This is a genomic window from Aquamicrobium lusatiense (genome assembly GCF_014201615.1).
Lineage (GTDB): Bacteria > Pseudomonadota > Alphaproteobacteria > Rhizobiales > Rhizobiaceae > Mesorhizobium > Mesorhizobium lusatiense.
In genome coordinates this window covers 112,598-168,168 of sequence record NZ_JACHEU010000005.1, presented here as the reverse complement: position 1 = coordinate 168,168, position 55,571 = coordinate 112,598, and the positions used below count along the sequence as shown (strand labels likewise).

Below are 55,571 nucleotides of genomic sequence, written 5' to 3'. Positions count from 1 at the left end.
ACTGGCTGTCAGCGCATGATCGCGAAACCTTCCTGCGGACGGAAGGCTGGAAGCTGGCCGGCATGGCCTTTGTCGTGCTGGTGCTGCTGCCGGGTACGGTGTGGTTCCAGTCGCTCATCCACACGCAGACGCTGATGGGCAATCACCCGATGCGCATCCGCTGGCAGGTGCATCGCTACCTGCTCAAGCAGTCGATGACCTTCTATCAGGACGAGTTCGCCGGCCGTATCGCCACCAAGCTGATGCAGACCGCGCTGGCGGTGCGCGATTGCGTGATCAAGCTGGTCGATGTGCTCAATTATGTCGTCGTCTATTTCCTCGGCGTGCTGGTTATCGTCGGCTCGGCCGACTGGCGGCTGGCCGCGCCGCTGCTGGTGTGGCTGGTGGGCTATCTGTTCCTGCTGAAGTACTTCGTGCCGCGCCTGGGCAAGGTCGGCAAGGAACAGGCCGACGCGCGCTCGCTGATGACCGGGCGCATCGTGGACAGCTACACCAACATCCAGACGGTGAAGCTGTTCTCGCACGCAAGGCGGGAAGCCAGCTATGCGCGCGAAAGCATGGCGCTGTTCCTCGACACCGTCTACCGGGCGATGCGGCTGGTGACGAGCCTCTACGGGGTTCTCTACCTGCTGAACTCGATGCTTCTGGTTGCCGTGGCCGGCCTGTCGATCTGGCTGTGGCTGGGCGAGCAGGTGTCGATCGGCGCCGTCGCGGTGGTCATCGGCCTCGTACTGAGGCTGTGGGGCATGTCCCAGTGGATCATGTGGGAAGTCTCGGCGCTGTTCGAGAACATCGGCACGGTCCAGGATGGCATCGGTTCGATCTCGATCCCGCGTCTGGTCGAGGACAAGCCGGGCGCGAAGGAACTGATGGTCGACAAGGGAGAAATCCGTTTCGACGACATCGGTTTCCACTACGGAAAGAAGAGGGGCATCATCGAGCACCTTTCACTGACCGTGAAGCCGGGCGAGAAGGTGGGCGTTGTCGGCCGCTCGGGCGCGGGCAAGTCGACACTCGTCAACCTCCTGTTGCGTTTCTACGACCTCGAGCGCGGGCACATCCTGATCGATGGGCAGGACATTGCCGATGTGACGCAGGATTCGCTGCGCGCCCATATCGGCATGGTCACGCAGGACACGTCACTCCTGCACCGCTCCGTGCGCGACAACATCCTCTACGGCCGTCCCAATGCGACCGAGGAGATGGTGATCGAGGCGGCACGGCGGGCCGAGGCTTTGGATTTCATCGCCGGGCTTTCCGACGTCAAGGGGCGCAAGGGACTGGATGCCCATGTCGGTGAGCGGGGCGTGAAGCTGTCGGGCGGCCAGAGGCAACGCATCGCCATCGCGCGTGTTATGCTGAAGGACGCACCGATTCTCATCCTTGACGAGGCGACGTCCGCGCTCGACTCGGAGGTCGAATCCGCCATTCAGGAGAACCTCTACCGGCTCATGCAGGGCAAGACCGTCATCGCCATCGCACACCGGCTTTCGACCATCGCGGCGATGGACCGGCTGGTGGTCATGGACAAGGGTCGCGTCATCGAGGAAGGCACCCATGACGAGCTGATCGAAAGGGGCGGCCTCTATGCGCAGCTGTGGCAGCGTCAGTCCGGCGGTTTCCTCGTCGATGACGGACAGCATGAGCCGGCTGCCCGCATGAAACTCGAACTTGGAGAAGAGCCGGCCGAATGATCGACGCATGCTCCACCGAGCGGCAATCTTTCCACGCTGAACCGGCGGAGCAGCTGCGATGATGAAGGCCATCTACAACTGGTTCGAGGAGCGGGTCGATCCGTTCCGGGAGCCCGCGAACCTGAGGCCGCCGGCAAGTGCCGGCGGCTTCCTTTGGCACTATGTGGGTCAGGCGAAGTTCGCGTTCTTCGCCATGCTGATCATCGGCGGCGTGGCGCCGCTGGTGGAGGCGGGGCTGTTTTATTTCGTCGGACGGCTGGTCGACATACTCGACCAGCTCCCTTCCGAACGCAGCTGGGCAGCGCTCTGGGATGCCGCAGGCTGGGAACTGATTTTCATGGTCGCGGTGGTGCTGGTCGGCCGCACCATCGTGGTCAGCCTTTCTGCCCTGCTGAACGAGCAGACCATAACGCCGGGCTTCTACAATCTGGTGCGCTGGCAGGCGCACCGGCATGTCTCGCGCCAGTCCTATTCCTTCTTCCAGAACGATTTCGCCGGCCGCATCGCCACCAAGGTGTGGCAGGCGGGGCAGGCGACCGGCGACCTGATGGAGAGCTTCATCGAGGTCGTGTGGTTCATGATCGTCTATACGGTCACGACGCTTGTGCTGGTGGCCGGCCTCGACTGGCGGCTGGCGGCTCTTGTCGTCGTCTGGATCGTTGCCTTCGGCTGGCTGGCGCGCATCTATGTGCCTGAAATCCGCAAGCATGCGGAAGCCACCGCCGAAGCGGGCTCGATGATCAATGGCCGCATCGTCGATTCCTATTCGAATGTGCAGACGCTGAAGCTGTTCGCCGCCGATGGCGACGACCGCTACCTGCGCAATGGCTTCGACATTTTCCTTGGCGCGCTGCGTCCCTTCACGCGCCGCCTGACCGGGGTGCGCATGGCGCTGACGGCGCTCTCGGGCGTCATGATCACGCTGATCGCCTGCTTCTCCATCTATCTGTGGGTCGAAGGTGCCATCACTGTCGGCGCGGTGGCCTTCACGCTTTCGCTGGTGCTGCGCCTCAACATGCTGCTCGGCCGCCTGATGATGCAGCTCAATGGCATCCTGCGGAATCTGGGCGTGCTGGAAAACTCCAAGGAACTGATCTCGCAGCCGCTCGGGCTGGTCGATGCGCCCGATGCGCAGGAGCTTGTCGTCACCGGCGGGCGCATCGAAGTCAGGGATCTTGCTTTCCATTATGGCAAGGGACGGGGCGTTCTTGACGGCATCGACCTGACCGTAAGACCGGGCGAGAAGATCGGCCTGATCGGTCCGTCGGGCGCGGGCAAGACCACTCTGGTCAATCTCATCCTGCGCCTCTACGACGCCGAGGGCGGTTCGATAAGCATCGACGGGCAGGATATAAGGACCGTCCCCCAGAATTCCCTGCGATCCAATATCGGTGTTGTCAGTCAGGATACGGCGCTGTTTCACCGCTCCCTGCGTGACAACATCAGGCTGGGCGCACCGGATGCAACGGAAGAAGAGGTGATCGCTGCGGCCCGCAAGGCCGAAGCGAATGAGTTTATCTCCACCCTGCGCGACAATCGTGGTCGCAGCGGTTACGATGCTTTTGTCGGCGAGCGCGGCGTCAAGCTCTCCGGCGGCCAGCGTCAGCGCGTCGCGATTGCCCGCGTTTTCCTGAAAGACGCGCCGATTCTCATCCTCGACGAGGCCACATCGGCGCTCGATTCGGATGTCGAGGCCGCGATCCAGGAAAATCTCCACAGGCTGATGGAAGGCAAGACCGTCATCGCCATCGCGCACCGCCTTTCGACCATCGCGGCGCTCGACCGTCTGGTCGTGCTTGATCAGGGGCGCATCGTGGAGCAGGGCACGCATGAGGAACTGGTGGCGCTGGACGGCCTCTATGCGCGGCTGTGGAAGCGGCAATCCGGTGGTTTCCTGTTCAATGAGGAAAGCCCTCTGGAAGAAACCCGGCCAGCCTGAGCCCGACGCGCAGACCTTTTCCCATACTTGCGCGCGACGGGCTAAAGCCGGAAAAAACCGGCATTTTTCATTGCCCGCGACAATCTGCCCATCTTCATGTTGCGGTCTGGACAAGTGCTGCCTTCGCGCATAAACCGAAGTCAAAATGCCGGAGGAGTTCGCTAGCCTGTTGCCATGCGTAAAAGGCTGGCGTTTGAGCGGGGAAAAGGCTCGATCTTTCGGCACGGATGAGGCGAAAGGATCAGTCACCCGTGAGCGAAACAGATATCGAAAATCCAGCCCGGCGAGATTTTCTATACATCGCCACCGGCATGGCCGGCGTTGTCGGTGCAGGCGCTGTGGCCTGGCCGTTCATCGACCAGATGCGTCCTGACGCGTCGACGCGTGCGCTTTCCTCGGTTGAAGTCGATGTCGCGGCTCTGGAGCCGGGCATGTCGCTGACCGTGAAGTGGCGCGGCAAGCCGGTTTTCGTGCGCAACCGCACCGAGCAGGAAATCGAGGCCGCCAAGGCGGTGAAGCTCGATGAACTGAAGGACCCGGTGGCCCGTAACGCCAACATCGCTTCCGATGCGCCTGCCAACGACATTGATCGTTCGGCTGGTGAAGGCAAGGAAAACTGGCTTGTCATGGTCGGCGTCTGCACCCATCTCGGCTGCATTCCGCTCGGCCAGCAGGGCGATTTCGGCGGCTGGTTCTGCCCGTGCCACGGCTCGCACTACGATACGGCCGGCCGCATCCGCAAAGGCCCGGCGCCCGAGAACATGACCGTGCCGGTCTTCGAGTTCATTTCCGATACCAAGATCCGCATAGGCTGAGGCAGGGGACAATTCGATGAGCGAGGGACACTCCACCTATGAGCCGACCACCGGCCTTGGCCGCTGGTTCGATGCACGTCTGCCGCTGCCGCGGCTGGTCTATGACAGCTTCATTGCCTATCCGGTTCCGCGTAACCTCAACTACATGTGGACCTTCGGCGGCATCCTGTCGATCATGCTGGTCTCGCAGATCATCACCGGCATCGTGCTGGCGATGCATTACGCGTCCGACACCGGCATCGCGTTCGGCTCCGTCGAGAAGATCATGCGTGACGTGAACTCCGGCTGGCTGCTGCGCTACATGCACGCCAACGGCGCGTCGTTCTTCTTTATTGCCGTCTATCTCCACATCATGCGCGGCCTCTACTACGGCTCCTACAAGGCGCCGCGTGAGCTGCTGTGGATCCTGGGCTGCATCATTTACCTTCTGATGATGGCGACCGGTTTCATGGGCTACGTTCTGCCCTGGGGTCAGATGTCCTTCTGGGGCGCTACCGTCATCACCGGCTTCTTCACTGCCATTCCGGTGGTGGGGACGTGGATTCAGGAACTGCTGCTCGGTGGCTTTGCCGTCGACAATCCGACGCTGAACCGCTTCTTCGCGCTGCACTACCTGCTGCCGTTCATGATCGCCGGCGTGGTCGTGCTGCACGTCTGGGCCCTCCACGTGACGGGCCAGAACAATCCGACCGGCATCGAGGTGAAGTCGAAGACCGACACGGTCGCCTTCACGCCTTACGCGACAATCAAGGACGCGCTGGGCATGATCGTGTTCCTGATCTTCTTCGCCTACTTCATCTTCTACATGCCGAACTATCTCGGCCACCCGGACAACTACATTCAGGCTGATCCGCTGAAGACGCCGGCCCACATCGTTCCGGAATGGTACTTCCTGCCGTTCTACGCGATCCTGCGCGCCATCACCTTCAACATCGGCCCGATCGACTCCAAGCTGGGCGGCGTTCTGGCCATGTTCGGCGCCATCGCCGTGCTGTTCGTGGTGCCGTGGCTCGACACGTCGAAGGTTCGTTCCGCGGTCTACCGTCCGTGGTACCGTCTGTTCTTCTGGATCTTCCTCATCGACTGCGTGTTCCTCGGCTGGCTGGGGTCGCGTCCGGCGGAAGGATCCTATGTGATCATGGCGCAGATCGCGACGCTCTACTATTTCGGGTTCTTCATCGTGATCATGCCGGTTCTGGGGCTGATCGAGACGCCACGGCGCCTGCCCAACTCGATCACCGAGGCAGTGCTGGAGAAGAATAAGGCCGGCGGAGCCGTCCACCCCGAAGGCGCTGCTGCGTCGCCTGAAACCCGCGGCTGAGCGACGAGTCTTTCGAGAGGAATTTGGGTATGAAGAAGATTCTCGCTTCACTGGCCGCGGTGGGCATGGCGATAGCCGCAGGCACCGCCATCGCTCAGGAAGAGCACAGCGCGACCGAGCCGACGCATTTCCCCATCCACAAGCCCAAGAATGTGGAGTGGAGCTTTGCGGGCCCGTTCGGCACCTATGACAAGGCGCAGCTTCAGCGTGGCCTCAAGGTCTACAAGGAGGTCTGCTCCGCATGTCACTCCATGGATCTGGTCGCGTTCCGTACGCTTGAGGACCTTGGCTATTCGGAAGCGCAGGTGAAGGCGTTTGCTGCCGAATACACCATCGAAGATGGCCCGAACGACGATGGCGACATGTTCGAGCGTCCGGGTCTGCCGTCCGATTACTTCACGCCGCCGTTCCCGAACCATCAGGCAGCTGCGGCCTCCAACGGTGGCGCTGCGCCGCCTGACTTTTCGCTGATCGCCAAGGCGCGCGGCGTGGAGCGTGGATTCCCGACGTTCATTTTCGACATCTTCACGCAGTATGCCGAAAACGGTCCGGACTACATCTACTCGCTGCTGACCGGCTACGACGAGGAGCCGCCGGCAGGCATGGAGATCGCCGAAGGCACGCACTACAATCCGTATTTCATCGGCGGCAAGTCGCTGGCCATGGCCGCTCCCTTGTCCGATGATCAGGTGACGTATGACGATGGTGCGCCGCAGACGGTCGATCAGTATTCGCGCGACGTGTCCGCGTTCCTGATGTGGGCTGCCGAGCCGCATCTCGAAAGCCGCAAGAAGACCGGCTTCCGGGTCATGGTGTTCCTGATCCTGTTCGCCGGTCTGATGTACGCCACCAAGCGCAGGGTATGGGCGAACGTCCCCCACTGAGCGGCTTGTCTGGAGATTAAAAATGAAAGGGCGCTGCTTGGCGCCCTTTTCTTTTGGCCCGAACCCACGCAACATCGGCGCGAAACCGGAAACTGTCCATGACCTCTTCGACCACGGAAAAACTGCTCTCCGCAATCCGCACCATTGCCGACTATCCGAAGCCGGGCGTGCAGTTTCGCGATATCACCACGCTGCTTGGGGATGCCAATGCATTCGCCATGGCCGTGGAAGGGCTGGCGCAGCCTTTCGTGGGCAAGGGCGTCAACAAGATCGCGGGTATCGAAGCGCGTGGCTTCATCCTCGGCGGCGCGGTGGCTCACCGGCTTTCGTCCGGCTTCGTGCCGATCCGCAAGAAGGGGAAGCTGCCGCATGATACGGTGCGCGTCGCCTACAGCCTGGAATATGGTCTGGATGAAATGGAAATGCATCGTGACGGGGTGAAGCCCGGCGAAAAGGTCATTCTCATAGACGACCTGATCGCCACGGGAGGCACGGCCGAGGCGGCGGTCAAGCTGCTTGGACAGATCGGGGCCGATATAGTGGCGGCCTGCTTCGTCATCGATTTGCCCGACCTCGGCGGCCGCAAGAAGCTGGAAGCGCTCGGCGTTCCGGTGCGGACGCTGATCGAATTCGAGGGCGATTGACGCGGGAAAGGCCCACATCGTCTTTCAGCCGGGCCACATGGCCTGACTCATGGAATGCAAGGACATTTGGCCGGAGAAGCCGGCAGCATTCGCCACGCGCATGCTGTTCCGTCGCTGCATCTGCGGCGCGCATAGGCCGCCGACGCGCTATTAAAGCGTGTCGCGATCTTTCAGATTCGCTCCTTACGCTTCAAATTCCTGTTTTTGCGCATGTCGTCCCGAAACCGGTTCTCCCTTTCGGGCGACATGCTTTCGTCGCTGCCGGGCTCAGACGGGCTCTTCTCCAACCTTCACCAGCACCGCGTTATCGAATTCGAGCACCTTTGTGCCTTTGTCGTCGAAGGCTTCGCCTCGGGCATTGAGCAATATCCAGCCCGGCCGGGAGGCGAGCGGGCGATGCCCCAGATCGGTACGGGTGAAGGTTATGGTCTGGCCGGCATAGACCGGTCTCAGCCATTTCAGATTGCGGAAGCCGGGGGAGGGGCCGAATTCGGGCGCCGGCCCTTTGCCCTTCCAGCCGGCTATCGCCGCATCGCGATCCTGCGCGTTGAAGCGCATCCACATGGATGCCGTATGCCAGCCGGAAGCGCAGAGCCCGCCGAATACGCTGTTGCGGGCGGCGTCTTCATCCATGTGGAAGGGCTGCGGGTCGAATTTTGCTGCGAACGCCTTGATTTCATCGGCCTGAAAACTGTACGCGCCGAGCGTGCGGCTGACGCCGAAATGGAAGAACTCATTCAGGCTCATTGGGCAGCCTCCCGGCTCAGGAACATGCCGGTGTTCTGCAGTTCGAACACGCTTTCGCCACGCTGGTTGATCATTTCGGCGCGCATGGACACCAATCCGAGACCGGGCCGTGAGGACGATATGCGCTTGGCGAGCACAGTCGAGCGGGCCGTGAGGCGATCCCCCGCCAGAACGGGCTTCTTCCATTTGACTTCGTCGATGCCGGGTGAACCCTGCGACGTGGAGTCGAGCAGCAGAGAATCACACAACAGACGCATGAACATGCCGCAAATGTGCCAGCCCGAGGCAGAGAGGCCGCCCAGAATGCTGGCTTCACCGGCCGCTTGTTCCAGATGCATGGGCTGAGGGTCGAACTCGGAAGCGAACTCGACAATCTCCTCGGCTGTCACCAGTTTCGATCCCAGCTCAAGCGAACTGCCGACCTCGAAATCCTCGTAAGCCCATATTTTCCCGGCCATGCGCACAATCCCGTTCAAGTTTGTACGATTATCATGGACGCGGATTCTCCGTTGCGCAAGCTGCTTTGCAACGCCTTTTCCACGGCAATCATGTCAAGAAAGCGCGCTGTCCTGAAGGCAGGTTTTCAACGCTGTGGCTTTTCATCTGGCACAAGCTTATCTGGCGGGTAACGCAGAACAAACTTCAATATTCCTGATATGTGAAGGTTTCTGGTTTTGTTTGATTGATCCTCAGATCAGTCAGGGCTGCAGCGGAAAATCTGCTTTTGCAGCAGGAAGGTAGACGGATGTCAGTTTCGGTGAACAGTGCCCCTTCGGCAGCCGGCTCGAACTGGCCCGCGCTCCTTGCTCTCGTGACCGGGGCGCTGGCAATGGCGGTATCGCCGATTCTGGTGCGGCTGTCCGATGTCGGTCCCTTCGCCAGCGCTTTCTATCGCGTATTCCTGGCGCTGCCGTTTCTGTTCGCATGGATGCGGATTGAACAGAAGCGCAGCAAGGCGCCTGCACCGGCAAGACGGTTCTCACCGGCGGTGATCGCCACGGGTCTTGCGTTCGCGGGAGACCTGTTCTTCTGGCATCTGGCTATTCTCAACACCACCATTGCCAACTCCACTTTCTTCGCGACCACTGCGCCGCTCTGGGTCGGCCTGCTGGGGTGGATCGTCCTTGGGCGGCGTGTCACCGCGGCCACCGCTGTTGGCCTCGTCTTCTGTCTTGGCGGCGGCGCAGCGCTGGTCTGGCATTCTTTTGAATTGTCACCGGATCATCTGCTCGGAGATCTCTTCGGGGCGCTTACCGGTCTGTTCTTCGGCATCTACTTCCTTACGGTGGAGAGGGCGCGGGAAACCGAGGGCGCGGCCTGGATCACATTCCATATGAGCCTGATCACAGCGGCTCTGCTGGCGCTGGCCGCGGCAGGCGCATGGCTGCTCTATGGCCAGCCGATGTTCCCCTCGAACGCCATCGGATGGCTGGTGCTGGTCTGCCTTGCCGTCATCAGCCATGTCGGAGGACAGGGGCTGCTGTCCTACGCTCTGGGAACGCTGCCTTCGATGTTCTCGTCGCTGGTGATCTTCATGGAAGCCGTGGTGGCTTCGGCGCTTGCTTGGCTTGTCTTCGGTGAAGCCATAACCCCGCTTCAGGGGCTTGGAGGCCTTGCCATTCTGTGGGGCATCTGGCTGGCAAGGCCGCAGACGCGGGGCAGGAAGAGCGGCAAAGCCTGACAGGCACTGCCGCTCCTGCAGGATCAGGTGTTGAACTTGAACATCAGCACGTCGCCATCCTGAACGACATATTCCTTGCCTTCGTCACGCGCCTTCCCGGCTTCCTTGGCCGCGATTTCCCCTCCCAGCGTCACAAAATCATTGTAGGCGATGGTCTGGGCGCGGATGAAGCCGCGCTCGAAATCGGTGTGAATGACACCAGCCGCCTGCGGGGCCTTGGTGCCGCGCTCGATGGTCCAGGCGCGCGTTTCCTTCGGGCCGGCGGTGAAATAGGTGATGAGGTGCAGAAGCTCGTAGCCGGCCCGGATCAGACGATCCAGCCCCGGTTCCTCAAGACCCATGGATGACAGGAATTCCTGCGCCTCCTCGTCGGGAAGCTGCGCGACTTCGGCTTCGATCGCAGCGGAAATGATCACCACGCGCGCGCCCTGCGCTTCGGCCATCTTCCCGACGGCTCTGGTGTGATCGTTGCCATCGGCTGCATCGCTTTCAGCAACGTTGCAGACATAGAGGACCGGGTGTGACGTGAGCAGGTTGAGGCCCTGCAGGATGCGCAGGTCCTCCGCCGCCATGCCATCGAGCAGGACGCGTGTCGGCTTGCCGTTCTGGAGCAGCTCCAGCGCCTGTTCCATCATCGGAAGAACCGCGAGCGAATCCTTGTCCTTGCCGCTCGCGCGCTTGCGCGTCTGCACGATGCGCCGTTCGAGACTTTCCAGATCGGCGAGCATCAGCTCGGTCTCGACCGTCTCTGCGTCGGCCACCGGATCGATGCGGCCTTCGACATGGGTGATGTCGTCGTCCTCGAAGCAGCGCAGCACATGCACAATGGCATCGACTTCGCGGATATTGGCGAGGAACTGGTTGCCAAGGCCTTCGCCCTTGGACGCGCCACGGACGAGGCCCGCGATATCGACAAAGGAGATGCGGGTCGGGATTATTTCCTTCGAGCCTGCCGCTGCCGCGATCTTTTTCAGGCGCGGATCAGGAACTGCCACCTCTCCGGTATTCGGCTCGATGGTGCAGAACGGATAATTGGCTGCCTGTGCGGCGGCTGTTCTGGTCAGTGCGTTGAAGAGCGTCGACTTGCCGACATTGGGCAGGCCGACGATGCCGCATTTGAAACCCATGATTTCCTGATCCTGTCCTGCTGGGAAAGTAGTCCCGGCTATGGTCGATAGGGCGCCCGCTCGTCAAGGCCGGGCAGCTTATTCCTTGCCCAGAAGCTTCCTGAGCATCGCGGCCATGGGGCCGTTTTCCGGCACCTTCACGGCTGGCGCGTTCTGACGGGCCTGCCGGATATGGCTCTGCGCCTTGGGCGCTGCTTTCTTCGGCGGTGGAGTGTCGTTCTCACCGGTCGGCTGAAGCTTGTCGCGCAGTGTCAGCGTAACCCGGTTCATGAAGGAATTGTCGTCACCCTTTGCTATGAGGGCTGCATTGTCGCCAATCGCCTCGATCAATACGTCCAGCCATTCGCGGTCACTCTTCGAGAAATCGCCGAGGACGTGGCCGTGCACCATTTCCCGGACGCCCGGATGGCCGACGCCGATGCGAACCCGGCGGTAGTCCTTGCCGATATGCTGGTCGAGGGAGCGGATGCCGTTGTGGCCGCCGGCGCCGCCGCCCTTCTTCACCCGAACCTTGCCGGGTTCAAGATCGATCTCGTCGTAAAACACGGTGACCGCGGAGGCATCGAGTTTGTAGAAGCGAAGGGCTTCACCCACCGACTGGCCGGACAGGTTCATGAAGGTCTGCGGCTTGATGAGCAGCACCTTCTCGCCTTCAAGCCTGCCTTCGGCAATCTCGGCCTGAAACTTGCGCGACCAGGGCGAAAAGGAATGGCGGCGGGCAATCGCGTCCGCCGCCATGAAACCGACATTGTGCCGGTTGTTTGCATATTTCGCGCCCGGGTTGCCGAGGCCCACAAAGAGCAGCATCGTCAGTCTCCGGGCACTGAGATTTACTTCTCTTCGCTGTCCGCAGCTTCTTCGCCGTCGGCCTCGGACTTGGCAGCGGCAGAGCCGGCAACCGTGGCCACGGTGAAGTCGCGGTCGGCGATGAGGGGCGTGATGCCTTTCGGCAGCTTGATCGAAGAGATGTGGATGACGTCACCGATCTCGGTGCCTTCCAGATCGATGGTGATCGAATCCGGGATGGCGTTGGCCGGGCAGACGAACTCGACTTCGTGGCGCACGACGTTGAGCACGCCACCGCGCTTCAGGCCGGGCGACTTCTCTTCGTTGATGAAGTGGACCGGGATGTTCACGGTGACTTCCGACTTCGCGCTCACGCGCAGGAAGTCGACATGCAGCGGGAAGTCGCGAATGGCGTCAAGCTGGTAGTCCTTGGGCAGGACGCGGATCTTCTGTCCGTCCACGTCGATCGTGGCAACGGTGGTCATGAAGCCGCCGCCATGGATCTTGTAGAAGATGTCCTTGTACGACAAGGTGATCGCCAGGGGAGGCTGCTTGTCGCCATAGATAACTGCGGGAATCTTGCCGTCACGGCGAATGGCACGGGCGGACCCCTTACCGACCCTTTCGCGCGTCTCGGCCTTGAGCTCGTAGCTGGTGCTCATGGCATTTCCTTTCTTAATGTGCGGAGCGTCTGCAGCGGGCGTGCCCGAAACAGACGGGAAGACGCGGCGTCCCGAGTTTTGTCTTCGCCTGCGGGGCAGGCAATGGCAGTGCGGGAAGGCGGGCTTCGACCGCGTTGCCTCCAAGGGTGTCTACGCGGCTGGCGGCTCTATAACGGAAGGGGCCTTCTCACGCAAGGCCGCTGGCGAAAAGCCAGCGATCCTGCGCTGTTTTGCTCAGGCGGCCCGCTTTGTCTTCGTGCTGGGAAGGAAGACGGTCAGAAGACCGATCAGCGGCAGATATGAGCAGGCATGGTAGACGTATTCGATACCCTTCGCGTCTGCGACGATGCCCAGCAGGGCTGCAGCAATGCCGCCCATGCCGAATGCAAAGCCGAAGAAGATGCCGGCAATCATGCCAACGCGTCCCGGAACCAGTTCCTGCGCAAACACCACGATGTTGGAGAAAGCAGAAGACATGATCAGGCCAATGACGATGGTGAGAATGATCGTCCATTCGAAGTTCGCGTAGGGCAGGGCCAACGTGAAGGGAATCACGCCGATGATGGAGAACCAGATCATGGCCTTCTGTCCGAAACGGTCGCCGAAAGGGCCACCGAACAGGATGCCGAGCGCACAGGCGCCAAGGAAAGCGAAGAGGAGGATCTGCGACATCTGCACAGACACGCCGAATTTTTCGATCACATAGAAGGTGTAGTAGCTGGAAAGCCCCGCCATGTAGGCATTCTTGGACAGGACCAGAATGGTCAGGATGGTGAGCGCCCAGGCAACGCGCTTGCGCGGCAGCGTCATGATGGGGGCATCCGATTTTGTGGCGGAAGCCGTTCTCGCCTGCAACTGCTTGTACCAGTTGCCGACCCGGTAAAGAATGACGATGCCGAGCAGCGAAGCGAGCGCGAACCACGCAATGCTGCTCTGGCCGTATGGCACAACGACGAAAGCCGCCAGAAGAGGGCCAATGGCCTGACCCGCATTGCCGCCCACCTGGAACAGCGACTGCGCCAGACCGTGACGGCCGCCGGACGCGAGGCGGGCGATGCGCGAGGCTTCCGGGTGGAATATGGAGGAGCCGATGCCGATCAGAGACGCGCCGGCCAGCAGCACCCAATAGTGCCCGGCATAGGCAAGGATGATCAGCCCGATCAGAGAAGACATCATGCCGAATGAAAGAGAAAAGGGCATGGGTTTCTTGTCGGTGATCAGGCCCACCACCGGCTGCAGCAGCGAAGCTGTGAGCTGGAAGGTGAATGTCAGAAGGCCGATCTGCCAGAAATCGAGGCCATAATTGTCCTTGAGCAGCGGATAGATCGCCGAGAGCAGCGACTGCATGATGTCGTTGATGCCGTGACACAGGCTCACCGCCAGAATCACGGTGAGTGCCGTGCCGGTTCCGGAGACGCGTTGGGCGGGAAGGGCTGTATCGGTCAAGGCAAGGCTCCGTGCACTCAGGCAATACGCAAGGTCTTGCGGGGCTTATAATCCTGTTGTGTCGGGGGTTCTTTCGTGGTTTGGTCCATTACTTTCGCAAGTGGGCCAATTGTGATGCCTAAAGAAGAGACCCCTGCCGGTAACGGCGACGTTTCAATGTTTGAAATGCATATGCGCCGGCTTCGGTGGCTGGAGCAGAAAAGCGATCACATCGTCGCGCTGCCTTGCGAATATCCGGACGGCTATCGGGTGCCCGAGCATGACCACGACCGGGCGCAACTTCTGCATGCGCTGCATGGCGTGGTGCTGATCAAGACGAAATTCGGGCGATGGATCGTGCCGCCGGACCATGCCATGTGGGTTCCGGCCGGCATCGTGCATTCGGTGGAAATGCTGGGCGACGTCAGCATGCGCTCCGTCTATGTGCTCCCCGATGCGATCGAAGGGCTTCCCTCGCGGCTGCGGGTCGTCGCGGTCAGCGATCTGATGCGCAGCCTCATCATCGAGGCGGTTCAGAAACCTGCTCAGTCCGCCCCATCGGAGCGGAGGATTCTGCTGCTGAACCTTCTGCTGCTTGAAATTCCGCGTCTTCCTGAGCGGCCTCTCGGACTCACTTTTCCGTCCGATCCGCGTATCGCTGCGCTGTGCCGGCGCTTTCTTGCAGAGCCTTCGCCGCACACGACCATCGACGACTGGGCGGAATTGCTGGGTATGAGCCGGCGGTCATTCACCCGCACCTTTCACCGGGAAACGGGGCTGTCGCTCTCGACATGGCGCCAGCAGGCGTTGCTGTTTGCGGCCTTGCCGCGGCTGGCCGATGGAGAGCCGATCACCAGTGTGGCGCTGGACCTCGGCTATGACAGCGTGCCGGCGTTCACCACCATGTTCAAGCGCATGTTGGGTGCGTCGCCGCGCAACTATCTGCGCCGATCCTTCGAGGCGGAGCGGCCGCTGCGGCAGGAACTGGTCATCTGAACGGATGCAGGCCACCAGATGACGTCGTTCGCGAAAAACGGCGGCATTCATTTGTGACGAAAAAGGACCGGTATCAGTCGAAGAGGCTTGAAACCGACTGCTCGGAGGCCGTGCGCGAGATCGCCTCGCCAAGAAGATCGGCGATTGTGATGGTGCGGATGTTCGGCGCGTCCAGTGCGGCCTGAGTTGGCTCGATGGAATCGGTAATGACGAGCTCCTGCAGGCGCGAGCCGGCAATTCGGGCTGCCGCACCTCCGGAAAGCACACCATGGGTGATATAGGCGGTGACGCTGGTCGCGCCTTTTTCCAGAAGGGCGTCTGCTGCGTTGCAGAGCGTTCCGCCGGAATCGACGATGTCATCGATCAGCAGGCAATCCTTGCCATGGACGTCACCGATGACGTTCATGACTTCGGATTCGCCCGGCCGTTCGCGGCGCTTGTCGACGATGGCAAGCTGTGCGTCCAGGCGCTTGGCCAGCGCGCGGGCGCGCACCACGCCACCCGTATCGGGAGACACGACCATGACGTTGTTGAGCTGTTTGTACTTGGCCTTCACATCGCGTGCCATCACCGGAACCGAGAACAGGTTGTCGGTAGGGATGTCGAAGAAGCCCTGGATCTGGCCGGCGTGGAGATCGAGCGTCAGCACGCGGCTGGCGCCGGCGCGGGTGATCATGTTGGCGACCAGCTTGGCCGAGATCGGGGTGCGGCCCGATGCGCGGCGGTCCTGACGAGCGTAGCCGAAATAGGGAATGACGGCGGTGATGCGACGCGCCGAGGAGCGCATGAACGCGTCGATCATGATGAGCAATTCCATCAGATGATCGTTGGTCGGGTAGGAGGTGGACTGAAGGACGAAGACGTCTTCACCACGCACATTCTCCTGAATCTCGACGAAAATTTCCTGATCGGCGAAGCGGCGCACACTGGCCTTGCCGAGGGGAATGTTCAGATAGCGGGCGACCGCCTCGGCCAGCACCCTGTTGGAATTGCCCGCAAAGAGTTTCATGTCTTGTTCCCGGAGAAAAATTTAGGGGGTTTTTAGCCGCCTTGGTCAGTATTGCAAGCGTTGCAAACTGGATTCTCCGCGCAAATCCCAAGATTCCGGGCATATATGGCCATTAAGGCGCAGGGAAAATGTCGCAGGCGATATGATCGCATCACTCCTGCACAGACTGACTGCCCAGCCAGCCCGAGAGCTGGTCGATGGTCGTGTCGGCAATGGAACCGAGCGTGGCCGGTGCTACGCCGGGCCAGCCTTCGGCTGAATTCACCGTAGGCGCCTTCTGCTGACCAGAGATGCGGTGCAGGCGGCTTCCGGCCGGATCGTAGACGTCCCAGACGTAGATGACTGTGGTCTGACCTTCCTCGGTCAGAACGGAAAAATAGCCTTTCAGGACGTGGGTCGCACTCTGACCGGAACTGCCGGTCAGTGTTATGCCGCGCTGGCGCGCCTGCTGCTGAAGTGCTTCCATCAGAGGCCCCGCTGCCTCCACCGATGCACCGACGATCGGAGCAACCTGAAGCCTCACCCTGCTGTTGCCGGCTTGCGGCTGAAGTGAGGGGGGCGCAGATGCGGTGCCTGCGGCAGTCGATGTCGCGGGGCCGGGGGAAGCAGAGGACGGATCGAGCACGCTTGAACTGTTGCAGGCCGAAACGGTCAGTGCCACCAAAAACAAGCTCGACAGGGATCTTCGGCTCATGTCCCTCAATACTCCATACGCCGCGGGATCATACATATCCCGGGATGGAACGTATCACTTCACGATCAAGTCGAGATCATGACGCGACAGAGACCGGGCATGAGATTCGGTGGTGAGATAGGTTCGTCCGAGCGTCATTGCCGTCTCGGTTTCCGAATCCATGATGATCACATGGGCGAATAGCGTCATGTTGGGAGCGATAGGCTCCTGATTGCCCTGATAGAACATGGGCATGTCCATCCAGGACGGGGCAAAGCGTGCGCCGACCGAATAGCCGCAGGCGTTGAGCCGGTGCCTCGTCAGCCCGTGCGCTTCCATTGTCCGGGCATGGGCGTCGAAAACATCACCGAATGTGTTGTCGGGCGTAAGCGTTTTCTCGATGGCGAGCAGGGCAGCCTGCGAGGCCTCGAAAAGCTCCTGATGGCGTTTGGACGCCTTGCCGGTAAGCACTGTGCACATCATCGGCGCATGATAATGATGAAAGACGCCGGCCCATTCCAGCGTAAGCTGGTCGTTCTTGTTCAGCTTGCGGCGGCCGGCCTTGTAGCGGCACAACAGGGCGTCCGGTCCGGAACCGACGATGAATTCATTGGCGGGATAGTCGCCGCCGCCGGCAAGAACGGTGCCCTGCATCGCGGCGAGGATGGCCGCCTCGTCTCCGCCCTGCTTAACAAGCGGAAGGGCCGCGTCTAGGGCATCATCGGACAGAGCGGCTGCTTTTTCAACTTTGAGGATCTCGGCCGGGCTCTTGAAAAGCCTCAGGCGCCCGACAATGCCGGAGGCATCGGCAATCTGGCCGAAGGTCTGCAGCTGCTCGTCCAGCCGGCGGCCGTTATAGGCGGTAAGGCCGTGCGTATCGTATTCGACGCCGATGCGCGCGCCGAGCAGGTCCAGCTCGTTGAGCAGGTTGCGCAGGTCTATGGCCGGATTGGCACCCTCGCGGTCGGTCCACAGCACGACGTTTTCGATGATGGAAGTGTTGCGTGCCTGACGCAGATCGGCAGAGCGCGTCAGCAGCGTCATGGAACCATCGGCCTTCACGACTAGGCACTGGAAGAAGCAGAAGCCGAAGGTGTCGTAGCCGGTCAGCCAGTACATGCTTTCCTGCGCGAACAGCAGGATCGCGTCGAGCTTGCGTTCAGCCAGCTCGATCATCAGCCGGTCGCGGCGGGCATCGAATTCGGAGCGTTCGAAATGCAGCGCCATGATTGCTTACCTCTCCAGAACGATCACCGAGGCCTGCCGGCCATAGTCCGGCTCGTTTCGATGGGTTGTGCGGCGATAGGAATAGAACAGCTCTTCCTCATCATAGGTGCAGCGTCCCAGAGCTTCGGCGGTCACGCCCGCGTTGCGCAGACGCTCTACAGTGTAGCCGTTGAGGTCGAACAGGAAATGGTCCGCACGGCCGGAAGGAATGAACCAGCCCTCATTGGCGGGTGCGGCGGACAGGAACCGATCGCGGAATTCCGGGCCGACCTCATAATTCCTGCCGCTGATTGAAGGGCCGAGCACGGCGACGATGCCGTCGCGTCGCGCCCCAAGGCTTTCCATGGCAACGATCGTATTTTCCAGAACACCTGTTAGCGCGCCTTTCCAGCCGGCGTGTGCGGCGCCGACGACCCCTGCCTGCGGGTCGGCAAACAGTACGGGACCGCAATCCGCCGTTGAGGCGCCGACAGCAATGCCCGGCCGGTCGGTCACGATGGCATCGGCCTTGGGGCGATCGCCAGTGAACGGCTCGCGTGCCACGACGACGTCTGGCGAATGAACCTGCCAGGCGGTCAGCAGATGATCGGGGCCGACACCCATCCAATCGGCCACGCGCCTGCGGTTTTCAGCCACCAGCGCCTGATCGTCCTGCGATCCGGTGCCGATGTTGAGGCCGCGGTAGATACCTTCGGATACGCCGCCTGTGCGGGTGAAATAGCCATGGCGGATGCCGTCTGTCCCGGCCTTGTCCAGTAGCGGAGAGCGGATCGGATCCGGTTTTTTCTGATTCACCATTGCGGCTTTGTTGTCTCCCCGGACCGTTTCGTCAAGCGGGAGCTGTGCGGGCTTCCGTTCGCGTCACAGTGAACCAGAGTGCGGCGGGAGACAGGCGAGTGTCAATCTCCAGCCGGAAAAGCCACGTCCTCCACGTCTTCAGGCAGCACGGCAAGAACCTTGAACAGGTCGCCCATCTGGTCGGGGCCGGCCAGCCGTTCCACCTGCGCGGAGATCGCATCGCGCCCGGCCTCGTCTGCATTGGCGCCCAGATTTCCGGCGCGTTCCAGAAGACCCATGGCGAGCAGGAAAGAGCCTTGCGTGGAAGTCATCGCCCTCAGACCATGTGCCTGCGCGACATCCGAAAGAGCGGCGAAATCGACATGGCTGGTCAGGTCGGCTTCGCCGGGATGGGCCAGAACGTCATCGAAGACATGGTCCTTCAGCGCCTGCAAGGTATCACCGACGCCCGGCTGCAGATAACCATAATCGATGAACAAACCGGCGCCGCCCCGGGCTGAAATGCGCGCGGATACTTCGGCCATCAGGGCGTTTCGTGCCGGGGCGAGTTCGAGGATGGCGCCTTGCGTGGCAGAGGCGGCGCCCGGCGGCAGAAGCGCAGGGTCGAGCGACGCCATGCCGGCAAAGAATGCCAGAACACCGTTCTCTTCGAGACCCACCATGCGCTCGCGCCAGCCCGCCGCGGTTTGCACGAACTGTCGAATGGGAAGGGCATCGAACAATTCGTTGCCGACGATGAAAAGCGGCGCATCGCCAAGGGTTGCGACGCTCTCATGCCATGTGATGCGGGCCGCCGCCGGGCCCAGCGTGTCGCGCTGGATTGCGGCAAGTCGCGGGCTGGTTTCCACGAGTGCGAAAGTCGCGGCGCTGAAAAAGGTGGAGTCGATCCGCGACCATGTGCGCACCATGTCCTTCATCAGCGTTCCGCGACCGGGGCCGATCTCGGCTATAGTGGCGGGCATGGGGCGGCCATTCGCCAGCCATGCCTGATAGAGCCAGGCTGCAACCAGTTCGCCGAACATCTGGCTGATTTCGGGAGCCGTGATGAAGTCGCCACCGGCGCCGAAGGGCTCGCGGGTCGTATAGTAGCCGTAATGCGGGTCGAACAGGCACAGCGCCATATACTCGCTGACCGGAATGGGGCTGTCCGCGGCTATCAGTTCGGCGATGCGTTCTCCCAGCCTTGTCATGCTTGCGCGGAGCGGGGCAGGGCCTTCGCGGTCGCCATCGCCCATATGCCCAGCAGAACCATCGGCAGGGAGAGCAGCATGCCCATGGTGAGCCAGCTTCCTGCGAGGTAGCCGATATGCGCATCCGGCTCCCGGAAGAATTCGACAAATATACGTGACAGGCCGTAGCCGCAGATGAATGCGCCCGAGACGAAGCGCGGAGCCTTCAGTTTCAGCCAGGAGTGGGTGAGCAGGCGCAGAACGAGGAAAAGCACGATACCTTCCAGCAGGCCTTCATAGAGCTGGCTCGGATGGCGCGGCAGCGGACCGCCATTCGGAAACAGCACAGCCCACGATACGTCCGAGGTGCGACCCCAGAGTTCCGAATTGATGAAATTGGCCAGCCGCCCCAGGCCAAGCCCGACCGGAACGCCGGCGGCGACCACATCGAAGAGCGACCAGGGCCGTATGCCCCGCGAGCGGGCAAACAGGTACATCGCGATCGTGGTGCCGAGAATGCCGCCATGGAAGGACATACCCCCCTGCCAGACGGCGAAAATGTCGGCCGGATTGGCGATATAGCGGGCGAAATCGTAGAACAGCACGTAGCCGATGCGTCCGCCCAGAACCACGCCGACGGCCGCCCACATGACGAAATCGTCGATGTCCTGCGGCTTCATGGGCAAAGTGCCGTCCGGCCACAGGCGCGGGTTGGAAACCAGCCGCCGGGCGTACCACCAGGCGAAGACGATGCCTGCCACGTAGGCAAGGCCGTACCAGTGAATGGCGAGCGGACCGATCTGTACGAGCACCGGATCGATCTCGGGAAACGGAAGTGCAGCCACCGGCAGCAGGGAAGGAAAGCTCAAAGAGGCATCCTCATACAATTTGGGTTGGCCGATTTGGGTTTGCGCGGACCATGCGGCAGTGTTTCGGCAGGGTCAAGGCAGAGCAAAAGGCTGGCGCAGGCGAAGTGCAGTTAATGCATGGGGGTGTTGTGCGGATGCACTTGCATCTGCAGTCCCACTTGCATTCGCAACCGAGGGCCACTACGTCAAAACCATCGAGCGAGGTGCAGCCATGTCAAACGGATCCAATCGCATTCTGGACGAATTCGCCAAGCTGATGACCGACGCGGCAGGCGCTGCGCAGGGAGTCAGGCGCGAAGTGGAAACGGCCTTCCGGGGCCAGGCGGAGCGCATCCTCAATTCCATGGACATCGTGCAGCGCGAGGAATTCGAGGCTGCCCGCGACATGGCGCTGAAGGCTCGCGAGGAAAATGCGAAGCTTTCTGCACGTATTGACGCGCTTGAGGCAAGAATTGCCGACCTTACGGCATCTGCTGACAAGTCGGCCGCCGCCTCAGGCTCCCGTGCCAGGAAATAATTTTAAAAGTTTTCCACAAAGGGCGATTCTGGAAAAGCTCTTTGTCATGAATCGCTTACCTGTCGGCACTGAATCCTGCGCCTGATGGCTGTCCACATGCGAATGGCCGTTTTCCCAAAATTGGGCTGGTCACGAGTCTCCGGATCAATACACTGAATTTGTTGCATGATTCGTGAAGGCGATCATGCGCCGGGCGGTGGGGTCCGGTCATGGGTTGTTGTTGCGTCGAGCAGTCCAGACCGTCCGAGTTCTAAAAATTATAATGTTCGGTGTGGTGCCTGCCATGGAGTGAGTGGCGGCATCCGTGCGAACGACGGGAAGCAGTAGATGGAACTCCTCGAACTCGAAGTCTCGCGCGAAATACATCCCGTGGATGTGATCGAGCAGGTCGCCCACAACAATGACTGGTCCTTCGAACGGGCCGGCGATGATGAAATCTCCATTTCCGTCGCCGGTAGCTGGACGGAATATCATGTCTCCTTTTCGTGGATGGAGGATTTCGAGGCGCTGCATCTTGCCTGCGCCTTCGACATCAAGGTGCCCGAGAACCGGGCACTGGAGGTGATGCGTCTTCTGTCGCTCATCAACGAGCAGATGCTGTTCGGGCATTTCGACCTATGGGAGCAGGAAGGCGCGATCATGTTCAGGCAGTCCCTCCTGCTTGCCGGCGGGGTGGAGCCCTCCAGCCAGCAGGTCGAGGTGCTGCTGTCTTCGGCTCTCGAAGCGTGCGAGTGCTATTTCCAGGCGTTTCAGTTCGTCGTCTGGTCGGGGACTTCGGCCAAGGATGCGCTGGCCAGCGTCCTGTTCGAGACACATGGCAACGCCTGAGGTTTGAGGTCGATCGGATATGAGTTCTGAGGTGGCGCGCAAGGCGGAGATTACTTTCGCCGATTTCGACAAGGTCGATATCCGGACCGGCACCGTTGTCGAGGCCGAGGCATTTCCCGAGGCGCGCAAGCCCGCCATCAAGCTGAAGATCGATTTCGGGCCTGAGATCGGCGTCAAGAAATCGTCCGCCCAGATCACGCGTCACTATTCGCCGGAGGAGCTGGTCGGGCGCCAGATCTTTGCCGTGGTGAATTTTCCGCCGCGCCAGATCGGGCCGTTCATGTCCGAAGTGCTCACTCTGGGCTTCTCCGATGAAAACGGCGATATCGTACTCGGCGCCGTTGAGCGCAGGGTTCCCAATGGCAGCTGTCTGCACTGACGACTGACGCGCACCTTGGTTTTGAGGCTCGCTGCGCGCATTTTCTGTTTTGTGGCGGTATGTTCAGGCAGACTCGTAATTTACGGGATCTGGTCTCGCAGCTGCTGGGTTTGAAAATAATTTCTCCATAATTCCTATTTTTGAATACAAAATCCCATTAAATTGAAATTACAGAAATTCCATCCTTTGAGAAAGGGGTGGCGATTGTCGAGGATAAGGCAAGCTTCGCAAGACGCGACGCTGCCCCTTATCCTTCCAAGGCTTGTGAGACCTGTCATGACCATCTTCGAGACCACTTCGCGTGCTGTTGCTGTTACCAGCCGTCGAGCCGCGCTGCTCGCCCTTGCGGCTTCCGTATTCACTGTCGGGGCACTGACACTGGTTCCTTCAGCCCATGCGCAGGACAAGACCTCTCTGAAAGTCGGCATCATGGCAGGCGAAGAGGAAGACACCTGGGTTGCCGTGAAAGAGCAGGCTGCCAAGCAGGGACTGACCGTCGAGACGGTTATCTTCAACGACTACACCCAGCCCAATGAGGCGCTGGCGCGTGGCGAGATCGACGCCAATGCCTTCCAGCACGAGCCTTATCTGGAGAACCAGATCGCCACGCAGGGCTACAAGATCGTTGTTGCCGGCTATACGGCGCTGTGGCCGGTTGGCCTCTACTCCAAGAAGCACAAGTCGCTCGCCGAGCTTCCCGATGGCGCGGTGATTGGCGTGCCGAACGACCCTTCGAATGAAGGCCGTGCGCTGCGCGTTCTTGAAGATGCGGGGCTGATCAAGCTGCGCGAGGGCGCCGGTATTCTGGCCACTGTCACCGATATCGCCGAGAATCCGAAGAAGCTCGACATCAAGGAGCTGGACGCCGGTATCGTCGGGCGTTCGGTGGATGATCTCGACGGGGCTGTGGTCAACACCGACTGGGCGCTGAAAAGCGGACTGACCGCCGATATTCAGATCGCCAAGGAAACGATCGAAAACAATCCCTATCGCAACTTTATCGCGGTTCGTGCCGAGGATAAGGATGCGCCGTGGGTCAAGAAGCTTGTCGCCTCCTACCAGAATGACGAGGTCAAGGCTGTTTTCGACAGCATCTACAAGGGATCGGGTGTTTCCGCTTACTGATCAGGGCAAGAGGCGTGTTTCGCCCGGGCCGTTTGATCCGAATGATCGAGCGGCCATTGCCCGACCATTGGATTTGGCGCAAGGAAAGGCGGCCCGCTGCATTGGTGGTGGGCCGCGTTTGCGCGTGAAGCAGATCGATGCAGCGGGGTGAAAATGATATCCCGGCATATGAAAGACGGAAAGATGAACCAGCATGCAGGAGCGCTCGCCCCGGAACAGCGGCAGGCTGCTGCCACCGAATCCGTGGTCAGGCTTGTCGAGGTTCGGCGTCGCTTCGGAAGCACGGCGGCTCTCGATGGCGTTTCCCTGAGCGTCGATAAAGGCGAAATCCTTGGAATTATCGGTCGCAGCGGTGCGGGCAAGTCGACGCTGATCCGCTGCCTGAATGGGCTGGAGCGGCCGGATTCCGGCGAAGTTCATATCGAAGGACGCGAAATAAGCCGGCTGGGCGAAAAGCAGCTGCAGCCGCTGCGCCGGCGTATCGGCATGATCTTCCAGCATTTCAACCTTCTATCGGCTAAGACCGTGGAGGAGAATGTCGCCCTCCCACTCAAGATCGAGGGTGTGGGAAGGGCCGAACGCCTGCGGCGAGCCGCGGAATTGCTGGATCTGGTGGGGCTTTCCGACAAGGCCAAGGCTTATCCTGCCGCGCTCTCCGGCGGGCAGAAGCAGCGCGTCGGCATTGCCCGTGCGCTCGCGGCCCGCCCAGCGCTTCTGTTGTCCGACGAGGCGACTTCCGCGCTTGATCCCGAAACCACGCGTTCGATCCTCACCTTGCTCAAGGACATCAATCGTCAGCTCGGGCTGACCATCATACTTATCACCCATGAGATGGAGGTTGTGCGTTCCATCGCCGACCGCGTGGCGGTCATCGACGCCGGCCGCATCGTCGAGGAAGGTGCCGTTTGGCAGGTTTTCGCCGATCCGCAGTCGGAAGTCGCCAGAAGCCTCCTGCAGGGTATCCGCCCCCAGTTGCCGGAAGAGATTGCAGCTAAGCTTTCGCCGACGCTCGGATCGGAGGCCGTGTTGCGCGTCGATGTCGCCGGGGAGGCAGCCCTTGGGCCGCTCCTGGCGGATCTTGCCGCGACGGCCGGTCCGTTCCGCTTCATTCATGGCGGAATTTCCCGCGTTCAGGGCCGTCCGGTGGGAACCTTGTTTCTCGGTGTTGCCTCCGGCGAACCCGATCTTTCTCAAACTGTTCAATTTCTGACGGGTCGCGGGGCCCGGGTTGAGGTGCTGGGCCATGTCTTCGGCAATGATTGACCTTTTTCTCCGCTCGCTTTGGGAGACGGTGCTGATGACCGGGGCTTCCGGCGTGGTCTCCTTCGTCTTCGGGCTTCCGCTGGGGCTGGCGCTGGTGGCGACGGATCGCGGGGGCATCTCGGAAAATCTCTGGGTGAACCGCATATTGGGAGCAATTGTGAACGGGTTCCGTTCGGTGCCGTTCATAATCCTGCTGGTGGCTCTCATCCCGGTCACGCGATTGATCGTGGGAACGTCGATTGGCACCTGGGCGGCGATCGTGCCGCTGTCCATCGCAGCCACTCCCTACTACGCCCGCATTGCCGAAGTCTCGCTGCGTGAGGTCGACCCCGGCCTCATCGAGGCCGTCCGGGCCATGGGAGGGTCACGCTGGACGATTGTACGGGAGGTGCTGGTGCCGGAGGCAATGCCCGGTATCGTTGCCGGTTTTACCGTTACGCTCGTCACGCTGGTGGGCGCATCCGCCATGGCCGGTGCCATCGGAGCGGGCGGGCTTGGCGATCTTGCCATACGCTATGGCTATCAGCGCTTTGAAACCACGGTGATGGTTGCGGTTGTCGCTATTCTGATCGTCATGGTTTGCGCGTTGCAGTGGGTCGGCGACCGGCTGGTGCAACGCCTCGACCGACGTTCGGCCTGATGACGATTAAGCCGGTATCCTGATCGTCGCGCGCAGGCCACCCAGCGGGCTGTCCGCAAAAGTGAGGTCGCCGCCATGGCTGCGCGCAATATCGCGCGCAATCGGCAATCCCAATCCCGTGCCGCTGGCATCGAGATTGCGGGCTTCGTCAAGCCGCACGAAAGGCTTGAAAACCTCCTCGCGCTTTTCCTCGGGAATGCCGGGCCCGTCGTCGTCTATGGTGAGGCTGAGCCAGCCGTCGCCGTGCGAGGCATGGATTTCCACTGACTGCGCATAGCGGAATGCGTTCCCGACCACATTGGCGATAAGTCGCGAAAACGCGTTTGGCCTCACATGGACATTGGGCGAGCCGGTGATCGAGGTTTCCAGCCTGCATTTGCGCAGCCTTGCTTCATCCTCAAGCCTCTGGAAACAGGCGGCCAGATCGAACGGGCCGGTATCCTCGGCGGCCTCGCCGCGCGCGAAGGCAAGGTAGCCTTCGAGCATGGACTGCATATCGTCTATGTCCTTGCCGAGCGCTTCTATGTCGGCCTTGCTGCGGGTTAGCGCCAGTTGCAATTTGAACCGGGTCAGAATGGTGCGCAGGTCATGGCTGACGCCGGTGAGCATGGCGGTGCGCTGCTCGATCTGGCGCTCGATCCGTTCGCGCATCTGCATGAAGGCAAAGCCTGCGCGCCGCACTTCTTCGGCCCCCCGCGGGCGAAAATCGCGTGGCATGGGACGGCCCTTACCGAAACTTTCGGCAGCCTCCGCAAGAGCCAGGATCGGCCGGATCTGATTGCGCAGGAAGGGAATGGCGATCATCAGAAGCACCAGCGAGGTTCCGACCATCCACAGAAGGAAGATGTGCGTGTTGGAGGCATAGGCCTGACTGCGGCGCACAAACACCCGCAGCACCCGCCCTTCGAGCTGGATGCGGACTTCGATGATATTGGAATTGCCAACCGTATCCAGCCAGAACGGCCGGTTGATCTGGCGGGTGATCTCTTCCGACAGGATCTGGTCGAGGATCGAAAAGAAGGGCTTGGGACCGGGCGGGGGCAGGGGCTCGGGCGGAAGCAGGTCGACCTTGAGCTGCATGCGGTCCTGCGCGATGCGGATGACGTTGGCGTAATCCGCTTCATTCGGATAGGTTTCCAGAAGATCAATGATGGCCGCGATGTCACGCGTCACCGCCTGTGACAGGCGCTGTGTCACCGTCTGCCAATGCCGCTCCATGAAATCGAAAGCGATGACCGATTGCAGCAGAATCATCGGCGCAATGATGATGATGAGCGAGCGGGCATAGAGCCGCTTCGGCATATAAAGCGAAACCAGCCGCCAGAACCTGCGCCAGGCTTTTCTCACCGAAGCGGCTGCGCGTTCGAGCCGGGCGCGAAATCCGTCGGGCGGCGAACCCTGCAAATCTGCTGTCGTCATTCTGTCTCGGCCTGCGCCTGGCTTTGATCGGCCGCTGTGTGGGCCGTTGTCAGCACTCTATTCCACGCTGAGCCGATACCCAATACCGCGCACCGTCTGCAGCCACACAGGATTGGAGGGATCACGCTCGATCTTGCGGCGCAGGCGGTTGATCTGCACGTCGATGGTGCGCTCGCCAACCTCCGAATCCTCTCCCACGAGTTCATGGCGGGGGATGGTCTCACCGGCGCGTTCAGCGAAGATCGCAAGGATTTCCTGCTCGCGGTCCGTCAGCTTCAGCACTTCGCTGCCGCGCTTCAGTTCGCGCTTTGATATCTGGAAGGTGTAGGGCCCGAACACCAGTTGCTCGACCTTGGGCGTGGTGGCCGGCCCACCACGTCGCAATATGTTGTTGATCCGCAGGATAAGCTCGCGCGGATCGAAAGGCTTGGGCAGGTAATCGTCGGCGCCCGCCTCCAGACCGCTGATGCGGTTGTCCGTCTCGGAAAGAGCGGTCAGCATGAGGATGGGAACATCGCGCTCCGCGCGCAGGGATTTGGTCAGATCGACGCCTGTTTCGCCCGGCATCATGACGTCGAGCACCAGCAGGTCGAAATCCAGGCCGGCGAGCTTGCGCCGCGCTTCCGCCGCGGTGCCGGCCACGGTGACACGGAAACCATTTTCACTCAGGAACTGCCTGAGCAGGTTGCGGATGCGGGTGTCGTCATCGACGACCAGCAGGTGAAACGCATCGTCATCCGGCGCGTTGGCCTGCTGTTCCAGCCTGTCGGTGCCTTCCATGCCGTCACTCCTCGTCGTCTGCCCCGCGGTGCGAGGGATCGGCGTCGATCTGTGCCCTCAGCTCCGGATTCACCATCGCCTTGAGGAACTGCTCGATAGACTTTCTCGCCTCGCCTTCGACTTCCGTCAATGCGTCATGTATCCGGCGCGACTGTGGCCGGGAAAGGGCAAGTGCGAGTTCGCGGCCCTTGGCCGTGGGATAAAGTTCGCGCTGGCGGCGGTCGCGCGGACCCTGCAACTGCATGATATGGCCCGTATCCAGCAACTGTTTGAGAACACGTGCCAGCGACTGTTTGGTGATCTTCAGAACATCCAGCAATTCCGCCACAGTGAGGCCCGGCCTGCGGTTGACGAAGTGCAGCACCCGATGGTGGGCGCGCCCGAAGCCATACTCCGCAAGCATCTGGTCCGGATCCGAGGTGAAATCGCGATAGGCAAAGAAGAACAGCTCGATCAGCGTAAAATCGATGCCGTCCTCATTGGCGACCGCATCCCGGATCGGTGCCTCTTCAGCGGTAATTTCCTTCAGCATATCTCTCCAGAAAGATTTATGTCAGCACTGTTGACGTATTCTGCGCCCAATGATAATTTTTGACAAGCTTTAGGGCTTATTGCGACCGAAAACGCAAGGCTGAGCCGGAAATCCGGAACTTCCTGAGTTTGCCATGGCCACAATATGGGCCTAGGCTTCCGTTTGGCGGGCTTTCGTCGCTGCCGGATCAAAATTCAACACACAGACTTATGCGGGCAAGGTTGCTCGCGGGAGGTTATGTCATGGCATCCGTTTCCTTCGACCAGCTCGACGGCTATATCTGGATGAATGGTGAGTTCGTCAAATGGGCGGACGCCAAGATTCATGTACTTACGCACGGACTTCACTATGCCAGCGCCGTATTCGAAGGCGAGCGGGCCTATGGCGGTGAGATTTTCAAGCTGACGGAACATACGGAGCGCCTGCACGAATCGGCCCGTATTCTTGGCTTCAAGATTCCTTACTCTGTTGCAGAGATCGATGAAGCCTGCGCCGAACTGCTGAAGAAGCAGGGCTTCAAGGACGCCTATGTGCGCCCGATCGCATGGCGCGGCAGCGAGCAGATGGGTGTTTCGGCCCAGAACAACCGCATCAACGTTGCGATCGCGATCTGGCAGTGGCCGAGCTACTTCGATCCGGAACAGAAGCTCAAGGGCATTCGCCTCGACATTGCCGAGTATCGTCGTCCAGATCCGCGCACTGCTCCGTCGAAATCGAAGGCTGCCGGCCTCTATATGATCTGCACGATTTCCAAGCATGCGGCTGAAGCGAAGGGCTACGCCGACGCCATGATGCTCGACTGGCGCGGGCAGGTTGCTGAGGCGACCGGCGCCAACATCTTCTTCGTCAAGGATGGCAAGATCCATACGCCGACGCCCGATTGCTTCCTCGACGGCATTACCCGCCGCACTGTGATCGGCCTTGCCCGCGATCGCAGCTACGAGGTTATCGAGCGCGCGATTCAGCCAGAGGAACTCGAAGGTTTCGAGCAGTGCTTCCTGACAGGTACGGCTGCAGAGGTCACACCGGTGTCGGAGATCGGTCCGTATCGCTTCGAGGTTGGTGAGATCGCCAAGAATCTTATGAACGACTATTCGGCTGCCGTGCAGCCGAAGCAGGCGATCGCTGCGGAATAAAAATCTAATTTATTTCGATTTCGAAAGGGGAATGGTTCATCACCATTCCCCTTTGTCTATGTCGGTTTGACATTCGGTGAAATCAGAGTCTCAGTGAAAAAATCCGGCTCAGGCGAGTCGGGATTTTCGAGAGGGATCACGGATGGAAACGCTTCTTCCTATCATCGTGCAGATCGTCACCGGTATTATCGGTGGTCAGGCCGTCGGTGCGGCAGTCAAACAGGCCGCAATGGGCCAGCTTCCCAAAATTCTCAGCGGTGCGATCGGGGGTGTCGGCGGTGCGGCCATCCTCGGAAGCCTGTTGGGCGGCGGTATCGATCCGGCAGCAGCAACGGCAGCGGCAGAAGGTCTCGGCGGGGCCCTCAACCTGAACAACATCATCGGCGGTGCTGGTGGCGGCGCAATCCTCACCGGCATTGTCGGTGCGGTCATGAACGCCATGAAGAAATAGCCGCAAACCATGTTTGCACGGGCAAAGGGCGGCTTCGGCCGCCCTTTGTGTTTGCGCAATTCGTGATTGCAGTGGACGCCGGTCAACTCCGATCCTACATCAGGGGCGATTTACCGACCGCGGCAATGCCGACAACGAAAGGATCATCATGGGTCAGATCAATGCCGGCATCGTTCCCGTCACGCCGTTTCAGCAGAATTGTACCATCCTTTTCGATGAGGAGGACAAGGTCGGTGTCGTCGTCGATCCCGGCGGAGACGTGGATCGAATTCTTGCAGCCCTGAAGGACAACGGCATCACTGCCACAGCCATCTGGCTCACGCATGGACATATTGATCATGCCGGCGGCGCGATGGAACTCAAAGACGCGCTTGGTGTGGAAATTCTGGGCTCGCATGAGGATGACCGGCCACTGCTGGCAAATCTCGAAAACCAGGCGCACCGTTTCGGGCTGACAGGGGCCGTGCGCAACTGCGAGCCGGATCGTTTTCTGGTGGAGGGCGACAGGGTATCGTTCGGATCTCATGAGTTTGAGGTCCTGCATTGTCCCGGTCATGCGCCGGGCCATGTCGTCTATTACAATCGTGCGGCGAAATTCGCTCATGTTGGCGACGTTCTGTTTCGCGGGTCCGTAGGGCGTACCGACCTGCCAGGTGGTGATCATCCTGCGCTGATCCGTTCTATCAGGGAAAAGCTTCTTCCTCTCGGAGATGACATCGGCTTTATCTGTGGCCACGGTCCGGGAGGGCGCTTCGGAGAGGAGCGGCGCTCAAATCCTTTTCTCGTGTAACGTGCTTTCAGCGACCTCAAAATAAAAAGGAGCGCTCTGAGCGCTCCTTTTTATTTTGAAACGATATGATGCGTTTGGAGACTTTGTGAAAAGTCGTTCCCTTTGACTCAATTGGCCTGGCAGAAATGCCTTTGGCCATCATATCCAAGGAACGTGCCGGAGCGCGCATCGAAGCTACGATAGCGATCCGAGCAGTACCTGTACCATTGCGGGCTCCAGGGCTCGTAGGATGCACGATAGGTGTCGTTACGATATGTGCGGTACGGAGCCGGTCGCGGTTCGCGGATAACGTAGGTAGGTTCTGGCTCGTAGTAGCGAGGCTGTGAAGCCAGTGCACCGCCGATCAGCGCGCCAGCGGCGAGCCCGATAACGCCGGCTGCTACAGCGTCACCCCTGGAGCGCTTGTGGTGGCGATTGTAGTCATGGCCATAATAGCCTCCGTGACCACCATAACCACCGCGCCGCCAGTCACGAGCCTCGGCGGCGGGCAGGGCGCTTAATGTGGTTGCGACAACTGCCGTCGACAGCACGCAAGCCTTGAAAAATCTGTTCATGACGGTCTCCTGTTCGAAGCCCACCGCCGTTACCGGTTCGATGTTGCACCGAGAGATAAGGGACCGTGCCTGAACGGCGGCTGAACGAAACGGTGTATTGTCCGTTAAACGTAACCGCCGGCCAGATGTTCCGCCGTGTATCAGCCGACGGTGAGATTGACCGCCTTGGGGCCCTTGCCGCGCTTGTCCGGCTCGGTCTCGAAGGTAACTTTCTGTCCGTCCTCAAGACCGGGAAGGCCCGAAGCCTGAACGGCAGAGATGTGGACGAAGACGTCCTTGGCACCATCGTCAGGCGTGATGAAACCGAAGCCTTTGGCGTGATTGAAGAATTTTACGGTGCCGGTCTGCGGCATGGGATGCTCCCTTATAAGTCCCACAGTCTTTATGTCGGGATTGTAAAATACCCGAGGACGGAATTTGTCCTTTATTTTCACTTCAACGGCAACAGAAACTTTGAGTCTTTCGCCTCTTCATCATAGTTTCCGGCCATGAAACAGAAAAGGCGCGACCTTTGTTGTCGCGCCTCTGTCTTAACTGCATTTGCAGCCGGAATCACGCAGCGCGAAGATTGACAGCCTTGGGGCCTTTGCCCATGCGGTCAGGCTCAACATCGAAAGTAACCTTCTGGCCATCAACCAGAGTACGCAAGCCGGAGGCCTCGATCGCAGAAATATGGACAAAAACGTCCTTGGCGCCGCCATCAGGCGTGATGAAGCCGAAGCCTTTGGTGCTGTTGAAGAATTTTACAGTTCCGGTCTGGGACATTGGGAGAACTCCTTCGCCCTATCGTCATTCAGAACCTCGTTTGCCAGGGCAGTCAGAGGTCCGGTGGTTGCTCGGCGGTCATGCATTCGCGCACGGGTAACCCCCCGCCAGAACGGGGTTGTCAGAGATTCACGATATCGGGAAAAGAGTCGTCCAAAACGTTCCATTCTCCGGGATGCAAATACCCGAACATTGAACTTATCGCACGGATTTGTGACTGTGGCAAGACCGCGCCTTTTCAAAGCCAGGGCAGGGCACTCTTAGGCCAATGGAACTCAACGGCTTGCGGGCGGCATCCGGAACTGTAAGCCTTGTAGCGCGTTGTTGGCGCTGCCACTAGCACACAGGAGAGGGAATTGATGAGATTCAGAAGTGTTTTTCTGTCGGGAGCTGCAGTGTTGCTGGCGTCCGGCATGCTGGCGGCTTGCGTGGCTGTCGATGATGGGCCCGGCTACAGGCCTCCGCCACCACGCCCGCGCCCGCCGGCACAGGCCTGTACCATGGAATACGCACCGGTTTGCGGCGTGCGTGGCTCGGAAAGCCGGACCTTCGGCAACAGCTGCCAGGCAAGAGCCAACGGATACAGGATCAGCCATGAGGGCGCATGCAGGTCCGGTGGAAACAGGCCCGGCTGGGATGGTCGCCCCGGTTCCGATCGGCCCGGGACGCGGCCAGAACGGCCCGGCCGCCCGCAAGGAGCCTGCACACGTGAATACGCTCCCGTGTGTGCATCCAGCCGCGGACAGCTGCGCACCTTCCCGAATGCCTGCGAAGCAAGGGCAGCAGATTGGCGGATCGTCGGCAACGGCAGCTGCCGCTGAACTTTTACGATTTGAAAGGGGCGGGTCAAAAAGGTCCGCCCCTTTTTTCTAGAGTGCCTGACCCTTCTGGGCATTCAGGAAGCAATCGAAGCCACCGAAGATCATGCGCTTTCCATCGAAGGGCATATTTTCCATATCGCCTTTCAGGCGTGGATCGGCCATCACCTTTTCAAGGATTTCATCCCGATCCTTGCGTGATTTGTATACGATCCACGAAAAGATCACGATCTCGTCTTCTTTGGCCTGAACGGCGCGCGGGAACGATGTAAGTTCGCCATAAGGTACGTCCTCGCCAGTGCATTCCGCATAGGCAAGGGCACCATGCTCCATCCATACGTCGCAGGCCTTGCGAGCCATTGCCTTGTATTCCTCAAGCTGGGCCTTTGGCACTGCGAGCAGGAAACCATCAACATATGACATTACTCTCCTCCTTCAGCTTTGGTCTGTTTACGAGCTGACCGGCGCATTCATTGCCCAGGCGACCCCGAATGGGTCGCGAAGGCTGCCCCAGCGATCACCCCAGAACATCACGTCAAGCGGCATCACAACTTCGCAGCCGGTGTCGACAGCGCGCTTCCACCACGAGTCGATGTTTTCTGCCGTCAGATGAAGTTGCATCGTGCAGCCCTGAACCGGCTGATGCGGATGCCCGTGTTCCGGATAGGCGTCACACAGCATCAGGCTGGAGCCGTTGACGTAGAGATGAACGTGCATGGTCCGGCCATGCTCGTCGGGTGGCACGGCATACACCTGCTCTGCGCCAAAGGCTCTCCGGTAGAATTCAGCCGCCTTCAGTGCACCGTCCACCTGGAGGTAAGGGGTGAGGCCGCCGAGCGCCTTCGGCATGGGCGGGGTCTGGGTTTTCGCGTCTGCATCGTTCATGTGCTTCTCCCGGGTTTGACATTGCGAGCCCCCACAGGACGTATGACGACGACGAGCTACGGGTGGCGGAGGTATCCGCCACCGCGAGGTTATTTCCCCGGCTTCCCGGTCTTGGAAGGACGACGCCGGCTTTTCGCGATATCGGCCGCGTCCTCGTATGAGCCGATGCCGATACGCTCCCGCCTGACGGGTTTCACATCATCCGGCTTTGCCGGTTTTCTGCCGTCAACGGGCTTTTCGGTGCGCCCTACGGTCATTTCGTCGAGCGTGTTCTTTCGGAACAGGGACTTGTCACCATCCGGGAGGCCGAAATCGGAACCATGAGCTTCCTGCGCCGACTGTTTCTTGAACAGAGACCGTGAAACTGCTCCTGCCGGGGTCGGCATGTCGGTTCCAGGCCCCATATCGTCCAGCGAGGGCTTGGAGAACAGGGACGTGTTTTCAGGTCCATCTTCCACGGCCTTATGCCGTGCGCGCCCTTTGTTATGCTTGCCTTTTTCCCGCCCCGACACCGGGCTCTCGGATTCGGCGTATTTCGCCAGCGGGTCGTCGGAAATCTGAAGCTCCAGTTCGGTGAGCCGCTTGACCTCGTCGCGAAGACGGGCTGCTTCCTCGAAATTGAGGTCGGCAGCGGCATCCCGCATTTTCTTCTGCAGATGCTCCAGATGCGCCTTGAGATTGTTGCCCATCATCTGGCCGGCATCGTCTGTGAACTGAGAGATGTCGGCGCGGACATGATCCTTCTCGTAGACCGATTCAAGAATGTCCGCGATGCGCGACTTGACCGATTCCGGGGTGATGCCGTTTGCCTTGTTGTACTCGAGCTGCTTCTCGCGGCGGCGGTTGGTTTCCGCCATGGCGCGCTCCATCGAGCCGGTGATCTGGTCGGCGTAGAGAATGACCTTGCCGTCGACATTGCGCGCAGCGCGGCCGATGGTCTGGATCAATGAGGTTTCAGAACGCAGGAAACCTTCCTTGTCCGCATCGAGGATGGCCACGAAACCGCATTCGGGAATGTCGAGCCCCTCGCGCAGGAGGTTGATGCCGACCAGAACGTCAAAGGCTCCGAGGCGCAGGTCGCGCAGGATCTCGATGCGCTCGAGAGTATCGATGTCGGAATGCATGTAACGCACGCGAATGCCCTGCTCATGCAGATATTCCGTGAGGTCCTCGGCCATGCGCTTGGTCAGCACCGTCACCAGCGTGCGATAGCCTTTTTTCGTCGTCTCGCGGATTTCTCCGAGAACGTCGTCGACCTGCGATTTCGCCGGACGAACCTCGACGGGCGGGTCGATCAGCCCGGTGGGGCGAATGACCTGCTCGGCGAACACACCGCCGGCCTGCTCCATTTCCCAACCGCCCGGCGTTGCCGACACCGCCACGCTGAGCGGGCGCATGGCATCCCACTCCTCGAAGCGCAGGGGCCGGTTGTCCATGCAGGACGGCAAACGGAAGCCATACTCCGCCAGTGTTGCCTTGCGGCGGAAGTCGCCGCGGTACATGCCGCCGATCTGGGGGATGGTGACATGGCTCTCGTCGATGAAGACCAGCGCATTGTCCGGCACATATTCGAACAGGGTCGGCGGCGGGTCGCCCGGCGCACGGCCGGTAAGATAGCGCGAATAGTTCTCGATGCCGGCGCATGAGCCCGTGGCTTCCAGCATTTCGAGGTCGAAGCGCGTGCGCTGCTCCAGCCTTTGCGCTTCCAGCAGGCGACCAGCCTTTTCAAGCTCTTGCAGGCGCTGCTGCAATTCTTCCTTGATGGACTTGATAGCCTGATTCAAGGTCGGGCGCGGCGTGACATAGTGCGAATTCGCGTAGATTTTCACGCTCTTGAGATCGCCGGTCTTGTTGCCGGTGAGCGGATCGAACTCGGTGATCGCGTCGATCTCGTCTCCGAACAGAGAGACGCGCCAGGCACGGTCCTCAAGGTGAGCCGGGAAAATCTCGATTGTGTCGCCGCGCACCCGGAAGGAACCGCGCACGAAATTCGCGTCCTGCCGTTTGTATTGCTGGGCAACAAGGTCAGCCAGCAACTGGCGCTGGTCGAGCCGGTCGCCAACCTGCATCTGGAAGGTCATGGCGGTATAGGTTTCGACCGAGCCGATACCATAGATGCACGAAACCGAAGCGACGATGATGACGTCGTCGCGCTCCAGCAGCGACCGCGTGGCCGAGTGGCGCATGCGGTCGATCTGCTCGTTGATGGAGGATTCCTTCTCGATATAGGTGTCCGTGCGAGGCACGTAGGCCTCGGGTTGGTAGTAGTCGTAGTAAGAGACGAAATACTCCACCGCATTGTTCGGGAAGAATTTCCTGAACTCCGCATAGAGCTGTGCGGCTAGGGTCTTGTTGGGCGCCAGGATCAGGGCAGGGCGCTGCGTCTCCTCGATCACCTTCGCCATGGTGAAGGTCTTGCCGGAACCGGTCACGCCAAGCAGGACCTGCGTGCGGTCGTCGTTGGAAATGCCCTCGACCAGATCCCTGATAGCTGTCGGCTGGTCGCCGGCGGGCTGGAAGTCGGATTCCATGCTTATCGGAATGCCGCCTTCAGATTTTTCCGGCCGGGCAGGGCGGTGCGGGGTCCAGATCTTGCCGTTCTTGTGCAGCGGATTGCCGCTTTCGATCAGGTCGGACAAAGCCTGTACCGTTGCGGTAACCGCGGACTTGGGCAGGGAAGCGGCATCTTCAAGCGAGATGTCGAGGCCAGCCACCGGGTTCAGACCTGCTGCAGCGCGGTCCTTGGCGGAAGCTGCTCCACCCATCGAGGTGCCACGCGCCGTGCGCGTGGGCGAGGCGGAGCGCGGCGCGACTTTCTTCGCTGTTTTGCCAGAGGCTTTATCGGTACCCTTGCCTTGAGTTGCAGATAGTCGCTGCTGTTCGGCTTCCTGCGAAATCTGCTCCGCCCAATCCGCTATTGAACCAGACAGAGGCGCTCCCGAAAATTCGCTCTGCGGTGCTTCGGCAAAACCGCCGTCGCGCAGCGGTTCGCTGGCGTCATGAAAGTCGGTAAGAGGACTGCGCCGCTGGGGCTGCGCCGGTTTCGGGGAGGATTTGGACATAGGCCGAATATGGGTGGACTCGCCGCAAATGGAAAGGGGCAGCGGAACACAAGCCTGCGGCCGGGCCTGCTGCCCGGATGCTCTGCTGACAGCAGGTTGTCAGCAGGCTTCAACCAAAGCGCAATTTCATGAGCACGATGGCGCCCACGAAAAGAAGCGTGAGTATGTTGGCGACAATAACCGGCCAGGAGCCGATGAGCACGCCGTAGACGGCCCAAAGGGCGACACCTGCGGCTATGGCGCTCGTGGCTGCCAGCGAAATATCGTCAGCCTTGCGCTCGCGCGCAAGCTTGACGACCTGCGGAACCCAGCCGAGCGTCGTGATGAGCGCGGCACACGCGCCTATGGCTTCGATCCAGTAAAACAAGGTGGAGGCTCCGATAAGCGCCACTGTCGATATGGCAGATTTGCTTCTCGCTGGAAAGCTGGCTCAGAGGCTGGACCAATGAAACAAAATGTGTTCGCAGGCATTTTTTCGCCGGCGCGCCGTGATCGGCCCGGGCTCTGCAATCGGGCATCGGTGTGGCTGTCATGCTTTGTGTCCGGTGGGGTGCAACCGATTCCTTTTGAAGGCAAAGACCTGTAATACAGGGACGATAGGCGAGACGCTGAATGCCCGGCAAAGGCGCCAATGTGTCAGAAATAAGCCGCTGATAATGTTTGGAAAAGTTATCTTTCGTGATTTGAAATCGGGATCGGGTCACATAGCTTCCGGGTGTCGCAGGGCAGTTCGCACGCCGGGTTGCCTGAGGAAAACCGCCAAAAACGGAGTATCCGACATGAAAAAGACACTCGCAACCGCCGCTGCCCTTCTCGCACTTCTCAGCACCGCATATGCGGCAACCGTGCAGGGCACGATCCAGGCGGTCGATCCCGAAACCAAATCGATCACGCTCGATGACGGCAAGATCTATCAGTTGCCACCGGAAGCCGCGGTCGACCAGTTGTCGGTGGGCGCCAATGTCGTGGTGACCGTAGACGATACGACAGGGTTGGTGACGTCGATCGAATCTGCTGCGTAAGAAACCAGTTCAGACAACGAGTTTCAGCCGGTCCCCGCAGGGGCCGGCTTTTTCATTACCTGCCTGATGAGCGTGTTGAATGTGGAAAGGAATTGCTGCCATCACGGCCGTAGTCTGGTGATGGCGGGTGAAGAGCTTGTGATACACAGGCTGAGGCATCGACACGTTTTTCTGGCAAATCGATTCCGGAAAATACGGCAATCACTTGATTTTGCGCAGGGTTTTCTTCGGGCTGTTGACGTGTCTTCATTGGATGGCTACGCCATGAAAGCAAAAAAATCCGGAGGTCAGGCATGGTGCAATATGTGAACGGCGCGCCGCAGGGGGAGCTCACGCTGCGCACGTTGGCCATGCCCGCCGATGCCAATGCGGCCGGCGATATCTTCGGCGGCTGGGTGATGGCACAGATGGATCTTGCCTGCGGCATCAGAGCAGCCGAACGCGCGCGTGGCCGCGTGGTGACGGCGGCGGTGAAGGAAATGTCCTTCGCAAAGCCGGTCAAGATCGGCGATACGCTGTGCATCTATACTCGCATAGAGCGCGTTGGACGCAGTTCGATGACGTTGAAAGTGGAGGCCTGGGCCCAGCGCTATCTGTCCGAGCTCATGGAAATGGTCACGCATGCCGATTTCGTCATGGTGGCGCTGGATGACGAAGGCAAGCCGACCCGTGTTCCGGGCGAGTAACTCGCCTCCACCTGTCATTTCACGGTTGCATCGAAACGCGCCCGGGCCTTGTTGATCCGCTCGGTATTGGCGCGGGCCCATTCGCTGAGCGCGGTTACAGGAACCAGAAGCTCGCGGCCCAGATTCGTCAGCTCATAATCCACCCTCGGCGGTATGGTGGGAAAAACGGTGCGCGTGGCGAAGCCGTCGCGTTCCAGGCTGCGCAGGGTGGTCGTCAGCATCTTCTGCGAAATACCGCCAATTGCATACCTCAGCTCGCTGAAGCGCATCGGTCCTTTGCCGAGTGTCGTCACGACCAGCACCGTCCATTTGTCGCCGACACGTTGCAGGAGCGCGCTGATGGCGCGGCAATCCTCACTGCGGTGATCGTGCCTTGGTTTCAAAAAAGTGCCTCCTTGCGCTGATGCTCCAAGGTTACATAAATAGTGTCGGTTTCTTTTTTATACCACTCTCAATGGAGAATATGCATGCCGTCTTCCAAAGTCAGGCTCGCCGTCGTCATCGGATCCATCCGGGAAAAGCGCTTTGCCGAAAAGCCTGCTCGCTGGATCGCCGATCTCATCAATCAGAGGGACGATGCAGAAGCCGAAATCGTCGACCTCAGGGATTATCCGATGGCATTGTTCGCGGAGGATGCGTCACCGCTGTGGGCGCCTTCGAAGGACGAGCATGCCCGCCGCTGGCAGGAAAAGCTGGAAGAGTTCGATGGCTATGTTTTCACGGCAGCCGAATACAACCATGCGCCGACTGGTGTGCTCAAGAACGCCTTCGACTATGCCGGGGCGCAGGTGTTTCGCAAGCCTGCCGGTTTCGTCGGCTATGGCGGCGTGGGTGGGGCGAGGGCGGTGGAGCACCTGCGGCAGATCGCAGTCGAGATGCAGATGGCTCCCGTCCGCGCTGCGGTTCATATCCTTCGCAACGATTTCGTCGCAATCCTGCAGGGACAGGACATTGCGGATCTGGCGCATCTGAAGGAAGGTGCGGATGCGCTTCTGGAGGATATGGTATGGTGGGCCAGGGCGTTGCGCGCCGCGCGCGTGGCCGAAGCGCAGGTCAAGGCAGCCTGACGGCATCGGCAGGAAAAAAGGGCCTCGGTTGTTTCCGGGGCCCTTTTCTTCGTTTTCAGCTCGCAGCTGGCAGTTTGGTAGCCAGAACCTTGTCTATGCGTCGGCCGTCCAGATCGACCACCTCGAAACGCCAGCCCTGTGCATCGACCGTTTCGCCCGTGGCCGGCAAATGATGCATATGCGACAGAACATATCCGGCAACGGTTTCGTAGTCGCGATTTTCCGGCAGATCGATACCGATCATGTCCGCCATTTCATCGGCCTGCATGTAGCCGGCCAGCAGCCATGAGCCGTCCTCACGCTGGAACGCGGTTTCGTCGGAATCGTCCTCATCCAGATCGGAGCGGAAGACGCCGGTGATTGCTTCCAGAATATCCGCTGGCGTCACCACGCCTTCAAAGTGGCCGTATTCGTCATGCACGAGCGCCATCGGCATGTCGGCTTCCTTGAGCTTTGCAAGCACATCGAGCGCGTCGGCCTGATCGTGGACGATTGGCGCCTGCTGCACATGCTTGCGCGTATCGAGCGGTTTTCCGGCGAGCAGCGTTGCGAGGATATCGCGTGTCTGCACCACGCCTATCATGTTGTCGACATTGCCGTCGGCGGCGGGCAGGCGCGAGTGCGGGCTTTCCATCAGCACCCGGCGAATCGTGGCCTCGTCAGACTGGACGTTAAGCCAGTCGACATCCGTGCGTGGGGTCATGACCGCGCGCACCGCCCGGTCACCCAACCGCATCACGCCGGCGATCATGCGCCGCTCGTCGGATTCGATGGTGCCCTGATGCTCCGCCTCGGCGACGATCATCTTGATCTCTTCGTCTGTGACCTTTTCCTCGCTTTCGCCGCGCTGGCCGAGAAGCCAAAGCACCGACCTTCCTGAAAGGTCCAGCAGCCATACCAGAGGAGCACAAACCGTCGCCAGAACGGACATCGGCCCGGCGACCTTCGAAGCGATGCGCTCGGGATCGCGAAGCGCGATCTGCTTCGGCACGAGTTCGCCGATGATGAGCGAGGCATAGGTGATGAGCGCTACCACGATGCCCACGCCTAGCGGCTGCGCAACTCCGGCAGACATGCCGGAAGCAGCAAGAAGCTTGGAGAGGCGATCACCCAGCGTAGCTCCTGAGAAGGCACCCGAGAGCACGCCTACGAGCGTGATGCCGATCTGGACGGTCGACAGGAACTTGCCCGGGTTGGCGCCCAGTTCCAGCGCGCGCGCTGCGCCGCGGACATTTCGGTCAACCATCGTCTTGAGGCGCGCCGGACGAGACGAAACGATCGCAAGTTCCGACATGGCCAGCAGGCCGTTCACGCAGATGAGGACGACCACGATGGCGATTTCAGTGTATAGCATGAATGCTCATTAGCACCCCGGAGCCCCTCTGGAAAAGAGAGCAAATCAGCCGCATTGATTGTTATTCGCATCAACGATGCGTTATCTGCAGGCCCGGTAGCCGTTTCTGCGGTTTTTTATGTCGAAGTGAAAATGATCGCGGTGATCGTAGTTGTAGCCGGGACCAAGAACCGTGGTGAAATACGAACAGCCGTCGGCGCGCACGGTGTTGAGCAGCCCGCGCTCGCGGAACGCGAACAGGCCGGGTTTGCGAACGTCGATGAGCTTGCCATTGTTCAGCTCGATCGCCATCACGTCGAGCGCGTTGCCTTTGCCATGCTCGGACAGAACCCCTTCGCCGCGTATCTTGCGGCAGGAATAGCTGGAGCCTTGCCGTATCGATTTGACGCTGGAAAGATAGCGCCAGCGTGCGGCCGGTGTCAGTTCGTTTCGGGTCCAGCTGGCGAAGCTTGCGGCCATGGCACAGGTCAGCGTCGCTGCCGGTTTCATTTCCACGCCACCGATTGCCGTTACCTTCACGGGGTGATCAATGCCGCATTGGCCGCCGTCATTGATGGGCGCGAGATCGGTGTAGGCCACGCGCAGCCGTTTCAATTCCTTGCGGCATTCCACCTCTTCCTGCGGAAGCTGGGTGCTCTGCGGCATGGGCCGGTCGAAACGCGGATAGGCCGCCGTCAGATAGGGGTTTGACGGTACCAATGCCTGCATGCCGACCCCTGCCTGCACGGCAGACGTCTGTGTTCCAACGTCTACGGCAGGCTGAAGATCGAGGACGCTGCCGGTGTTGCAGGCTGACAGGCCGGTGATTGCGGCAAAGATGGCGATGCCGCTTGAGAGCCTGACAAGGCGCCGCAAAAAGGGGGCGCCGGGTGATGCGCTGGGGGATTTCCCGGCCATGACGAACCAAACTCTGTTCCCTTGGAATGCAAAGCTTAGCTGCGAAGGGTAAAGGAAAGATCAGCAGCGGCGTTCATGCCTGTGGCGGCATTGGGGCGGGCTTACTGGCAAAAAACGGAACCGTTGCGGCGTGGGGCCAGATCGAGATGCAGATGCGTTTCATGATCGGGGTCGCTGCCGGGTCCGAGAACGGTCCTGAAAGGTCCGCACGCGGCCTTTCTTACATGGTCGAGAAACTGGCGCTGTTTTGCGGCGGGCGAAGGCTGGACTTCGATCCTGCTGCCATCTTTCATGGTGAACGCCGCTATGTCGAGCGCATTGCCAAATGCGTGCTCGGACAGTTTCGAGCCATTGTGGCGCGGGCGGCAGACATAGGCCGAAGCCTGATTAATGCCTGCGAGATCAGCGCCGATAATGTCGCGTGCGGCAGGCCGGACAATGTCGGCGGTGAAACGTGCGGCAGTCTCGGCGATATCGCAATTCAGTTCGGCTTCGGGCGACAGTTCCACGTTTGTGGCCAATCTTGTGACGACAATGGGGTAGGGCAGAGCACAGCCAGCTTCTGAATCCCGCTCGGCAGGCTTTTCCCTGAAAACGACACCCATCGTGCGAAGCCTTGCCCGGCATGCCAGTTCATTCGCAGGCATCTCTTTTGCAGCAATTGCAGCCGAACGCGGATCTGGTGGAAGTGAGGGCTTCTCATCAGGCGTTTTCTGCGACTGGTCAGGCGGTGCAGGCTTTGCCTCGGGTGTGGGTGCGCGGTCCGGCGGAGAGATTGCTTCCGGCGCATCGTCAGGCCGGTTTTGGGGGAGCGGTGTCTGCTGTTGTTCCGCCTGTTCTGGAACCGGTGCGTTCCGGGGAAGTTGGGGCGGCTTTTGTCTGGCTAAAGCAGGCGCTGCCATCAGGCATATGGCAGTCGTCAAGGAAAGCAGGCTGAAGCGGATATGGATCATCCAGCGACAACGATGAAAGGGCGGAAGCAGTTGCCGCAGGCATGATCACCTTCGGTAACTGATTGTCTCGGCGGGCCAGTCCGCGCCATCGTGCATTCGCGCGAAGATTCCGAAAAGGTGTGTACTTCATTGAAAGAAGAGTCTTTTCGGACGCATTACGTCAGCTCTGGCTGTCGTGCAGTCGGCGATTCCAGTCTTCAACCTTACGGCTGGCTATTCGTCTTTCGGCAAGCTCACACCACGAGGATGCGAGTTCCGGCAAGGAAGTGAGATCGCGCAGAGAATCGAGATCCATGGTCCGCGTGTAAAGAAGTTCGATGATGCGCTCCAGGGACCAGCAAGGCTGTGGCCGTTCCAGCAGAACGAGACTGTCGCCCGCCGCCGCATGGCCTTCCTCAAGAACCCGATAATACCATCCCGTCCGGCCGCTTTTCTGAACTCTCAGCGCCATGTCCGACCGATCGAAGCGCGCATTCAGCCGCCAGCAAGGCTGGCGTCCCTGGCTGACCTGAAGCAGGGCGGAGCCGAACCGGTATACATCTCCTATGCAGACATTCGCTTCCGACAGGCCAAGCGTCGTGATGTTCTCGCCGAACGCGGGAGCGTTGGCCACGATCCCGTCCTCGCTCCAGGCCGCATAGTGGTCGGCGGGATAGTGATGGACCGCCTTTTCCGGGCCGCCATGGTGGCGGGTGTCGCCTTGATTGTCGCCCTGCAACCCCGTGGCCGTAATGGCGATCTGGCCACAAACCGGCTTCTTGTCTATGCCGCTCGGCACCTGCCGGGGACCCAGCGGCGCCAGCTCACCGATGAAGAGCGCTTCAACAACAGCAACGGCTGGCTCCTGTGCAAATGGGGTATTTCTCACTGAAAGCACTACTTTGTCCTTATCGAACGCCAGTTCGAAATAGGCAGCAGGCAGGCCAGATGTCGAACGGCTCCCCGGGGTTTTCCTGCCGTGCGACAATCAAAATTCTTTCCTGCTTGCTCCATGCCTCCTTCAAAGGCAATGCGGTTTGGCGTCCATGTTTCCATGACGTCGAGCTTTGGCCGGTTCACGTGGGATTGACAGGGCCAGCGGTGCAATTGAAATGGCGCAATCTCTTCCGCTTCACTGGATTATCCCGTTGGCTTCGCTCCTGTCTCCCAAGGTTCTGCCCATCCTGATGCTGCTTGCCTCGAATGTCTTCATGACCTTCGCATGGTACGGACATCTGAAATTCAAAAGTGCAGCGATCTACACGGTTGTGCTGGTGAGCTGGGGAATTGCTTTCTTCGAATATTGGCTGGCGGTGCCGGCGAACCGGATCGGTGCGGAGGTTTATTCAACCGCAGAATTGAAGACGATTCAGGAAGTCATCACGCTTGGCGTATTCGCTGTGTTCTCCGTGGTTTATCTGAAGGAGGCTTTGACATGGAACCATCTTGCAGGGTTTGCACTGATTGCCTGTGGCGCTGCGTTGATTTTTAGAGCCTGAGCATTAGCCGGGAAAACGCCCTCGATTTTTAGCACGTGAAAAACGTTCAGCACTTGCTATATTGTGACGAGAATCCAAAATTTGACGGTTCCGTCGGTTTCCTGACGGACCGTTTTCTTTTTGTCGAAAACCCGCGGAAAAAGTGCGGACGGCAGGAAAGGTGAAGCTATGAACAAGGTGCCGATGACAGGCGGTGGTTTTGAGGCTCTCAAGGAGGAGCTGCGTTGGCGTCAGCAGGATGAACGGCCTCGCATCATCGAAGCGATTTCTGAGGCACGCGCACATGGTGACCTTTCAGAGAACGCCGAATATCATTCTGCCAAGGAAGCGCAGAGCCTTAACGAGGGTCGCATCGGCGAGCTCGAGGATCTGATCGCACGTGCCGAAGTCATCGATATCAGCAAGCTGAGCGGCGACAAGATCAAGTTCGGAGCTACCGTGGTTCTGGTGGACGAGGACACCGAGGAAGAAAAGACTTATCAGATCGTCGGCGATCAGGAAGCGGATGTGAAAGCAGGTCGCATTTCCATTTCTTCTCCGATCGCACGTGCGCTGATCGGCAAGGCGGTTGGCGATGCGATCGAGGTCAATGCACCGGGTGGGGCGCGTGGTTATGAGATCGTCGAGCTGCGCTGGGCGTGAGCCTGCTGCCGGATAGGAAATCCCGGATCATGGGCAAAACGCTGGTCGATGTTGCGCAGATCCATGTGGTCGTGCCCAATTTCAAGCAGCGCCTCTCCGGTGTTACGAGCACAATCATCCAGCTCGTGCCATTGCAGGCCCGGGCGATCGGCATCGCAACGCTGGGGCCGGGCTTGCCCGGCCATCTCCCCAAGCTGCGATGGTGGCAGGTGCCGGGGCTTCTGCGCCGACCGAAGAACGCGCCGGTTCGCGTGTGGCATGCGCGCCGCAATCCTGAAATGCTGGCCGGATTGGTGCTGAGAGATATATTCCGCGCACCACTGAAGCTTGTCTTCACCTCAGCATCACAGCGCCATCACAAACGCTGGACGAAGTTCCTCATCCGCCGCATGGATGCGGTGATCGCGACCAGTCGCAAGACCGCTGCTTATCTGGAAATTCCAAACACCGTGATCATGCACGGCATCGACACGGAACGCTTTCACCCGCCTGCGGACCGCAGAGAGGTTGCGAGTGAACTCGGTCTGGACCCGAAGCAGCTCTATACTGGTTGCTTTGGCCGTGTTCGGCATCAGAAAGGTACCGACCTTTTCGTCGATGCCATGATCGGTTTGCTGCCGAAGCATCCCCAATGGTCGGCAATTGTTGCCGGCCGTGCGACTGCTGAACATGCAGGGTTTGAGGCTGATTTGCGCGCGCGCGTGGATAAAGCCGGGCTTTCCGACCGGATCCTTTTTGTGGGAGAGCACAAGGACATCGAACGGTGGTATCGCGCTCTGTCGCTGTTCATAGCTCCACAGCGATGGGAAGGTTTTGGCCTCACGCCCCTGGAAGCCATGGCCAGCGGTGTGCCGGTGGTCGCCACCGACGTCGGCGCATTCTCCGAACTGATCGAGGATGGCGTGACAGGAACGCTCATACCCCGCGACGATACCGATGCGATGATGGCGGCCGCGGCCCAATGGATGGGCGACGATGTCCGACGAAACGCTGCGGCAATCGAAAGCCGTGCGCATGTTGCATCGCGTTTCAGCATAGAACGGGAAGTGGGATCACTCGGTGGCGTCTATGGATCCGTTATACGTGACCTCTGAATTTTTGCGATATGTTGCGAAAGCAACGGCATATCCGGCATTTCGTTGATGCGGAATCTTCCATGACCACAGAAGCCAATATCCGTCCGACCGTCACCGCTGTCATTACCAGTTGTCGACGGTTCGATCTTCTTGAAAAGACGCTTCAGAGTTTTCTCGAGCACAACGACTATCCGCTTGAGGAACTAATAATCATCGAAGATTCGAATGATCGCGGCATCTATGAGGTGCAGCCCTTACTGGACGGGGTTCCCAATAGCATCATTTTCAATGATGGTAATATCGGGCAGATCGCGTCCATCGACAAAGCCTATGCGGACATCACATCGGATTACATCTTCCACATGGAAGATGACTGGCTGTTCACGCGCAGAGGTTTTATCGCCCGGGCCGTTGAGATACTCGAACAGGAGCCGCAGGCGATCATGGTGACGGTGCGCGACGATGCCGACATGCCTCGCTATGTCCGCAGCCTGAAGACAAGAAAAACCGCCACGGCAAATTATAAGCTTGCCTTTCCGGCTTTGCATTTTCTTTGGCATACTTTCACGTTCAATCCCGGCTTGCATCGTACCAGCGATTACCGGGCGATAAATGGCGGATACAGGGCGCTTGGAGACGAGGCATCCATCAGCCGACACCACAAGGCCAACAATCGCGACATGGCATGGCTGATCGGCGGCGGCGTGCGCCATACAGGGGACGAGCGCTCCAACTACGGGAGTGGGTGGGGCTACAGGAAGTCTGTATCAGGCACTGGCATACATCGTCTGTTCAGGCGGCAGAATCTGCATAAATGGCGAGAATCTCTCAAGAGGAGATTCTGGCACACGCTTCGTCTGATGGGGATCGATACGGAGCCGTTGCAACGAAGGAAAAAACGCTGATCATGCAGTCCCTCAAAACCTATGTGGTCAATCTTGACGGCAGCGCCGATCGTCTCGAGGCCATATCCACAAGACTTGATGCTTTTGATGTCGATTTCGAGCGTGTTCCGGCGTTCGATGGGCGCAAACTTGATCTGTCCACACTCGATGAATATGACGCTGCCCGTGCCCGGCGTTACATGGGGCGTGATCTTGTCGGCGGGGAAATTGGTTGCTACCGTAGTCATCTTGCCGTCGCTTCACGCTTCCTGAATTCGAATGCGCGCTACGCTCTGGTGCTGGAAGACGATGCTTTTCCATTGTGCAATCCGGTAAAGCTACTCACACAGGTGCTTCCCGACCTGGATTCGCTTGATCCTGACTGGATTCTTATCAATATCGGTAACAACAAGCAGAAAATTACCACTTCTGTAAAAACCTACCGAGTGGACGGGCATGAGTGCGACCTTGTCGCAGCCCATTACTTTCCCATGACCACCAGCGCTATCGTATGGTCAAGAAAAGGGGCGGCCAGTTTCGTCGATGGTCATGGAAAGATTTTCGCGCCTGTCGACAATTTCTTCCGCCACTGGCTGACCCGGGAAGGGCATGGATACTCATTTTGGCCTGCGCCCGTCACGACGACCGATGCAGCCAGTCAAATTCTTGCCGCATCCGGCCAGGCGCGAAAAAAGAACCAGCGAAAATGGTATTACGGATTTTCCAAACAGAAGAGGTTGCTTGAGGACAAGATTATCGCAATGAAAAAGCGCAAAAAATTTCGTTACCAGATCGCGAAATTACCTATTTCGGAATAGGTTCAATTTTAAAGTTTTTCTGGTATTTATTTTTCGTTAGAATGACCCGGTATCTATCCAATCCTCACCGGCACCTCGTCCTTCACCTTGCGGATGGTGAGTGCCGTACGCACCGTGTCCACGTTGGGTGACGAGGTCAGATCTTCAATCACGAAGGTCTGGAAAGTACCGATGTCGCTGGTCACGCAGTGGAGCAGAAAGTCGGATTCGCCTGATACCATCCACGCCTCGCGCACGATCGGCCAGTTGCGGGTGCGCTCGGCAAAAGCCTTGAGTTCTGTTTCGGCCTGATGCTTCAGGCCCACGAGGCAGAAAGCTACCACCTCCATCCCAAGCGAGGGGGCGTCGAGCAGGGCGCGGTAGCCGCGAATAATGCCGCTTTCTTCCAGGCGTCTTACACGGCGGAGACAGGGAGGAGCGGAGATGCCTACCCGTTGCGAGAGTTCGACATTGGTCATGCGACCATCTTGCTGCAATTCGCGCAGGATTTTCCAGTCGATGGCGTCGAGGTCGGCCTTCAGGGTCATGCGAGCATCTCTGCGCAAGAATCTATCGTCATCTGGTAATTAAACAACTTTTTATGATGCGCCAGCGGTTTGTCGTTACCCTGCGAATTCCGTTAGTTTCTGGCGAAGCTTTCCGGGGACACTTTGTCGTTTGCCTTGCTGGCTTGGCTGCAAGCACTTACATTGGCGGCATATTTCGATTTGCGTATCTGTCGGGCCGTTTTGACGGTCCATCATCTGCAAGGCAACGCCATGACCGTCAAGCATGCTCCCGTTCTCATCATCGGCTCCGGTCCGGCTGGCTATACGGCTGCCATCTATGCGGCGCGCGCAATGCTGAAACCCATGCTCGTCGCCGGCCTGCAGCAGGGCGGCCAGCTCACCATTACGACGGAGGTGGAGAATTACCCGGGTTTTGCCGAGCCGGTGCAAGGTCCGTGGCTGATGGAGCAGATGCTGAAGCAGGCCGAGCATGTCGGGGCGGAAATCGTCAATGACATCATCATCGAGGTGGATCTCGATGCGCGCCCCTTCGTGGCGAAAGGCGATTCAGGCACCGTTTATACAGCCGACGCCCTGGTTATCGCGACGGGCGCTCAGGCAAAGTGGCTGGGAATCCCGTCGGAGCAGGCCTTTATGGGCTTCGGCGTATCCGCATGTGCCACCTGTGACGGGTTCTTCTATCGTGGCAAGGATGTCGCCGTCGTTGGAGGCGGCAATTCGGCCGTCGAGGAAGCTCTCTATCTTTCCAACCTTGCCCGCACCGTCACCGTCATTCATCGCCGCAATGATTTCCGCGCGGAACGTATTCTGCGCGAGCGGCTTCTTGCCAAGGACAACATCAAGGTGATCTGGGACACGGTTGTTGACGAGATCACGGGCCGTCCCGGGCAGGCGCCACTTCCACCTTCCGTAGATGGACTGAAGCTGCGCAATGTCGTGACTGGCGAAGAAAGCCGGTTGCCTGTCGATGGCGTGTTTGTGGCCATAGGCCACGCGCCGGCCGTGGAACTGTTCGCCGGCAAGCTGAAGCAGAAGCCGAACGGCTATTTGTGGACAGAGCCGGATTCGACCCGCACCAACATTCCAGGTGTGTTTGCTGCCGGTGATGTCACCGACGACATCTACCGCCAGGCCGTAACGGCAGCCGGAATGGGCTGCATGGCTGCGCTGGAAGCGGAAAAGTATCTGGCAGGCATCGAAGCGCACAGGGACGCGGCGGAATAGCCGTAAAAAATCCCAACTCTTCCTTCAGACGCCGACATACACGAGGGGAATCATGGCGTTGGATTGGGACAAGCTCAGGGTATTTCATGCAGCCGCGCAGGCAGGGTCGTTTACCCATGCCGCCGAGACGTTGCATCTGTCGCAATCCGCCATTTCGCGGCAGGTGAGCGCGCTGGAGCATGATGTCGGCGTGCCGTTGTTTCACCGCCATGCGCGGGGGCTTGTGCTGACCGAGCAGGGTGAGATGCTGTTCCGCACGGCGCACGACGTGCTGATGAAGCTGGAATCCATCCGCTCGCGTCTGCTCGAAACAAAGGATCACCCGACCGGTGTTCTGCGGGTGACGACAACCGTTGGTCTGGGCACCGGCTGGCTTACCGACCGGACCAAAGAATTTCTGGAGCTTTATCCGGAAATCAACCTGCAACTCGTCTTTACCAATGAGGAACTCGACCTGACCATGCGACAGGCCGATTGCGCAGTGCGCCTTCGGCAGCCTCAACAGCCGGACCTCATTCAGCGGCGCCTGTTCACCGTGCACCTGCATGTGTTCGCATCGCAGGAATATCTCGACCGCCATGGTGTGCCGAAATCCGCTGCCGACCTCGACCGTCATCGGATCATCACATTCGGAGAACCGGTGCCGAGTTATCTGGCGGGGCTGAACACTCTTGAGACCGTCGGGCGGCCGGACGGTGAGAAACGACCAAGCGTCCTTCAGATCAACGATCTGATGTCGATCCGCAAGGCCGTGAAGCGAGGGGTCGGTATTGCCATGCTGCCGGATTACATGTCCGGCAAGGATTCAGGGCTCGTTTCCATCCTCGAGGAGCTTGAGGGCCCGTCCTTCGATACATTCTTCGTGTATCCCGAGGCGATGAAGAACCAGGCTAAGCTCAAGGCGTTTCGTGACTTCATGTTCTCAAAGGCCCGTAACTGGTCCTATTGATTCATTTCTGAAGTCCGGCTGATTGTTCCACCCCAACACGGCGCGTCTGGCGGTTGCTGTCAGCAAGCCTGTCTTCGGGTTCTGCCTGCATAAACAGCAATGCCCTCTTTGAAAGCGTATCGGGATCCGGAAGCTCCCTCGTTTTTGGGGCACACCTGCTTGCGAAGCGGGCAGGCAGATGCTCATAGCTGCCGCTGTCTTGGTCTTATTGCATCGCTGCGGGCATTGGACCACAGGTCGCGTGTTTTTGCATGTGTGCGTTGCAAAATAGTTGCTTGTTCATTGTGCAGTCATGGCTCATATATAAGCCATCTCCTGAGCGCGTTCTCCTCCCATTAGCGCTCACGAGTGTTCCCCTCTGGAGGTTTAGCCTTATAGGCACTTCCAACAAACTCAGCCGGATCTTATGATCCGGCTTTTTTGTTTTAGCCAACCTGATCGCTCGTATGCTTATGTTCGCATGAGTAGGTTGTTGCCATCCTTTGTCTGTATATTTTGCTCCGCTTTCCCGACATGTTGCTCCTCGGGGAGGTGGTCTGCTGCTGCTTTTTGCAGGCATTGAAGTGCGTTACCCAGGTTCTGCGGGCGCGTAACGGTCATGTAACCCCTGTAACGTGACGGGACCGGCGGAACTTCTGTAGTCATATCCTGAGGGCGCGGCCGGCTTTCAGGGGATGGGGGCATCTTCCGGAAAGCCGGGTCTCAGGCGACGGCCGCGTCCGTCTTATTCTTGCTGGCAGATGCCGGCATCCTCCCTGCGGCGGACCTGCCGTTTCCTCCCCCCGGAGACGGTCCGCAAAAAACGGCGACAGGTTCTCCCTGTCGCCGTTTGTTTAAGCATAGCTTATTTCAGCCTGTCATGCCGCCTTGCCGGCTGCGTTCATGACCACATCTGCCAGGCGACCTGTCAGCTCCGCCATGTGACTGAAACTCGCAATATAGTTGCCGACGCCAGACGTTGCCGAACGCAACTCGATGATGAGATCTCCCATTTCGGCTTGCGGCATGGTTGCTCTCACCACATCCCAACCCGGCCATCCGCTGCGGGCGTCGTAACCCAGGATCTGGCCCCGCCGCTGGGGAATGATGGCGATGATGCGTGCAGTTGCCTCGGATGGTGTAAAGATTTCCACCTCCATGATCGGCTCCAGCAGAACGGGGGAGCATGCGGCCATTCCCTCCTTCATGGCCAGTCGTGCCGCCATCTGGAATGCCATGTCGGAAGAATCGACAGTATGATACGAGCCGTCGCTGAGATTGACCGCTATGTCGACAACCGGAAAGCCCAGCGGGCCACATTTCAGATAGTCGCGAACGCCAGTTTCCACCGAGGGAATATATTGTTTCGGAACCACGCCCCCGCTGATGGTGTCGGTGAATTCGAAGCCGCTTCCGCGCGGGAGCGGTCTGATCTCGATGACGACATCCCCGAACTGCCCATGGCCACCCGATTGCTTCTTGTGACGACCGCGCTGTTGCGTTCCCTTGCGGATGGTCTCCCGATAAGGAACTGCCGGAGCGTGGCCTTCGACGGCAATCTGGTTGCGACCCTCCAGGCGCTCGCGCACCACACGAAGATGCATCTCGCCGTGACCTGAAAGCACCGTTTCTGCGGAATCCTGATTGTGAGCGAGGCTAAGGGAGGGATCCTCTTCTGCCAGTCGCTGTACGGCTGCAGACAATTTCACATCATCCTTGCGTTCTTTCGGCCGCAACGCGAAGGCGTAAACCGGTTTTGGCGGAACCAGTTCGATCAGGAATTCCCGTCCGCCCTTTGCGGAAGTGAGGGGCGCCCCGGTGCGGACGCTCTCGAGCTTGCCAAGCGCAACAGTGTCGCCGGTTGCAGCATCTGCGATTTTCGTCTGGTCCTTTCCAAACATCCGGTAGAGGCCGGACACTTTGGCAGCTTCGCCATTCGGCAGAAAAAGCTCGGCGCCGTCTGACAACTGACCTGCCAATACTCGCGAGACGGAAAGCTTTCCGCCGTGCGATGTGTGGATCGTTTTCATGACCTGCACGAGCGTGACGCTTTCGTCATCTGCCACGCCCAACCGGCGTCGCGTTGGCTCGACGTCCGGCGCATCGTGGCGGATTGCCTTCAGCAACCGCAGAACCCCGTTACCCTTTTCTGCGGTGCCGATAAGCACGGGCGTCACCCGCCCTTCGCGCAAATCGGCGACAAGATCGTCGAATACGGCATCGCGAGGTGGCTCGATCTCTTCCAGCAACTGCTCCATGAGGGCGTCGTCATGATCGGCCAGCGTTTCCAGCATGGAGAAGCGCGCCTCGATCTCGCGTGCCTTATCGTCGCCGGGAATATCGGCAACTTCGCTCGCCGCGTATTCACGGTAGATGTAAGCGCGCTCCAGCGCCAGATCGATCGAGCCGATGACGACCCCATCCTTGCGCAACGGGATCTGGCGCAGAAGCAAGGGCACTGAACTTGCCGGCTGCAGGGTTTTGAGAGCTTCGCGCACTCCCGCGGTGGCTTTGTCCACTTTGTTGAGGAACAGGATGCGGGGTATGCCGAGTTCATCCAGCCTGCGCATGATGAGTTGCAGGGCCGGGATTTTCTTTTCGTCAGGCTCGGCAACTACCACTGCCAGATCACAGGCAGCCAGAACGGGCTCGGCCTCGAAGGCGAATTCGATCGAGCCGGGGCAATCGACGAAGGTGAGAGTGTCGCCCATGAATTCGACTGTTGCGAAGGTCGCTTCCACGCTCATCGCGTGTTCACGAGCTTCGGGGGAGTGGTCGGAAACCGTGTTTCCTGAGGCGATTGGATTTTGGCGGGCAATTGCGCCCGTGCGGGCAAGAATGGCTTCGAAAAGCGTCGACTTGCCGCTTGAAAAGGGACCGACGATGGCGATGCACTTCGGTCCCGTGCGTCTTCCTCCGGCGCGATTACCCATGACTGACCTCCGCTCAGGCATTTTTGACGGGAGCGGCGGCCGGCCTGAAGACCGTCGCGCGGAGGCATTATCGACGTCTATCGTGGAGAGATGCCTGCCGTTGGGGCATGGTCACATGGCTTGGCGAATGGGGCAAGGTGGCATGAGACAGCTTCATGGAACTGCAAAAGAAAAGCCCGGCCTGAAGCCGGGCTTTTCTTGAGTCTTCTGAATCGCTTGTGACGGTCAGCTCAGGCTTGCCGTAAAGCGCTGAATGCGCGTGCAGGCTTCTTCAAGAAGCGTGTCCGACGTGGCGTAGGAGATGCGGAAGTTCGGCCCAAGGCCGAAGGCCGTGCCAAACACAACTGCCACGCCTTCCGCTTCCAGCAGTTCGGAAGCGAAAATTTCGTCGTTCTCGATCACCTTTCCGTCTTTCGTCTTCCTGCCGATCAGGTCGGCACAGGAGGGATAGACGTAGAACGCGCCTTCCGGCGAAGGGCAGGAAATGCCGCGCGCCTGATTGAGCATCGAGACCACGAGGTCGCGACGAGCCTGGAAGATCGCCTTGTTCGTGCCGATGAAGTCCTGAGGTCCGTTCAGCGCCTCGACCGACGCCCATTGAGCGATGGTGCAGGCACCTGAGGTCTGCTGACCCTGGATCATGTCCATGGCCTTGATGAGCTGCAGCGGGCCAGCGGCATAGCCGATGCGCCAGCCGGTCATGGCATAGGCCTTGGACACGCCGTTCATGGTCAGCGTGCGCTCGTACAGGTTGGGCTCCACCTCGGCAATGGTCCTGAACACGAAGTCACCGTAGGTGAGGTGCTCATACATGTCGTCGGTGAGCACCCACACTTGCGGATGCTTCAGGAGAATATCTGCGAGAGCCCTGAGTTCGGCTTCCGTGTAGGCGGCGCCCGAGGGATTGGACGGCGAGTTCATCACCAGCCACTTGGTCCTGGGCGTGATCGCCTTCTCAAGTGCCTCGGCGGTCAGCTTGAAACCGTTGTCGATCGAGGTTTCCGCGAAAGCGGGCGTACCGCCGCACAGCGCCACCATCTCCGGATAGCTGACCCAGTAGGGGCGGGGGATGATGACTTCGTCGCCGGGGTTCAGCGTCGCCATGAAGGCGTTGAACAGGATCTGCTTTCCGCCTGTACCGACGATGGTCTGCTCGGGCTTGTAGTCGAGATTGTTCTCGCGCCGGAACTTGGCGGCAATGGCTTCGCGCAGCGGCGCGATGCCGGACACCGGAGGGTACTTGGTCTCACCACGGCGAATGGCCTCGATCGCGGCATTCTTGATGTTGTCGGGCGTGTCGAAGTCCGGCTCGCCGGCGCCCAGTCCGATGACGTCCCGGCCCGCGTTTTTCAGCTCGCGCGCTTTCTGCGTTACCGCGATGGTCGCGGAAGGCTTCACGCGGGAAAGGGCGTCGGCAAGAAAGGCCATTGGAACGTCTCCGATATATGGCTTGAACGGGGAAATTTCTGCACGTCTCTAATGTCGCATTGCGTTACTCAGCGCAAGTATCCTTCGTTTGCCGAGTTGATGGGTGGTGTGTTTCGCCGGAACGGCCAAAGGGGCGATTAAGTGGCTCTTAAGCGTTTGCTGACAATCTGATGGAATGCCGAAAAAGTGAGCGGAAGACTGCAAAAGTGGGGCGCAGAACCGGGCTGGACCACATAGAGCGCGAGGAAAACGGAACCGCTGTCGGACAGTGGGGTATGTTCACGCTCAGAAGCGCCTTCCAGCCCATCTTTGGATTCCACCAGGGGAAGTTGCGCATCGAGGCTTTCGAGGCTCTCATCAGACCGTTCCGGGACGGCGAGCCGGAAACCCCCTCAGCCTTCTTCGCGACCTGCAATGCCGACGACAGATTGCAGGTGGAAGGATTGACCCGGACGCTGCACTTTCTCAATGCAGCAAAATGCCTGCCCGACGATGCCACGCTTTTCATCAATATCGATCCTTCGGTGTTTACCGCGCAGGACATAGGCGATGGCACGCTGCGCGACATAAAGCTGGTTCTGAACAGCGTCGGCATCGAACCTGCACGCGTGGTCTGCGAGGTCACGGAAAATCCCACCGGCTCGCAGCAGGCCTTTCACAGCTTTGTGTCGGGCCTGCGTGCCAACGGCTTCCGTATTGCAGTCGATGACTACGGTGCCGATGAGTCCGACATAAAGCGCATCAGGGAACTGATGCCCGATATCGTCAAGTTCGATGCGGTGTGGATCAACCGGCTGATGGAGTCCGATGCAGGCTTCGTCCTGCTTTCAAACATGGTCAAATCCTTCGAGGATCAGGGAATAAGAACCGTTTTCGAGGGGATAGAGGAGGACTGGCAGATCGATCTGGCCGAAAAATCCCGAGCTTCCATGGTGCAGGGCTTTGTGCTGGCGCGCCCGCAGATAGCCTGCCCGGAATTGAAGACCATGGGCATGGCGTCAGATCCTGCATCTGAACAGGGCTCGCCGGAAAAGCCGGCAGGCTCAAGGCCCGCTCATTCTCCCAGGACCTTTGGACGGCGGGTGGTGAAATGACCTCCATGGACAGGCGGCGGAGGCAGGTTGCCGATGCCATTTTTGCAGACGAAATCGGCCTCGAATATGCGATCCATGAGGACTTTCGTCTGCGCAGCACCTACCAGCCCATTTTCGAGCCGCGCGGCAGGTTGTTGCGCATGGTGGCGGTCGAGGCCGCCGTTGAAG

Annotated in this window: 60 protein-coding genes (2 of these 60 running past the window's edge); 30 read left to right on the top strand and 30 right to left on the bottom strand. The window is 59.7% G+C overall.

Features of this window, described 5'->3' with window-relative positions:
• The 6 genes from HNR59_RS18975 to HNR59_RS18950 form a co-directional block, all read left to right on the top strand.
• A protein-coding gene (locus HNR59_RS18975; RefSeq protein WP_183832612.1) for an ABC transporter ATP-binding protein crosses the window boundary here: on the top strand, positions 1–1,694 show its 3' portion. Its footprint begins 193 nt before the window's first position; 1,694 of the gene's 1,887 nt are visible here — the last part of the coding sequence; its start codon lies off the left edge, out of view; it ends in the stop codon at positions 1,692–1,694.
• Between the two features lie 58 nt (positions 1,695–1,752).
• Positions 1,753–3,633 (top strand): ABC transporter ATP-binding protein, encoded by a 1,881-nt coding sequence (locus tag HNR59_RS18970; RefSeq protein ID WP_183832611.1) that lies wholly within the window; start codon positions 1,753–1,755, stop codon positions 3,631–3,633.
• 227 nt (positions 3,634–3,860) lie between these two features.
• Positions 3,861–4,448 (top strand): ubiquinol-cytochrome c reductase iron-sulfur subunit, encoded by a 588-nt coding sequence (gene petA, locus HNR59_RS18965; RefSeq protein ID WP_183832610.1) that lies wholly within the window; start codon positions 3,861–3,863, stop codon positions 4,446–4,448.
• A gap of 16 nt (positions 4,449–4,464) precedes the next feature.
• Complete coding sequence (locus tag HNR59_RS18960; protein WP_183832609.1) at positions 4,465–5,769, top strand: cytochrome b; 1,305 nt, start codon at positions 4,465–4,467, stop codon at positions 5,767–5,769.
• Positions 5,770–5,798: 29 nt separating this feature from the next.
• On the top strand, positions 5,799–6,653 hold the full coding sequence (locus HNR59_RS18955) for a cytochrome c1 (protein ID WP_183832608.1): 855 nt from the start codon (positions 5,799–5,801) through the stop codon (positions 6,651–6,653).
• 98 nt (positions 6,654–6,751) lie between these two features.
• The gene (locus HNR59_RS18950) at positions 6,752–7,297 is read left to right on the top strand and encodes an adenine phosphoribosyltransferase (RefSeq protein ID WP_183832607.1); all 546 of its coding nucleotides are present in this window, start codon (positions 6,752–6,754) and stop codon (positions 7,295–7,297) included.
• Positions 7,298–7,564: 267 nt separating this feature from the next.
• Here the strand turns inward: HNR59_RS18950 and HNR59_RS18945 are convergent, their stop codons facing one another.
• Both HNR59_RS18945 and HNR59_RS18940 read right to left on the bottom strand, forming a co-directional pair.
• On the bottom strand, positions 7,565–8,044 hold the full coding sequence (locus HNR59_RS18945) for a MaoC family dehydratase (RefSeq protein ID WP_183832606.1): 480 nt from the start codon (positions 8,042–8,044) through the stop codon (positions 7,565–7,567).
• A complete protein-coding gene (locus tag HNR59_RS18940; RefSeq protein WP_183832605.1) occupies positions 8,041–8,502 on the bottom strand; it encodes a MaoC family dehydratase in 462 nt (153 codons plus the stop codon). The genes HNR59_RS18945 and HNR59_RS18940 overlap by 4 nt, the downstream gene beginning before the upstream one ends.
• Before the next feature lie 287 nt (positions 8,503–8,789).
• Here HNR59_RS18940 and HNR59_RS18935 point away from each other — a divergent pair, with 287 nt between their 5' ends.
• A complete protein-coding gene (locus tag HNR59_RS18935) occupies positions 8,790–9,725 on the top strand; it encodes a DMT family transporter (protein WP_183832604.1) in 936 nt (311 codons plus the stop codon).
• A 23-nt stretch (positions 9,726–9,748) separates the two neighbouring features.
• On the opposite strand, the gene ychF is transcribed toward HNR59_RS18935, so the two are convergent.
• The 4 genes from ychF to HNR59_RS18915 form a co-directional block, all read right to left on the bottom strand.
• The gene (gene ychF / locus HNR59_RS18930; protein ID WP_183832603.1) at positions 9,749–10,852 is read right to left on the bottom strand and encodes a redox-regulated ATPase YchF; all 1,104 of its coding nucleotides are present in this window, start codon (positions 10,850–10,852) and stop codon (positions 9,749–9,751) included.
• A 78-nt stretch (positions 10,853–10,930) separates the two neighbouring features.
• Positions 10,931–11,659, bottom strand: coding sequence for an aminoacyl-tRNA hydrolase (gene pth, locus HNR59_RS18925; protein WP_183832602.1), 729 nt, complete (start codon positions 11,657–11,659; stop codon positions 10,931–10,933).
• A gap of 23 nt (positions 11,660–11,682) precedes the next feature.
• Complete coding sequence (locus tag HNR59_RS18920) at positions 11,683–12,300, bottom strand: 50S ribosomal protein L25/general stress protein Ctc (protein WP_183832601.1); 618 nt, start codon at positions 12,298–12,300, stop codon at positions 11,683–11,685.
• Between the two features lie 234 nt (positions 12,301–12,534).
• Positions 12,535–13,746 carry an MFS transporter gene (locus HNR59_RS18915; protein WP_246374855.1) on the bottom strand — a complete coding sequence of 404 codons (1,212 nt, stop codon included), beginning with the start codon at positions 13,744–13,746 and terminating at the stop codon, positions 12,535–12,537.
• Between the two features lie 156 nt (positions 13,747–13,902).
• Here HNR59_RS18915 and HNR59_RS18910 point away from each other — a divergent pair, with 156 nt between their 5' ends.
• Complete coding sequence (locus tag HNR59_RS18910; RefSeq protein ID WP_425291455.1) at positions 13,903–14,721, top strand: AraC family transcriptional regulator; 819 nt, start codon at positions 13,903–13,905, stop codon at positions 14,719–14,721.
• A 73-nt stretch (positions 14,722–14,794) separates the two neighbouring features.
• Here HNR59_RS18910 and HNR59_RS18905 read toward each other — a convergent pair whose 3' ends face one another.
• The 6 genes from HNR59_RS18905 to lgt all read right to left on the bottom strand — a co-directional run bounded on the left by HNR59_RS18905 (position 14,795) and on the right by lgt (position 20,466).
• Entirely contained in the window at positions 14,795–15,730 is a 936-nt protein-coding gene (locus HNR59_RS18905) for a ribose-phosphate pyrophosphokinase (protein WP_183832599.1), read from the bottom strand.
• A gap of 151 nt (positions 15,731–15,881) precedes the next feature.
• On the bottom strand, positions 15,882–16,424 hold the full coding sequence (locus HNR59_RS18900; RefSeq protein WP_183832598.1) for a hypothetical protein: 543 nt from the start codon (positions 16,422–16,424) through the stop codon (positions 15,882–15,884).
• 54 nt (positions 16,425–16,478) lie between these two features.
• Positions 16,479–17,630: a M24 family metallopeptidase gene (locus tag HNR59_RS18895; RefSeq protein ID WP_183832597.1), complete on the bottom strand. Its 1,152-nt coding sequence runs from the start codon at positions 17,628–17,630 to the stop codon at positions 16,479–16,481.
• A gap of 6 nt (positions 17,631–17,636) precedes the next feature.
• Positions 17,637–18,428: a peptidoglycan editing factor PgeF gene (pgeF, locus tag HNR59_RS18890; protein WP_183832596.1), complete on the bottom strand. Its 792-nt coding sequence runs from the start codon at positions 18,426–18,428 to the stop codon at positions 17,637–17,639.
• A gap of 101 nt (positions 18,429–18,529) precedes the next feature.
• A complete protein-coding gene (locus tag HNR59_RS18885) occupies positions 18,530–19,618 on the bottom strand; it encodes a class I SAM-dependent methyltransferase (RefSeq protein ID WP_183832595.1) in 1,089 nt (362 codons plus the stop codon).
• Positions 19,615–20,466, bottom strand: a complete 852-nt coding sequence (gene lgt / locus HNR59_RS18880; RefSeq protein WP_183832594.1) for a prolipoprotein diacylglyceryl transferase — start codon at positions 20,464–20,466, stop codon at positions 19,615–19,617. Before lgt ends, HNR59_RS18885 begins: the two co-directional genes overlap by 4 nt.
• 211 nt (positions 20,467–20,677) lie before the next feature.
• On the opposite strand from lgt, the gene HNR59_RS18875 reads away from it, so the two are divergent.
• From HNR59_RS18875 to HNR59_RS18850, 6 genes are all read left to right on the top strand, one after another.
• Complete coding sequence (locus HNR59_RS18875; RefSeq protein ID WP_183832593.1) at positions 20,678–20,983, top strand: accessory factor UbiK family protein; 306 nt, start codon at positions 20,678–20,680, stop codon at positions 20,981–20,983.
• A 327-nt stretch (positions 20,984–21,310) separates the two neighbouring features.
• Entirely contained in the window at positions 21,311–21,811 is a 501-nt protein-coding gene (locus HNR59_RS18870) for a type III secretion system chaperone family protein (protein WP_183832592.1), read from the top strand.
• Positions 21,812–21,830: 19 nt separating this feature from the next.
• Positions 21,831–22,190, top strand: coding sequence for a tRNA-binding protein (locus tag HNR59_RS18865; RefSeq protein WP_183832591.1), 360 nt, complete (start codon positions 21,831–21,833; stop codon positions 22,188–22,190).
• A gap of 276 nt (positions 22,191–22,466) precedes the next feature.
• A complete protein-coding gene (locus HNR59_RS18860) occupies positions 22,467–23,315 on the top strand; it encodes a MetQ/NlpA family ABC transporter substrate-binding protein (RefSeq protein ID WP_183832590.1) in 849 nt (282 codons plus the stop codon).
• 183 nt (positions 23,316–23,498) lie between these two features.
• Entirely contained in the window at positions 23,499–24,578 is a 1,080-nt protein-coding gene (locus HNR59_RS18855; RefSeq protein ID WP_183832589.1) for a methionine ABC transporter ATP-binding protein, read from the top strand.
• Positions 24,571–25,218, top strand: coding sequence for a methionine ABC transporter permease (locus tag HNR59_RS18850; protein WP_425488682.1), 648 nt, complete (start codon positions 24,571–24,573; stop codon positions 25,216–25,218). Before HNR59_RS18855 ends, HNR59_RS18850 begins: the two co-directional genes overlap by 8 nt.
• Positions 25,219–25,224: 6 nt before the next feature.
• Here HNR59_RS18850 and HNR59_RS18845 read toward each other — a convergent pair whose 3' ends face one another.
• Genes HNR59_RS18845 through HNR59_RS18835 form a run of 3 tightly spaced genes read right to left on the bottom strand, consistent with a single transcriptional unit; the run spans position 25,225 to position 27,949 of the window.
• Positions 25,225–26,637 (bottom strand): ATP-binding protein, encoded by a 1,413-nt coding sequence (locus HNR59_RS18845; RefSeq protein WP_183832587.1) that lies wholly within the window; start codon positions 26,635–26,637, stop codon positions 25,225–25,227.
• 57 nt (positions 26,638–26,694) lie between these two features.
• Positions 26,695–27,417, bottom strand: a complete 723-nt coding sequence (locus tag HNR59_RS18840; RefSeq protein ID WP_183832586.1) for a response regulator — start codon at positions 27,415–27,417, stop codon at positions 26,695–26,697.
• Positions 27,418–27,421: 4 nt separating this feature from the next.
• Positions 27,422–27,949: a MarR family winged helix-turn-helix transcriptional regulator gene (locus tag HNR59_RS18835; RefSeq protein WP_183832585.1), complete on the bottom strand. Its 528-nt coding sequence runs from the start codon at positions 27,947–27,949 to the stop codon at positions 27,422–27,424.
• A gap of 242 nt (positions 27,950–28,191) precedes the next feature.
• Here HNR59_RS18835 and HNR59_RS18830 point away from each other — a divergent pair, with 242 nt between their 5' ends.
• The 3 genes from HNR59_RS18830 to HNR59_RS18820 all read left to right on the top strand — a co-directional run bounded on the left by HNR59_RS18830 (position 28,192) and on the right by HNR59_RS18820 (position 30,326).
• Positions 28,192–29,085, top strand: a complete 894-nt coding sequence (locus HNR59_RS18830) for a branched-chain amino acid aminotransferase (RefSeq protein ID WP_183832584.1) — start codon at positions 28,192–28,194, stop codon at positions 29,083–29,085.
• Between the two features lie 142 nt (positions 29,086–29,227).
• On the top strand, positions 29,228–29,536 hold the full coding sequence (locus HNR59_RS18825; protein ID WP_183832583.1) for a hypothetical protein: 309 nt from the start codon (positions 29,228–29,230) through the stop codon (positions 29,534–29,536).
• A 148-nt stretch (positions 29,537–29,684) separates the two neighbouring features.
• Positions 29,685–30,326, top strand: coding sequence for an MBL fold metallo-hydrolase (locus HNR59_RS18820; RefSeq protein WP_183832582.1), 642 nt, complete (start codon positions 29,685–29,687; stop codon positions 30,324–30,326).
• Between the two features lie 107 nt (positions 30,327–30,433).
• On the opposite strand, the gene HNR59_RS18815 is transcribed toward HNR59_RS18820, so the two are convergent.
• The 3 genes from HNR59_RS18815 to HNR59_RS18805 form a co-directional block, all read right to left on the bottom strand.
• Positions 30,434–30,880, bottom strand: a complete 447-nt coding sequence (locus HNR59_RS18815) for a BA14K family protein (protein ID WP_183832581.1) — start codon at positions 30,878–30,880, stop codon at positions 30,434–30,436.
• A 140-nt stretch (positions 30,881–31,020) separates the two neighbouring features.
• A complete protein-coding gene (locus HNR59_RS18810; RefSeq protein WP_056105658.1) occupies positions 31,021–31,233 on the bottom strand; it encodes a cold-shock protein in 213 nt (70 codons plus the stop codon).
• A 199-nt stretch (positions 31,234–31,432) separates the two neighbouring features.
• Positions 31,433–31,645, bottom strand: coding sequence for a cold-shock protein (locus HNR59_RS18805; protein WP_183832580.1), 213 nt, complete (start codon positions 31,643–31,645; stop codon positions 31,433–31,435).
• 359 nt (positions 31,646–32,004) lie between these two features.
• On the opposite strand from HNR59_RS18805, the gene HNR59_RS20845 reads away from it, so the two are divergent.
• Positions 32,005–32,466, top strand: a complete 462-nt coding sequence (locus HNR59_RS20845) for a Kazal-type serine protease inhibitor family protein (protein ID WP_246374853.1) — start codon at positions 32,005–32,007, stop codon at positions 32,464–32,466.
• Between the two features lie 48 nt (positions 32,467–32,514).
• On the opposite strand, the gene HNR59_RS18800 is transcribed toward HNR59_RS20845, so the two are convergent.
• From HNR59_RS18800 to HNR59_RS18785, 4 genes are all read right to left on the bottom strand, one after another.
• A complete protein-coding gene (locus HNR59_RS18800) occupies positions 32,515–32,886 on the bottom strand; it encodes a DUF1428 domain-containing protein (RefSeq protein WP_183832579.1) in 372 nt (123 codons plus the stop codon).
• A gap of 27 nt (positions 32,887–32,913) precedes the next feature.
• Entirely contained in the window at positions 32,914–33,348 is a 435-nt protein-coding gene (locus HNR59_RS18795; RefSeq protein WP_183832578.1) for a VOC family protein, read from the bottom strand.
• Positions 33,349–33,437: 89 nt separating this feature from the next.
• A complete protein-coding gene (gene uvrB / locus HNR59_RS18790; RefSeq protein ID WP_183832577.1) occupies positions 33,438–36,410 on the bottom strand; it encodes an excinuclease ABC subunit UvrB in 2,973 nt (990 codons plus the stop codon).
• Between the two features lie 109 nt (positions 36,411–36,519).
• Positions 36,520–36,777: a SemiSWEET family sugar transporter gene (locus HNR59_RS18785; protein WP_210307442.1), complete on the bottom strand. Its 258-nt coding sequence runs from the start codon at positions 36,775–36,777 to the stop codon at positions 36,520–36,522.
• A gap of 412 nt (positions 36,778–37,189) precedes the next feature.
• On the opposite strand from HNR59_RS18785, the gene HNR59_RS18780 reads away from it, so the two are divergent.
• Positions 37,190–37,432 carry a DUF1344 domain-containing protein gene (locus tag HNR59_RS18780; RefSeq protein WP_183832576.1) on the top strand — a complete coding sequence of 81 codons (243 nt, stop codon included), beginning with the start codon at positions 37,190–37,192 and terminating at the stop codon, positions 37,430–37,432.
• A gap of 293 nt (positions 37,433–37,725) precedes the next feature.
• Entirely contained in the window at positions 37,726–38,118 is a 393-nt protein-coding gene (locus HNR59_RS18775) for an acyl-CoA thioesterase (protein ID WP_183832575.1), read from the top strand.
• Between the two features lie 14 nt (positions 38,119–38,132).
• On the opposite strand, the gene HNR59_RS18770 is transcribed toward HNR59_RS18775, so the two are convergent.
• Entirely contained in the window at positions 38,133–38,501 is a 369-nt protein-coding gene (locus HNR59_RS18770; protein ID WP_183832574.1) for a winged helix-turn-helix transcriptional regulator, read from the bottom strand.
• A gap of 84 nt (positions 38,502–38,585) precedes the next feature.
• Between HNR59_RS18770 and HNR59_RS18765 the strand changes: the two genes are divergently transcribed.
• Positions 38,586–39,185, top strand: a complete 600-nt coding sequence (locus HNR59_RS18765) for an NADPH-dependent FMN reductase (RefSeq protein ID WP_183832573.1) — start codon at positions 38,586–38,588, stop codon at positions 39,183–39,185.
• Positions 39,186–39,240: 55 nt separating this feature from the next.
• Here HNR59_RS18765 and HNR59_RS18760 read toward each other — a convergent pair whose 3' ends face one another.
• The 4 genes from HNR59_RS18760 to HNR59_RS18745 form a co-directional block, all read right to left on the bottom strand.
• A complete protein-coding gene (locus HNR59_RS18760; RefSeq protein ID WP_183832572.1) occupies positions 39,241–40,539 on the bottom strand; it encodes a hemolysin family protein in 1,299 nt (432 codons plus the stop codon).
• An 81-nt stretch (positions 40,540–40,620) separates the two neighbouring features.
• Positions 40,621–41,436: an extensin-like domain-containing protein gene (locus HNR59_RS18755; protein ID WP_183832571.1), complete on the bottom strand. Its 816-nt coding sequence runs from the start codon at positions 41,434–41,436 to the stop codon at positions 40,621–40,623.
• A 101-nt stretch (positions 41,437–41,537) separates the two neighbouring features.
• Positions 41,538–42,389: an extensin-like domain-containing protein gene (locus tag HNR59_RS18750; protein ID WP_183832570.1), complete on the bottom strand. Its 852-nt coding sequence runs from the start codon at positions 42,387–42,389 to the stop codon at positions 41,538–41,540.
• A gap of 160 nt (positions 42,390–42,549) precedes the next feature.
• Complete coding sequence (locus tag HNR59_RS18745; RefSeq protein WP_183832644.1) at positions 42,550–43,257, bottom strand: MOSC domain-containing protein; 708 nt, start codon at positions 43,255–43,257, stop codon at positions 42,550–42,552.
• Between the two features lie 259 nt (positions 43,258–43,516).
• Between HNR59_RS18745 and HNR59_RS18740 the strand changes: the two genes are divergently transcribed.
• The 5 genes from HNR59_RS18740 to HNR59_RS18720 all read left to right on the top strand — a co-directional run bounded on the left by HNR59_RS18740 (position 43,517) and on the right by HNR59_RS18720 (position 47,287).
• Entirely contained in the window at positions 43,517–43,867 is a 351-nt protein-coding gene (locus tag HNR59_RS18740) for a DMT family protein (protein ID WP_183832643.1), read from the top strand.
• A gap of 168 nt (positions 43,868–44,035) precedes the next feature.
• Positions 44,036–44,509: a transcription elongation factor GreA gene (greA, locus tag HNR59_RS18735; protein WP_183832569.1), complete on the top strand. Its 474-nt coding sequence runs from the start codon at positions 44,036–44,038 to the stop codon at positions 44,507–44,509.
• Between the two features lie 41 nt (positions 44,510–44,550).
• Positions 44,551–45,603 (top strand): glycosyltransferase family 4 protein, encoded by a 1,053-nt coding sequence (locus tag HNR59_RS18730; protein WP_183832642.1) that lies wholly within the window; start codon positions 44,551–44,553, stop codon positions 45,601–45,603.
• Positions 45,604–45,665: 62 nt separating this feature from the next.
• On the top strand, positions 45,666–46,490 hold the full coding sequence (locus HNR59_RS18725) for a glycosyltransferase family 2 protein (protein ID WP_183832568.1): 825 nt from the start codon (positions 45,666–45,668) through the stop codon (positions 46,488–46,490).
• A 2-nt stretch (positions 46,491–46,492) separates the two neighbouring features.
• Complete coding sequence (locus HNR59_RS18720) at positions 46,493–47,287, top strand: glycosyltransferase family 25 protein (protein ID WP_183832567.1); 795 nt, start codon at positions 46,493–46,495, stop codon at positions 47,285–47,287.
• A gap of 53 nt (positions 47,288–47,340) precedes the next feature.
• Here HNR59_RS18720 and HNR59_RS18715 read toward each other — a convergent pair whose 3' ends face one another.
• The gene (locus HNR59_RS18715; protein ID WP_183832566.1) at positions 47,341–47,814 is read right to left on the bottom strand and encodes an Lrp/AsnC family transcriptional regulator; all 474 of its coding nucleotides are present in this window, start codon (positions 47,812–47,814) and stop codon (positions 47,341–47,343) included.
• A gap of 231 nt (positions 47,815–48,045) precedes the next feature.
• Between HNR59_RS18715 and trxB the strand changes: the two genes are divergently transcribed.
• Positions 48,046–49,020, top strand: coding sequence for a thioredoxin-disulfide reductase (gene trxB / locus HNR59_RS18710; RefSeq protein WP_183832565.1), 975 nt, complete (start codon positions 48,046–48,048; stop codon positions 49,018–49,020).
• 52 nt (positions 49,021–49,072) lie between these two features.
• Positions 49,073–49,969: a LysR family transcriptional regulator gene (locus HNR59_RS18705; protein WP_183832564.1), complete on the top strand. Its 897-nt coding sequence runs from the start codon at positions 49,073–49,075 to the stop codon at positions 49,967–49,969.
• Between the two features lie 857 nt (positions 49,970–50,826).
• On the opposite strand, the gene HNR59_RS18700 is transcribed toward HNR59_RS18705, so the two are convergent.
• Both HNR59_RS18700 and HNR59_RS18695 read right to left on the bottom strand, forming a co-directional pair.
• Positions 50,827–52,881: an elongation factor G gene (locus HNR59_RS18700; RefSeq protein WP_183832563.1), complete on the bottom strand. Its 2,055-nt coding sequence runs from the start codon at positions 52,879–52,881 to the stop codon at positions 50,827–50,829.
• A gap of 225 nt (positions 52,882–53,106) precedes the next feature.
• Complete coding sequence (locus tag HNR59_RS18695) at positions 53,107–54,309, bottom strand: pyridoxal phosphate-dependent aminotransferase (protein WP_183832562.1); 1,203 nt, start codon at positions 54,307–54,309, stop codon at positions 53,107–53,109.
• A 206-nt stretch (positions 54,310–54,515) separates the two neighbouring features.
• Between HNR59_RS18695 and HNR59_RS18690 the strand changes: the two genes are divergently transcribed.
• Both HNR59_RS18690 and HNR59_RS18685 read left to right on the top strand, forming a co-directional pair.
• Positions 54,516–55,403, top strand: a complete 888-nt coding sequence (locus tag HNR59_RS18690; protein ID WP_183832561.1) for an EAL domain-containing protein — start codon at positions 54,516–54,518, stop codon at positions 55,401–55,403.
• Positions 55,400–55,571, top strand: partial view of an EAL domain-containing protein gene (locus HNR59_RS18685; RefSeq protein WP_183832560.1) — the beginning only. The gene runs 686 nt beyond the window's last position; only the first 172 of its 858 coding nucleotides appear in the window; its start codon is at positions 55,400–55,402; its stop codon lies beyond the right edge, outside the window. Before HNR59_RS18690 ends, HNR59_RS18685 begins: the two co-directional genes overlap by 4 nt.

Coding starts and splice junctions, on each gene's coding strand:
- HNR59_RS18970 (WP_183832611.1), top strand. CDS start 1,753: ATGATGAAGGCCATCTACAACTGGTTCGAGGAGCGGGTCGATCCGTTC.
- petA (WP_183832610.1), top strand. CDS start 3,861: ATGAGGCGAAAGGATCAGTCACCCGTGAGCGAAACAGATATCGAAAAT.
- HNR59_RS18960 (WP_183832609.1), top strand. CDS start 4,465: ATGAGCGAGGGACACTCCACCTATGAGCCGACCACCGGCCTTGGCCGC.
- HNR59_RS18955 (WP_183832608.1), top strand. CDS start 5,799: ATGAAGAAGATTCTCGCTTCACTGGCCGCGGTGGGCATGGCGATAGCC.
- HNR59_RS18950 (WP_183832607.1), top strand. CDS start 6,752: ATGACCTCTTCGACCACGGAAAAACTGCTCTCCGCAATCCGCACCATT.
- HNR59_RS18945 (WP_183832606.1), bottom strand. CDS start 8,044: ATGAGCCTGAATGAGTTCTTCCATTTCGGCGTCAGCCGCACGCTCGGC.
- HNR59_RS18940 (WP_183832605.1), bottom strand. CDS start 8,502: ATGGCCGGGAAAATATGGGCTTACGAGGATTTCGAGGTCGGCAGTTCG.
- HNR59_RS18935 (WP_183832604.1), top strand. CDS start 8,790: ATGTCAGTTTCGGTGAACAGTGCCCCTTCGGCAGCCGGCTCGAACTGG.
- ychF (WP_183832603.1), bottom strand. CDS start 10,852: ATGGGTTTCAAATGCGGCATCGTCGGCCTGCCCAATGTCGGCAAGTCG.
- pth (WP_183832602.1), bottom strand. CDS start 11,659: ATGCTGCTCTTTGTGGGCCTCGGCAACCCGGGCGCGAAATATGCAAAC.
- HNR59_RS18920 (WP_183832601.1), bottom strand. CDS start 12,300: ATGAGCACCAGCTACGAGCTCAAGGCCGAGACGCGCGAAAGGGTCGGT.
- HNR59_RS18910 (WP_425291455.1), top strand. CDS start 13,903: ATGTTTGAAATGCATATGCGCCGGCTTCGGTGGCTGGAGCAGAAAAGC.
- HNR59_RS18905 (WP_183832599.1), bottom strand. CDS start 15,730: ATGAAACTCTTTGCGGGCAATTCCAACAGGGTGCTGGCCGAGGCGGTC.
- HNR59_RS18900 (WP_183832598.1), bottom strand. CDS start 16,424: ATGAGCCGAAGATCCCTGTCGAGCTTGTTTTTGGTGGCACTGACCGTT.
- HNR59_RS18895 (WP_183832597.1), bottom strand. CDS start 17,630: ATGGCGCTGCATTTCGAACGCTCCGAATTCGATGCCCGCCGCGACCGG.
- pgeF (WP_183832596.1), bottom strand. CDS start 18,428: ATGGTGAATCAGAAAAAACCGGATCCGATCCGCTCTCCGCTACTGGAC.
- HNR59_RS18885 (WP_183832595.1), bottom strand. CDS start 19,618: ATGACAAGGCTGGGAGAACGCATCGCCGAACTGATAGCCGCGGACAGC.
- HNR59_RS18875 (WP_183832593.1), top strand. CDS start 20,678: ATGTCAAACGGATCCAATCGCATTCTGGACGAATTCGCCAAGCTGATG.
- HNR59_RS18870 (WP_183832592.1), top strand. CDS start 21,311: ATGGAACTCCTCGAACTCGAAGTCTCGCGCGAAATACATCCCGTGGAT.
- HNR59_RS18865 (WP_183832591.1), top strand. CDS start 21,831: ATGAGTTCTGAGGTGGCGCGCAAGGCGGAGATTACTTTCGCCGATTTC.
- HNR59_RS18860 (WP_183832590.1), top strand. CDS start 22,467: ATGACCATCTTCGAGACCACTTCGCGTGCTGTTGCTGTTACCAGCCGT.
- HNR59_RS18855 (WP_183832589.1), top strand. CDS start 23,499: ATGAACCAGCATGCAGGAGCGCTCGCCCCGGAACAGCGGCAGGCTGCT.
- HNR59_RS18850 (WP_425488682.1), top strand. CDS start 24,571: ATGATTGACCTTTTTCTCCGCTCGCTTTGGGAGACGGTGCTGATGACC.
- HNR59_RS18845 (WP_183832587.1), bottom strand. CDS start 26,637: ATGACGACAGCAGATTTGCAGGGTTCGCCGCCCGACGGATTTCGCGCC.
- HNR59_RS18840 (WP_183832586.1), bottom strand. CDS start 27,417: ATGGAAGGCACCGACAGGCTGGAACAGCAGGCCAACGCGCCGGATGAC.
- HNR59_RS18835 (WP_183832585.1), bottom strand. CDS start 27,949: ATGCTGAAGGAAATTACCGCTGAAGAGGCACCGATCCGGGATGCGGTC.
- HNR59_RS18830 (WP_183832584.1), top strand. CDS start 28,192: ATGGCATCCGTTTCCTTCGACCAGCTCGACGGCTATATCTGGATGAAT.
- HNR59_RS18825 (WP_183832583.1), top strand. CDS start 29,228: ATGGAAACGCTTCTTCCTATCATCGTGCAGATCGTCACCGGTATTATC.
- HNR59_RS18820 (WP_183832582.1), top strand. CDS start 29,685: ATGGGTCAGATCAATGCCGGCATCGTTCCCGTCACGCCGTTTCAGCAG.
- HNR59_RS18815 (WP_183832581.1), bottom strand. CDS start 30,880: ATGAACAGATTTTTCAAGGCTTGCGTGCTGTCGACGGCAGTTGTCGCA.
- HNR59_RS18810 (WP_056105658.1), bottom strand. CDS start 31,233: ATGCCGCAGACCGGCACCGTAAAATTCTTCAATCACGCCAAAGGCTTC.
- HNR59_RS18805 (WP_183832580.1), bottom strand. CDS start 31,645: ATGTCCCAGACCGGAACTGTAAAATTCTTCAACAGCACCAAAGGCTTC.
- HNR59_RS20845 (WP_246374853.1), top strand. CDS start 32,005: ATGAGATTCAGAAGTGTTTTTCTGTCGGGAGCTGCAGTGTTGCTGGCG.
- HNR59_RS18800 (WP_183832579.1), bottom strand. CDS start 32,886: ATGTCATATGTTGATGGTTTCCTGCTCGCAGTGCCAAAGGCCCAGCTT.
- HNR59_RS18795 (WP_183832578.1), bottom strand. CDS start 33,348: ATGAACGATGCAGACGCGAAAACCCAGACCCCGCCCATGCCGAAGGCG.
- uvrB (WP_183832577.1), bottom strand. CDS start 36,410: ATGTCCAAATCCTCCCCGAAACCGGCGCAGCCCCAGCGGCGCAGTCCT.
- HNR59_RS18780 (WP_183832576.1), top strand. CDS start 37,190: ATGAAAAAGACACTCGCAACCGCCGCTGCCCTTCTCGCACTTCTCAGC.
- HNR59_RS18775 (WP_183832575.1), top strand. CDS start 37,726: ATGGTGCAATATGTGAACGGCGCGCCGCAGGGGGAGCTCACGCTGCGC.
- HNR59_RS18765 (WP_183832573.1), top strand. CDS start 38,586: ATGCCGTCTTCCAAAGTCAGGCTCGCCGTCGTCATCGGATCCATCCGG.
- HNR59_RS18760 (WP_183832572.1), bottom strand. CDS start 40,539: ATGCTATACACTGAAATCGCCATCGTGGTCGTCCTCATCTGCGTGAAC.
- HNR59_RS18755 (WP_183832571.1), bottom strand. CDS start 41,436: ATGGCCGGGAAATCCCCCAGCGCATCACCCGGCGCCCCCTTTTTGCGG.
- HNR59_RS18750 (WP_183832570.1), bottom strand. CDS start 42,389: ATGATCCATATCCGCTTCAGCCTGCTTTCCTTGACGACTGCCATATGC.
- greA (WP_183832569.1), top strand. CDS start 44,036: ATGAACAAGGTGCCGATGACAGGCGGTGGTTTTGAGGCTCTCAAGGAG.
- HNR59_RS18725 (WP_183832568.1), top strand. CDS start 45,666: ATGACCACAGAAGCCAATATCCGTCCGACCGTCACCGCTGTCATTACC.
- HNR59_RS18720 (WP_183832567.1), top strand. CDS start 46,493: ATGCAGTCCCTCAAAACCTATGTGGTCAATCTTGACGGCAGCGCCGAT.
- HNR59_RS18715 (WP_183832566.1), bottom strand. CDS start 47,814: ATGACCCTGAAGGCCGACCTCGACGCCATCGACTGGAAAATCCTGCGC.
- trxB (WP_183832565.1), top strand. CDS start 48,046: ATGACCGTCAAGCATGCTCCCGTTCTCATCATCGGCTCCGGTCCGGCT.
- HNR59_RS18705 (WP_183832564.1), top strand. CDS start 49,073: ATGGCGTTGGATTGGGACAAGCTCAGGGTATTTCATGCAGCCGCGCAG.
- HNR59_RS18700 (WP_183832563.1), bottom strand. CDS start 52,881: ATGGGTAATCGCGCCGGAGGAAGACGCACGGGACCGAAGTGCATCGCC.
- HNR59_RS18695 (WP_183832562.1), bottom strand. CDS start 54,309: ATGGCCTTTCTTGCCGACGCCCTTTCCCGCGTGAAGCCTTCCGCGACC.